General features: G+C 43.9%; 40 protein-coding genes and 3 rRNA genes (2 of these 43 running past the window's edge). 37 read left to right on the top strand and 6 right to left on the bottom strand.

What is annotated here, in order from left to right; genetic code table 11:
- The 3 genes in view from topA to HXT57_RS05805 are tightly spaced (at most 54 nt apart) and all read left to right on the top strand, a layout consistent with a single transcriptional unit that may run on beyond the window.
- Window positions 1-1805, top strand: partial view of a type I DNA topoisomerase gene (gene topA, locus HXT57_RS05815; RefSeq protein WP_119504720.1) — the 3' portion only. The gene continues 1042 nt to the left of window position 1, outside the view; the window shows 1805 of its 2847 coding nt (coding positions 1043-2847); its start codon lies beyond the left edge, outside the window; its stop codon occupies window positions 1803-1805.
- 47 nt (window positions 1806-1852) lie between these two features.
- Window positions 1853-2557 (top strand): dTMP kinase, encoded by a 705-nt coding sequence (gene tmk / locus HXT57_RS05810; protein ID WP_162861150.1) that lies wholly within the window; start codon window positions 1853-1855, stop codon window positions 2555-2557.
- A gap of 54 nt (window positions 2558-2611) precedes the next feature.
- A complete protein-coding gene (locus HXT57_RS05805; protein WP_064621982.1) occupies window positions 2612-3790 on the top strand; it encodes a DNA polymerase III subunit delta' in 1179 nt (392 codons plus the stop codon).
- Between the two features lie 12 nt (window positions 3791-3802).
- Here HXT57_RS05805 and HXT57_RS05800 read toward each other — a convergent pair whose 3' ends face one another.
- The gene (locus HXT57_RS05800; protein WP_004108041.1) at window positions 3803-4882 is read right to left on the bottom strand and encodes a LacI family DNA-binding transcriptional regulator; all 1080 of its coding nucleotides are present in this window, start codon (window positions 4880-4882) and stop codon (window positions 3803-3805) included.
- A gap of 99 nt (window positions 4883-4981) precedes the next feature.
- On the bottom strand, window positions 4982-5248 hold the full coding sequence (locus HXT57_RS05795) for an HPr family phosphocarrier protein (RefSeq protein WP_102155823.1): 267 nt from the start codon (window positions 5246-5248) through the stop codon (window positions 4982-4984).
- A 275-nt stretch (window positions 5249-5523) separates the two neighbouring features.
- On the opposite strand from HXT57_RS05795, the gene ptsP reads away from it, so the two are divergent.
- The 7 genes from ptsP (at window position 5524) to HXT57_RS05760 (ending at window position 14001) form a co-directional block, all read left to right on the top strand.
- Window positions 5524-7182, top strand: a complete 1659-nt coding sequence (ptsP, locus tag HXT57_RS05790; RefSeq protein WP_064621580.1) for a phosphoenolpyruvate--protein phosphotransferase — start codon at window positions 5524-5526, stop codon at window positions 7180-7182.
- Between the two features lie 104 nt (window positions 7183-7286).
- Complete coding sequence (locus tag HXT57_RS05785) at window positions 7287-7736, top strand: PTS sugar transporter subunit IIA (RefSeq protein WP_004108034.1); 450 nt, start codon at window positions 7287-7289, stop codon at window positions 7734-7736.
- A 63-nt stretch (window positions 7737-7799) separates the two neighbouring features.
- Complete coding sequence (locus tag HXT57_RS05780; protein WP_004104746.1) at window positions 7800-8069, top strand: PTS sugar transporter subunit IIB; 270 nt, start codon at window positions 7800-7802, stop codon at window positions 8067-8069.
- A gap of 116 nt (window positions 8070-8185) precedes the next feature.
- Window positions 8186-9718 carry a PTS ascorbate transporter subunit IIC gene (locus HXT57_RS05775; protein WP_012914509.1) on the top strand — a complete coding sequence of 511 codons (1533 nt, stop codon included), beginning with the start codon at window positions 8186-8188 and terminating at the stop codon, window positions 9716-9718.
- A 222-nt stretch (window positions 9719-9940) separates the two neighbouring features.
- Window positions 9941-10492 (top strand): YbhB/YbcL family Raf kinase inhibitor-like protein, encoded by a 552-nt coding sequence (locus tag HXT57_RS05770; protein WP_004108030.1) that lies wholly within the window; start codon window positions 9941-9943, stop codon window positions 10490-10492.
- Between the two features lie 111 nt (window positions 10493-10603).
- A complete protein-coding gene (locus HXT57_RS05765) occupies window positions 10604-12211 on the top strand; it encodes a C69 family dipeptidase (protein ID WP_004108025.1) in 1608 nt (535 codons plus the stop codon).
- Between the two features lie 272 nt (window positions 12212-12483).
- On the top strand, window positions 12484-14001 hold the full coding sequence (locus HXT57_RS05760; protein WP_004108022.1) for a formate--tetrahydrofolate ligase: 1518 nt from the start codon (window positions 12484-12486) through the stop codon (window positions 13999-14001).
- 174 nt (window positions 14002-14175) lie between these two features.
- Here HXT57_RS05760 and HXT57_RS05755 read toward each other — a convergent pair whose 3' ends face one another.
- Window positions 14176-15018, bottom strand: a complete 843-nt coding sequence (locus HXT57_RS05755; RefSeq protein ID WP_004108020.1) for an alpha/beta hydrolase — start codon at window positions 15016-15018, stop codon at window positions 14176-14178.
- A 129-nt stretch (window positions 15019-15147) separates the two neighbouring features.
- Between HXT57_RS05755 and rsmI the strand changes: the two genes are divergently transcribed.
- A complete protein-coding gene (gene rsmI / locus HXT57_RS05750) occupies window positions 15148-16050 on the top strand; it encodes a 16S rRNA (cytidine(1402)-2'-O)-methyltransferase (protein WP_004108018.1) in 903 nt (300 codons plus the stop codon).
- A 31-nt stretch (window positions 16051-16081) separates the two neighbouring features.
- Here rsmI and HXT57_RS05745 read toward each other — a convergent pair whose 3' ends face one another.
- Both HXT57_RS05745 and HXT57_RS05740 read right to left on the bottom strand, forming a co-directional pair.
- On the bottom strand, window positions 16082-16345 hold the full coding sequence (locus tag HXT57_RS05745) for a hypothetical protein (protein ID WP_004108011.1): 264 nt from the start codon (window positions 16343-16345) through the stop codon (window positions 16082-16084).
- Window positions 16336-16944 carry a hypothetical protein gene (locus HXT57_RS05740; protein ID WP_004108009.1) on the bottom strand — a complete coding sequence of 203 codons (609 nt, stop codon included), beginning with the start codon at window positions 16942-16944 and terminating at the stop codon, window positions 16336-16338. The genes HXT57_RS05745 and HXT57_RS05740 overlap by 10 nt, the downstream gene beginning before the upstream one ends.
- A 307-nt stretch (window positions 16945-17251) precedes the next feature.
- Between HXT57_RS05740 and metG the strand changes: the two genes are divergently transcribed.
- Window positions 17252-19123: a methionine--tRNA ligase gene (gene metG / locus HXT57_RS05735; protein WP_004108005.1), complete on the top strand. Its 1872-nt coding sequence runs from the start codon at window positions 17252-17254 to the stop codon at window positions 19121-19123.
- A gap of 332 nt (window positions 19124-19455) precedes the next feature.
- On the opposite strand, the gene HXT57_RS05730 is transcribed toward metG, so the two are convergent.
- Window positions 19456-20898 (bottom strand): aminopeptidase C, encoded by a 1443-nt coding sequence (locus tag HXT57_RS05730; RefSeq protein WP_033888419.1) that lies wholly within the window; start codon window positions 20896-20898, stop codon window positions 19456-19458.
- 563 nt (window positions 20899-21461) lie between these two features.
- On the opposite strand from HXT57_RS05730, the gene HXT57_RS05725 reads away from it, so the two are divergent.
- The 25 genes from HXT57_RS05725 to HXT57_RS05605 form a co-directional block, all read left to right on the top strand.
- A complete protein-coding gene (locus tag HXT57_RS05725; protein ID WP_033888405.1) occupies window positions 21462-22445 on the top strand; it encodes an ABC transporter permease in 984 nt (327 codons plus the stop codon).
- A gap of 24 nt (window positions 22446-22469) precedes the next feature.
- Entirely contained in the window at window positions 22470-23417 is a 948-nt protein-coding gene (locus HXT57_RS05720) for an ABC transporter permease (RefSeq protein ID WP_004107999.1), read from the top strand.
- Window positions 23418-23438: 21 nt separating this feature from the next.
- Window positions 23439-25328 carry an ABC transporter ATP-binding protein gene (locus HXT57_RS05715; RefSeq protein ID WP_004107998.1) on the top strand — a complete coding sequence of 630 codons (1890 nt, stop codon included), beginning with the start codon at window positions 23439-23441 and terminating at the stop codon, window positions 25326-25328.
- A 323-nt stretch (window positions 25329-25651) separates the two neighbouring features.
- A complete protein-coding gene (locus HXT57_RS05710) occupies window positions 25652-27394 on the top strand; it encodes an ABC transporter family substrate-binding protein (RefSeq protein WP_004107996.1) in 1743 nt (580 codons plus the stop codon).
- Between the two features lie 179 nt (window positions 27395-27573).
- Window positions 27574-29388 (top strand): ABC transporter ATP-binding protein, encoded by a 1815-nt coding sequence (locus tag HXT57_RS05705; protein WP_033888404.1) that lies wholly within the window; start codon window positions 27574-27576, stop codon window positions 29386-29388.
- Window positions 29389-29390: 2 nt separating this feature from the next.
- Window positions 29391-31187 (top strand): ABC transporter ATP-binding protein, encoded by a 1797-nt coding sequence (locus HXT57_RS05700; RefSeq protein WP_004107992.1) that lies wholly within the window; start codon window positions 29391-29393, stop codon window positions 31185-31187.
- Between the two features lie 54 nt (window positions 31188-31241).
- A complete protein-coding gene (locus tag HXT57_RS05695) occupies window positions 31242-32222 on the top strand; it encodes a TatD family hydrolase (RefSeq protein WP_421783530.1) in 981 nt (326 codons plus the stop codon).
- Between the two features lie 164 nt (window positions 32223-32386).
- Window positions 32387-35020: a KUP/HAK/KT family potassium transporter gene (locus HXT57_RS05690; RefSeq protein WP_064621759.1), complete on the top strand. Its 2634-nt coding sequence runs from the start codon at window positions 32387-32389 to the stop codon at window positions 35018-35020.
- Between the two features lie 23 nt (window positions 35021-35043).
- The gene (locus HXT57_RS05685) at window positions 35044-35859 is read left to right on the top strand and encodes an HD domain-containing protein (protein ID WP_004107986.1); all 816 of its coding nucleotides are present in this window, start codon (window positions 35044-35046) and stop codon (window positions 35857-35859) included.
- A gap of 165 nt (window positions 35860-36024) precedes the next feature.
- Window positions 36025-36171, top strand: coding sequence for a hypothetical protein (locus HXT57_RS05680; protein WP_162720529.1), 147 nt, complete (start codon window positions 36025-36027; stop codon window positions 36169-36171).
- Window positions 36172-36363: 192 nt separating this feature from the next.
- Window positions 36364-37890: ribosomal RNA gene (locus HXT57_RS05675) — 16S ribosomal RNA — on the top strand.
- A gap of 377 nt (window positions 37891-38267) precedes the next feature.
- A 23S ribosomal RNA gene (locus tag HXT57_RS05670) occupies window positions 38268-41327 on the top strand.
- A gap of 178 nt (window positions 41328-41505) precedes the next feature.
- Window positions 41506-41622: ribosomal RNA gene (rrf, locus tag HXT57_RS05665) — 5S ribosomal RNA — on the top strand.
- The 16S, 23S and 5S rRNA genes sit together here, the layout of an rRNA operon.
- Before the next feature lie 593 nt (window positions 41623-42215).
- Window positions 42216-42770 (top strand): cysteine hydrolase family protein, encoded by a 555-nt coding sequence (locus HXT57_RS05660; protein ID WP_012914495.1) that lies wholly within the window; start codon window positions 42216-42218, stop codon window positions 42768-42770.
- Between the two features lie 228 nt (window positions 42771-42998).
- Window positions 42999-45317: a choice-of-anchor M domain-containing protein gene (locus HXT57_RS05655; RefSeq protein WP_421783528.1), complete on the top strand. Its 2319-nt coding sequence runs from the start codon at window positions 42999-43001 to the stop codon at window positions 45315-45317.
- Between the two features lie 34 nt (window positions 45318-45351).
- Window positions 45352-46551 (top strand): choice-of-anchor M domain-containing protein, encoded by a 1200-nt coding sequence (locus HXT57_RS05650; protein ID WP_004109103.1) that lies wholly within the window; start codon window positions 45352-45354, stop codon window positions 46549-46551.
- A 13-nt stretch (window positions 46552-46564) separates the two neighbouring features.
- Window positions 46565-48706, top strand: a complete 2142-nt coding sequence (locus HXT57_RS05645) for a choice-of-anchor M domain-containing protein (protein ID WP_288231258.1) — start codon at window positions 46565-46567, stop codon at window positions 48704-48706.
- 51 nt (window positions 48707-48757) lie between these two features.
- Complete coding sequence (locus tag HXT57_RS05640) at window positions 48758-50473, top strand: anchored repeat ABC transporter, substrate-binding protein (RefSeq protein ID WP_231875275.1); 1716 nt, start codon at window positions 48758-48760, stop codon at window positions 50471-50473.
- A 20-nt stretch (window positions 50474-50493) separates the two neighbouring features.
- On the top strand, window positions 50494-51279 hold the full coding sequence (locus tag HXT57_RS05635) for an anchored repeat-type ABC transporter ATP-binding subunit (RefSeq protein ID WP_421783526.1): 786 nt from the start codon (window positions 50494-50496) through the stop codon (window positions 51277-51279).
- Window positions 51279-52142, top strand: a complete 864-nt coding sequence (locus HXT57_RS05630; RefSeq protein ID WP_421783524.1) for an anchored repeat-type ABC transporter permease subunit — start codon at window positions 51279-51281, stop codon at window positions 52140-52142. The genes HXT57_RS05635 and HXT57_RS05630 overlap by 1 nt, the downstream gene beginning before the upstream one ends.
- 20 nt (window positions 52143-52162) lie before the next feature.
- The gene (locus HXT57_RS05625; RefSeq protein ID WP_421783522.1) at window positions 52163-53047 is read left to right on the top strand and encodes a lysophospholipid acyltransferase family protein; all 885 of its coding nucleotides are present in this window, start codon (window positions 52163-52165) and stop codon (window positions 53045-53047) included.
- Between the two features lie 141 nt (window positions 53048-53188).
- Window positions 53189-54184: an NAD(P)H-dependent glycerol-3-phosphate dehydrogenase gene (locus HXT57_RS05620; RefSeq protein ID WP_415692833.1), complete on the top strand. Its 996-nt coding sequence runs from the start codon at window positions 53189-53191 to the stop codon at window positions 54182-54184.
- Window positions 54185-54255: 71 nt separating this feature from the next.
- A complete protein-coding gene (locus tag HXT57_RS05615) occupies window positions 54256-55398 on the top strand; it encodes a D-alanine--D-alanine ligase family protein (protein ID WP_415692832.1) in 1143 nt (380 codons plus the stop codon).
- 87 nt (window positions 55399-55485) lie between these two features.
- The gene (locus tag HXT57_RS05610; RefSeq protein WP_421783519.1) at window positions 55486-56487 is read left to right on the top strand and encodes a CPBP family intramembrane glutamic endopeptidase; all 1002 of its coding nucleotides are present in this window, start codon (window positions 55486-55488) and stop codon (window positions 56485-56487) included.
- Window positions 56488-56552: 65 nt separating this feature from the next.
- Window positions 56553-57671 carry the 5' portion of a homoserine dehydrogenase gene (locus HXT57_RS05605; RefSeq protein WP_421783517.1) on the top strand. 252 nt of this gene lie beyond the right edge of the window, so the window shows 1119 of its 1371 coding nt (coding positions 1-1119); the start codon lies at window positions 56553-56555; the stop codon falls past the right edge of the window.

Here is a 57671-nt window from a genome sequence, read left to right as displayed (position 1 = left end):
CTGCTCGTGCAGCATTTGGCGACGAATATGTTTCGCAATCTCCTAAGCAGTACGCAACTACGTCTGCAGGAGCGCAGGAAGCTCATGAATGTATTCGCCCTGCTGGAGCGCGTTTCTTAAGCCCGGACGAGCTTGCAGATAAATTACCTGCGGATCAGCTAAAATTGTATACGCTTATTTGGCAACGAACCCTTGCGTCACAAATGGCTGATGCTACAGGTTTTACAGCAACTGTTAAGTTAAATGCTTCTGCTGGAGAATATGGAGAAGCTTTGTTCCAAGCTTCTGGAACAGTAATTACTTTTGCTGGTTTTATGAAGGTTTTTGGCAATGCTCATGCAACTGAAGGTGAAAGCGATAAGGCACTTCCTCAAATGCAAGCTGGGGATGTTCTTGAAGCTAAAAGTGTTAGTGCGGATTCTCACGAAACTCAGTCTCCTGCAAGATATACTGAAGCTTCTTTAGTTAAAACTTTGGAAGCTAAGGAAATAGGACGCCCTTCTACTTACGCAACGATTATTTCTACAATTATTGATCGCGGATACGTGTATGAGCGTGGACGTGCGTTAATTCCTTCTTGGCTTGCTTTTGCTGTAATTAAACTTTTGGAAGCGAATTTCCCAAAGTATGTTGATTACGCGTTTACTGCTGATATGGAAAATGGTTTGGACAGAATTGCGCACGGTGAAGAAACCGGTCGCGATTGGCTAACTAGATTCTATTTCGGTTCCGGTGAGGGTGCTGCTAATTCTGCTGATGAAGCTCATATTGGTTTGCAACAGCAGGTTGCAGAGCTTGGTGAAATTGATGCGCGTGAAATAAATACCATAGACATTGGCGATGGTTTGCATGTGCGTATTGGACGCTATGGTCCGTACTTGGAAGACATTAAGAATCTTGATGCTGAAGGCAACCCTCGTCATGCTTCTTTGCCAGAAACTTTAGCTCCAGATGAGTTAACTGTTGATGCTGCTCGAGAATTGCTTGAGAATAATGCTGAAGGTCCACGTGTGCTTGGAGTAGATCCAGAAACGGGTGGGAACGTAGAAGTGCGCAATGGTCGTTTTGGTCCGTACGTGGCACTGGTAGAAGAGCAGGATAACGCGGAAGATTCTAAGTCTTCTAAGGCTTCTAAAGCTCGTCCAAAAATGGCTTCTTTGTTTAAAACCATGGATCCAGCGACTTTGACTTTGCAAGAAGCGTTGCAACTCTTGAATTTGCCACGTTTGGTTGGTGAGTATGAAGAAGTTGATGCCGAAGGCGTTGTAAAACTAGCTCGTATCGAAGCAAATAATGGTCGTTACGGTCCATATTTAACTAAAACATATTCTGCTGTAGATACTTCTGCTGGAGAAACTGTGGAATCTAAGCCGGATACGCGATCCCTTTCTAGTGAAGATGCTATTTTTACTGTTACTTTGCAAGAAGCGAAAGATTTATTTGCGCAACCAAAGTACGTTAAGCGTACTCGTGGTGCCGCCAAGCCGCCTCTTCGTGAGCTTGGCGCAGATCCTGAAACTGGAAAGCCAGTAGTGATTAAGGATGGTTTCTACGGAGCTTATATTACTGATGGTGAAACGAATCGCACTTTGCCAAAGCAGTATACGCCTGAATCGATTGATCCGCAGGATGCGTTTGCACTTTTGGCGCAAAAGCGTGCCGCAGGTCCCGTAAAACGCAAAAAGCGCGCGACTAAGAGCACTGCAAAATCTTCTGAAAAGAAGTCTACTGCGAAAAAATCTACCGCAAAGAAAACTTCTACAAAGAAGACTACTTCAAAGAAATCTACCGCTAAAAAAGCATAGGAATGAAATCTAAAGATTAAATAAACCTTGCATATGGAGTCAAAAATATGGCATCTAAAAATGACGATTTTTCTGGTGGCTGCGCTTGCGGAGGAAACTGCGGCTGCAGAAGTGAGCAATCTTATGCAAATAAAGGCTTATTTATTTCTTTCGAGGGCATTGATGGCGTTGGTAAAACTACGCAAGTTGAGGCTCTTAAGGATTATTTGCAATCTTTGGGGCGAGAAGTTGTAGTGACGCGTGAGCCTGGCGGTACGCAGTTGGGTAAAACTTTGCGCGAAATACTGTTGCATGGCACGAGTGTATCTGCCAGAACAGAAGCTTTGCTTTTTGCTGCGGATCGTGCACAGCATGTTGCGCAAGTGATTCGCCCGGCACTTAGCCGTGGTGCAGTAGTAATAACGGATCGTTATATTGATTCTTCGCTTGCTTACCAAGCAGGCGGTCGCGAATTGACTATGGATGATGTGCGAACTTTAAGTGAGTGGGCAACGGATTCGCTATGGCCTAATCGCACTTATTTGCTAGATATGCAACCGGAAGATGCTTTTAAGCGTTTGCATCGCGAGCAAGATCGCATGGAATCAGCTGGAATAGATTTCGCTCGTCGCACTAGAGAAGCATTTTTAGATTTAGCGCAGGAGTCTGCAGATCGTTATCGCGTATTAGACGCAACGTTCTCGGCGAAATCATTATTTGAACTTATTGTGCAAGACGTACATAACTTAATTGAAGAAATTGAAACTAAATAAAATGGCGAACTTTATAAAGTGAAGAAGTAGAGAAGCTATGCAGGGGGTGAAGCGATGAGTGTGTGGGATAGCGTTATTGGGCAAGAACAGGTAGTTTCGCGATTGCGAAACATTGCTTGTGCGGACGCTAGCAAAATAGCGCAATCTTGGCTGATTTGCGGATCTGCTGGCTTCGGTAGTGCGCAAGTTGCGCGCGCTTTCGCTGCAGCTCTCGAAAGTCCGGATCATGGAGAAGGCAGTGATGGAATTAGTGGCGAAGGTGAGCTTAGTAAAACTGCCAAAGAAGTTTTAGCAGGATCGCATCCTGATGTGCATACGCTTGCAACAAAAGGCGTAACTCTTAGCATTGACGATGTGCGTGAGGCAATTGGGATTTCTGAGCAGATGCCTAGCACTGCTCCTTGGCGAATCATAATTATTGAAGATGTTGACCGAATGTTGGAACGTAGCACGAACGTTCTTCTTAAAGAGATTGAAGAGCCAAGTGAGCATACGATTTGGCTTTTATGCGCTTCAAGTGTTATGGATGTGCTTCCAACAATTCGTTCGCGTACACAACTTGTGCAATTAGCTACTCCAAACGAGCAGTCTATAGCAGAATATCTTACTAAAAAAACGGATGCGGATAATAAGCTAGCGAGTCGTGCAGCCAGGCTTTCTCAAGGAAATATAGCAACTGCTTTTATTTACGCAAGCGATGAGCGTGCTTTAAGTAGGCGAGATGAGCTTGTTGCAGGATTGCTTCGTATGCATGATGCTGCCGACGCAATTATGCTTGCTGCAATGCTTATTGACGATGCAAAAGCACAAGCAGAAGATGAGGTTCAGCGAAATGTTGAGGATCAACAAAAAGAATTTCGCAGAATTAACGGATTAGGCGATGAGGATCGCATTCCGCCCAAATTGCGCGCAAACTACAATGCAATTGGAAAAAAGGATGATGTAAAACGTAAAGTAACTCGTGTAAGCCGTGACGTGTTATGCCGTTCTCTTGACGCAATCGATAGCGTGTATAGAGACGTTTTAGTTGTTATTAACGACGCGCAAAAGTCTTCGCCAATTATAAATCAGGAATACAAGTCTAGAATTGTCCAGTTGGCACAAAGCATGACAGCAAGTAGAGCCTTGGATTGCGTTGACAGTATTGCTACTGCTCGTCGTCGGCTTTCGAGAAATGGTAACGCAACTCTTGTTTTTGAAGCGCTATTTTGCTCACTTTTGCAAAGTCAATAAAATGCAAAAGTATCATATCCTCCACGGAAGTGACATATCGCTTGTGCCTATTCTTGGTGAATTTGTTGATTCGCGTCGCATGATTTCTGGTCTAAACTCCATATGTGCAGGTAACCAATGTTGCTCTGATTTGTTGACAGCGGTTAGGCGGATTGCTTCGCGTGCAATTTGCTGGTACGGAGGACGGATTGAAGAAAGCTTTGGTTCAGATATTTCTGCCTGTCTGCTATCTCCGTAACCTATTACGAGAACATCCTGCGGAACTTGCAAAGAAAGCTCATCTAAAGCTAGAAGTGCTCCAAGTGCGACAGCGTCATTTGCGCAAATAACAGCGTCTGGTTTGCGAGATTGCTTAGCAGTAGAATCAGAAAAAAGCCGCATTGTATCCTTGAATCCACGTTGATAAGTAAGTTCTCCAAAAGTTGTCCAATCTGGCTCAGAAAGTAAACTTAATCGGCTTGCAGCAGTCTGAAAATTGGCAAATAGGTTTGCGCTTTGTGTGGAGTCAACATTTCCACTTAAATAAGCAATATTATGGGCATCGTGATGCGAAAGATGTATTAAAGCAGCTTCCATCATTGATTCTTGATCCATGCCAACCCAATTGACGTGGAATGAAGTAGCAGTGCCACCAATTTGCACAATGGGAAGATTGTCAACGTAGTTTTCAAGTGTTTTTGTTAAATCACTATTGTTAGATGGCATGACAATAAGACTGTCAACATTATGACCGATAAGCTCTTCTATGCGTTCTTCTTGAGCTTCTGCGTCTTTTCCAGTTCCAACAAGAAGTATTTTATCTATTTCATGAGCTGCTTCATCCAATGCAGAAAGCATATTTACACTGAATGAATCATCTACGTTGCTTGTGCCTATTACTACGCCGATTGTATTAGTTGTGTCACTTCTTAATGCGCTTGCTGCATAATTTACTGAATAATTAAGCTGCTCTGCAGCTTTTCTTACGCGTTTTGCAATATCGTCATCTTTGGCTCGTCTACCAGAAAGTACACGAGATACTGTTGCAATTGAAACTTTTGCAAGAGCTGCTACATGAGTTATGGAGGCGTTTTGATTAGTTTGATTTGTCATATTTGCCCCCGAATAAGTGCGGTGCTGTAATTATTGGTAAACAGCACCGCAAATTGAATATTATTTATTTGTCAGTTTATGTACACTTATTTATTTATATTATTCGCCTTTCGTGACTACATCGACAAGATTGTTAGCTACATTTTCAGCGTCTTCACCATCAACGGTAATTGTGATTGAATCTCCTTTAGTAATACCCAATCCCATAATTGAAAGAATGCTATTCGCACTTACAGGGGTACCTTCGCCTTTCGCAATCGTTACAATGCAATTTGAGGACATCGCGGCTTGAGAAAATTCTGACGCTGGGCGAGCATGTATTCCAACTGAGTCTTCAATAGTAACAGTACGAGTTGCAATTGCCATTTTTTCTCCTTTGAATAATAATTAACAAATTCTGCTTTTATTTTTATTTTTCATATAAAAGCAAACCATATTTTTTTCTTAAGGTTTTTTTGTTTGCTATTTTCAACATTAAGTGTAGCATAATTAATTGAAAAATACAGAAAACGTTTTCACTTGTTGTAACAACGTTTTTAATGGTGTATAGTTTCATTAGTAAGAAACGTTTACCTACAAGAAATGCTTATGCGGCGTTGCGGCCGTAATAAAGTTTCTAAACCTAAAGGAGGGTTTTAAGTATGGTAATCACTGGTGTTGGCATTGGGCGCTCGATGGCATATGGTGAAGTATTGTGTATGGCACCTGCTTTGCATGAGCCAGAGGATTCTCCTCGTGCTGTTAGTGTGTTGGCTGAGGATGCAAAAAAGGCTGTTAAAAATGCTTTAAATGAAGTAAATAAAGACCTAAACCATCGTGCAAGTGAGGCTCTTGAAGCAAAGGATGAGGGGACTCGAAAAGCAGCACCAATTATGCAAGCTCTTGCACAGATGGCATCGGATCCAGCGTTAATAAGTGCAATTGAATCTGGTATTGATAAGGGGAAAACAGCGGAACGTGCCACTTGGGAAGGGTTCGCACAATTTGAAGACATGTTGCGTAATCTTGGTGGTTACATGGCTGAGCGTGCAGGAGATTTGCATGATGTTGGCCAGCGTGTTATTGCATCTTTGATTGGTGTTGAAGCTCCTGGGGTGCCGGAAAGTGATTCGCCTTTTGTGCTGGTTGCTAGGGATCTTTCACCTGCTGATACAGCTTCACTTGATTTAAGCAAGGTTCAGGCAATTGTCACTCTTGATGGTGGTCCTACAAGTCACACTGCTATTCTTGCTCGTGCTCGTGGAATTGTTGCTGTTGTTGGAGCACACGATGCCTCTCAGCTGAAGAATCATCAAATTGTTGTAGTAGATGCCGTTAATGGTCATGTTATAAGCAGTCCTAGTGAAGAAGAGATCGCGCATGTTAAAGAGTCTCGTGAGCGTTTAAGCCGCGCTCGTGAATTGCGTGGATTGCCTGGAAGTACAAAAGATGGTCATTTGATTCCTCTTTTGGCAAATGTAGGAAAGCCCTCAGATGCCGTAACTGCTCATGAGTATGGAGCAGAAGGAGTAGGTCTATTCCGAACGGAATTTCTGTTTATTGGTAACGAGCAACCGCCTAGTATAGAAGAACAAACAGAATCTTATACAGAGTTACTATCTCAGTTTGAAGGCAAGAAAGTTGTTATTCGATTGCTTGATGCTGGAGCAGATAAACCGTTACCATTCTTGACTCCTGAAGATGAACCAAATCCTGCCCTCGGACTTCGAGGTTTGCGTACTCTAAGACAGCATATGGATGTTCTAGATGGTCAGCTGGAGGCATTATCTCGTGCTGATGCTGTGACGAATGCTGACTTATGGGTGATGGCTCCAATGGTTTCAGACGAACATGAAGCAGCATATTTTGTAAAACTTGGTAAATCTAAAGGTCTTAAAAAGGTTGGCATTATGGCAGAGGTGCCTTCTATCGCTCTTGTTGCCGAGGAGGTTGCTCAAGTTGCTGATTTTGTATCTATCGGAACGAATGATTTGACGCAATACACTCTTGCAGCAGATAGAACCCTTGGGTCTGTTTCTAATTATCAAACTGCTTGGCACCCTGCAGTGTTGCGCGCGATCAAAATGATTGCAGACGCTGGTAACGCACATGGTATGCCAGTCGGAGTGTGTGGAGAAGCTGCAGCAGATCCAGACTTAGCGATTGTTCTTACAGGTCTCGGTATTAACTCGCTTTCTATGACGTCAGTTGCTTTGGACGATGTTCGAGCAGAACTTGCTCAAACTACATTTGATGAAGCTAAAGCTAAAGCTCATGAGGCTTTAGCTGGAAAGTTCTACCACTCAATCATGCAAGAATAAGCCAAGGGAGTAATTCAAAATATGATCGTTACGAAGAACATTAAAAATTCGATTACCAATCAGAAATAATCAAGAATAATTAACATGCTTAGAAAAGAGAAAATATGAGTGCTGATATTGATGAGCTTCTCCCGGATTCTGCAGTAAACCTTGATATTGCAGCGAAAGATTGGCGTGATGCTATTTGTCTTGCGGGCAATGCTTTGAAGGAGTCTGGCTTTACTACTGATGAATATACGGATCAGATGATTGAAACAGTTGAAAAAATGGGTCCGTATATTGTTATTGCCCCAGGCTTGGCTTTGGCGCATTCGCGCCCGTCGGAAGCAGTGTTAAAAAGTGGTTTGAGCTGGATTCGTTTAAGTACGCCCGTTAAATTTGGTAACACTGCCAACGATCCGGTCTCTTTAGTAATTGGTCTTGCAGGTCACGATGAAAATGAGCATATTGGCGTTATGTCCGCGGTTGCTGCAGCTTTGTCTAATCCTGTGAAGACTAGAGAACTTGCGCAAGCAAAAAACGCTAAAGAAATTCGCGCAATTCTTAAAAGTTAAATACTAAAGAATTAGCTAATTTTGCAAAATTAAAAAAATACAACTCAACGAAAGAGGTTATCTATGAATATTCTATGTGTATGCGGAAACGGCATTGGCACGTCTGTACTTTTAAAAATCAATGTTGAGGCTGCGGCAGCAGACTTAGGTCTTGATGTTACAGTTACTACTTCCGATGCTGGAAGTGCAAAAGGTACTGCCAATATGAATGATCTTGTGCTCACTTCTCCTCAGCTTGCTCCAGAGCTTGAGGGCACTACCACTCCTGTAGAAACAATTGAAAATTTCATGGATGTTGAAGAGGTGAAGGGTGTGCTTGAGCGTTACGCATAAATTATGTGTAACAAATAAACGTTTGATTATGCTGATTACGTGCTTACTGCTTTGGCATAGTCATACTGTTATTTCATGCGCTATTCGCTTTTTCTAAATAAAAAGAAGGAAATAAGATGAACATTGTAGTTCAGGTTTTAAATTTCATAAGTCAGCAGATTTTGAATGTGCCGGCTTATTTGATTGGTATTATTGCAGCAATCGGTCTTATCGCACTCAAGCGTAGTGCAGGACAGGTGATTGCAGGCGGCTTAAAGGCTGCTATGGGTTACCTCATTTTGGGTGCAGGTGCTGGCGTTGTTGTTGGCGCTCTTGCTCCATTTGGTGACTTGGTTTTGAAGTCTACTGGTGCTCATGGTGTTGTACCTACAAATGAGGTTATTACTGCTCAGGCTGCAGGTCAGTACGGTGCTACTTCTGCGTACATTATTGTGCTCAGCTTCGTTCTTATGCTTCTTGCTGCACGCTTTACTCCTCTGAAGTACATATTCTTGACTGGTCACCACATGGTGTTCATGTCTATGCTTTTGGCTCTAGTTCTTTCCGTTGGTTTTGGCGCAAGCAACCAGTTGCTTATTGTTATTGTCGGCTCTGTCATTATGGCAACGGTTATGGTTGTTCTACCAGCTTTTGCGCAGCCTTTTATGAACCGTATTACTGGTAGCGATAAGCTCTCGATTGGTCACTTTAACTCCTTAAGTTACATTGTTTCTGGTGCTGTTGGTGCTGCTGTTGGTAAGAAGTCTAAGTCTACTGAAGATATCAACTTCCCTAAGGGATTGAGCTTCTTGCGTGATTCAATGGTCTCCACGACTTTGTTGATGGTTGTGCTGTATTTGGTATTCGCAGTGTGGGCTTCGGTTGTGTTGCCAGTAAAGGAACTCTTCAAGATTTTCGCGTCTCATCCTACGGACTATAGTGCCTTCTACATGGCGGCTTTTGCTCAGGCTTTGCAATTTGGAATTGGTGTTAGTGTCATCCTCTACGGCGTTCGTATTATTTTAGGTGAATTGGTTCCTGCATTCCAGGGTATTGCTAACAAGGTCGTTCCAGGCGCTCGTCCAGCATTGGATATTCCAATCGTATTCCCATACGGTGCTAATGCTTCTCTTATTGGCTTCTTGTCTTCCTTCGTTGGAGGTCTTGTAGCTCTCGGACTTATTGCAATTTGGATGGGTCCAGCTTGGGGATTGGCATTGATTCTCCCAGGAATGGTGCCTCACTTCTTCGATGGTGGTGGTGCAGGCGTGTTTGGTAATGCAACCGGTGGTCGTCGTGGTGCTATTCTCGGTGGTTTTATTAACGGTTTAATTATTACATTCCTTCCAGCAGTATTGCTTACTGTTATGGGTTCCTTCGGCTTGGCAAACTCCACCTTCGGCGATGCTGACTTTGGTTGGATTGGTACTGTTGTGGGTAACTTCGCTCACCTCGGTGCTGGCGTTGGTGCTATAAGCTTGATTATTGTTGCTGTTATTCTGTTTGCCTTGGCTTGGGTATGGCAGGTTAAGGTTGTTAACACTGGCTGGCTTCCTGCAGTAAAGCATGCTGAGTTCATTGAAGAAATTAAGAAGCAAGAGCGTGCTGCTAAGAAAGCAGCTATGGCAGCTAAGGCTGCTGAAACTCATGAGGAGGCTGTTACAAAATAAATAGAGTACGGTAAAAAATTACATTTTAGTTAATGCGCCCAGTTTAGATTTTTCTGGGCGCACGTTTTATATTGACCGTCAAATTATGCAGTTAGCGTTGTTTCTGTAGTGTTTTTTGCTTGAGCGTCACAATCTGCTTGAACAATTAAATTACGTGAACGTTTGCGTTTATTTGTTACTCGCGCAGTTGATTAGTGTTGTGTAATGGTAGATACTTAAATTATGAATATTTCTACAGATTTCACTACTGTTCCAGACGATTATTCTAAAGCTGCGCCGGAGCAGAATAAAATCAATGGAATTCCAGTAGTTTCGTTTCCATTTTATATAGATAAATTGCCATCTTTCGTGCATTATTTGCATTGGCGTTTTGTTGACGACGACGCAATACCGGTATGCGGTTTTGAGTGGATTCACTGGACTGCTGCAAACGTGCCTGTTGAAGCGTTAATGTTTGATTTTAACGATTCTCACGCTTTGCAAATACCGGAAGATTTTTCTCGCACGATGACTTCTATGATTCCAGAAGCGCTTCAAGGACGTAACTCGCAAGCTAGCAGATTTATTGGTTGCACTGATCCAGCAATTACTATGCGTTACAACGGCCCGCAGCCTCCTGATAAAGATCACGAATACATGTTTGAAGTTTTTGGTACAGAAAAGCCTTTGCCAAACCTTAAACCGGGATTCTATATGAATGAATTGTTGCGTGAAGTAAGAAACGTAACTTCAGGTGTAGATGCTGATGGCATGTTCCTTACTGGTAAAGCCTAAACGCAAGCACGAGGGCAACCAATTAGGTCAGCAGTTAACGCCTAAGCGTTAGAATCAAACAGTAATAAATCTAAAAATAAAATATAAAATCTAAAAACAGAGGATGCAAATATGGCATGCACAACAATTCTTGTTGGTCGAAAAGCAAGCTACGACGGATCTACGCTTATTGCGCGTAACGAAGACTCCGCAAATGGCGAATTTAATCCAAAGCGCTTAGTGGTAGTAAAGCCGGAAGATCAACCTCGCGTTTATAAGTCTGTTCTTAGCCACGTAACAGTTGAGTTGCCGGATAATCCAATGCAATACACAAGCGTGCCAAACGCAGACTTGCGCGAAGGAATTTGGGGAGAAGCTGGCGTTAACGAAGCAAACGTTGCAATGAGCGCAACTGAAACGCTTACATCCAACGAGCGTGTGTTAGGCGCAGATCCAATGGTTGAGCTTCAAAAAGCGCAAGGCAAAGTTGGGGATGCTGACTATAAGCCGGAAGTGCCGGGTGGAATTGGTGAAGAAGACTTCTTAACGCTTGTTTTGCCTTATATTCGTAGCGCTCGCGAAGGTGTTGAGCGTTTGGGCGCATTGCTTGAAAAGTACGGCACTTATGAGATGAATGGCGTTGCATTTTCGGATGTGAACGAGATTTGGTGGTTTGAAACTGTCGGTGGTCATCATTGGATTGCTAAGCGTGTGCCGGATGAAGCTTATGTTGTTATGCCAAACCAGCTTGGAATTGACGAGTTCGATTTAGATGATGCTTTTGATCTTCAAGAAGAGCATATGTGCTCGGCTGATTTGCTTGAATTTATTGAAGAAAATCACTTGGATTTGTCGGTGGAAAACGCTTCTCCGTTTAACCCTCGTGATGCTTTTGGCTCTCATTCGGATGCTGACCACGTGTACAACACTCCTCGCGCATGGTTCATGGAGCGCTTCTTGAATCCGTATGACGAAGTGTGGGATGGTAAAGACGCTGATCATCGTCCGGACAGCAACGATATTCCTTGGGCTCGCCAGCCTGAGCGCAAGGTAACAATTGAAGACGTTAAGTACGTTTTGAGCTCTCACTATCAGGGTACTGAGTATGATCCTTACGGCAAGCTTGGAGATGAGTATACTCGTCATATGCTGCGTCCAATCGGCATTAACCGTCAAAGCGAGCTTGCTGTAATGCAAATCCGCCCTTACATGCCGGAAGCAATGCGTGCAATTCAGTGGATTACTTACGGTTCTAATCCTTTCAATTCTTTGATTCCGTTCTATCCAAACGTAAATCGCACTCCAAAGTATTTGGAAGATACGACTACTCGCGTAACAAGCGAAAACTTCTATTGGGAGAATCGCATTATTGCTGCTCTTGCGGATGCCGCATTTAACGATACTGCAAACGCGATTGAGCGCTACCAAGAAGTTGTCGGTTCCCTTGGTCACGCAATGGTCAAGTCTACGGATGCTGCCGTGGCAGATATTCTTGGCGTTGATTTGGCTGATTACGAGCCAGAACGTGAAGGTGATGAAGGCGAAGATTACGATGATTTAGTTCGCGATCCCGAAGCTATTATTGCCGAGCTTCGCAACGATAAAGTGCGTGAGGCTTTGGCTGAAGCAAATGACGATATGGCGGCAAAGTTGAAGAAAGAAACCGATTCTTTGCTTGACACGGTGCTGTACATCACTAGCATGCGTATGAAGAATGGTTTTAATCGTTCTGATCACTGAAATGCAATTAAATAAGTTTTCTCGTAATTGATATGGAAAAACTTACGAAAATAATTTAATAACTCAGATGCCTTCCTAAGAAATGAACTTTTTATTTCATGTGGAAGGCATTTTTGTTATCTTTTGTTATTTTGCTATAGACGTTGCTAATAGCGCGTATAGATATTGCGTGTGGTGCCTATGCTGCGAACAAACAATCGTATAGTATGAATCATGTAATTAACATTATCCGCATGCATAGTTGTGCCAATATGCCTATGAAAGAGGGGTACATGAGCATTCTTGATTCATACACTACAACATTCGGTTTGGTTAAAAAAATTGATGCCTTTGGGTACTTGGATTATTTAAAGCAACATCCAGAGGAGCCTAGGAAGCGCGGTAAAGTTCTGCTTGTTACTGCTGATACTCCTTTGAAAGCTTCTCGCGGAGAAGGTAAAACGACTACAACTATTGCGTTGGTTGATGCTTTGCGTGAGCGAGGTGTGGACGCAGCTGCAGTTCTTCGTCAGCCAAGCATGGGCATTACAGCTGCTGGTTCTAAAGGTGGTGCAAGTGGTGGCGGTAAGTCTTCGCTTTCTCACCCTGAGTTGATTGACTGGGGTTTGTGTGGTGAAATGGCTGCTATTGCTTGCGCGCAGAATTTGCTTGTGTCGTTTGCGGAAAAAGCAGTCGACGAGGGTGCCCTTGATACTATTTTAGTTCCTCGAGTTAGCGAAGTTCCTTCGCGATCTTTGCGAAGCATTGCTGTTGATTTTGGCAAGGGGACTGTTCCTGAGCGCGTCGTTTTGACGCCAACTTGCGAGCTCATGCAAATCGTAGTGTTGTCGCGCAGTATGGACGAGATTTCTCATCGTGTTTCTTCAATGATTGCTGGCACAAAAGACGGTAAGTCTGTTCAGTTTGGCGAGTTTGTGGATTTGTGGCGAATCACCAATATTCTTGCCGACGCTGTAAAGCCTGCTAAAACTGAGACGATTAATGGTTCTCCAATTTACGTTCATTGTGGCCCGTTTGCGAACGTTTCGCTTGGTATTCCAAGCCTTGTAAGTGTTGAAATGGCTTGCGCTGAGCATGATGTTGTGGTTGTAGAAGCAGGTTATGGTACGGATGCTGGTGCTCAAAAGTGGTTAGATATTGCTGCTCGCGAGTTTGGTGCAAAGTGGCCTGCTGCTGCAGTTGTAGTTACTCGCGCAACTACTTGGCGAGATGACGAAACTTTGGCTTGGCGTTACCCATTCCATGTTTCTCGTTTGGAATCTCTTAATATCCCTACGTTCCCGTTGATTAATTTGTGGGAAGGTGAAGATAATCAAGTTCCTGAATTGTTGGAACAAGCTAAGTCTTTAGGATTCAGAAAGCCGATTGTTGGCAATTTATTCCGCGATGGTGGCGATGGTTTGGCAAATCAGCTGGACGATTTTGTGTCTGCAATAACTGATGATGTTGAAACGAAAGTTCCAGAAAGTAGGCGTGGAAAGACGCTTAGGGAGCGAATTAACTTGCTGTGCGCAGAAGCTTACGGTGTTCCTACTGAGCGTGTGATCGATAAAGCAGGTTTTGCTGATTCATTGAAAGAAGCGCAGAATTTGTGTGCAAATTCTGGAGTTGTTTTCGATGACCTCGCGCTTGTTGCTGTAAAGTCGCCAGCAACTATGACTGACGATGATCATGCACCTGAAGATTCTCGCACTGTGACATTGAAGAAAGTGGAAGTTCACGCTGGAGCTGGAGTTGTGCAAGTAAATCTCACATCTTCACTAACTACTCCAATGCCAAAAATAGTGTGAAATATTAATAGTGTGATTTTCTCTTAAATATTGAGATTAATTAAAATTACTTATTAATAGCAAGTAACAAAACGTCGTCGACATATCAATCATGGTGTGTGGGCGACGTTTTGTTTTTGCTTTGTTTACCAAATGGGTTAAAAAGGGAACAAACGCGGGAGAGTTGAAGTTAAATTACGCAAAAGTGCGATGCAACCAATCGCAAGCAAGCTTAACCCACTGCTGAACTTCTGGCTGAACAAATTCAGTAAGCACATTTCCGTTTTCGTCGCGTTTTGCTGTTTCTTTAACTGCCAAAGCTAAGCCGTGAGGTCCTTTAGGGAACAGGTGCGCTTCAACACTTACTCCAGCTTCAACGCAAGCGTTCACAAACATTATTGAATTTTCTACTGGAACTGTTTGATCAGTAATGGTTTGCCATACAAATACAGGTGGAGTTTTACGATCCACGTGATTTTCCAGCGAAAGTTTATTGACAAGTTCAGTTCGCTCTTCGTTGCTAACTTCTCCAAATAGACGATCGAACGTTGGCTTATGCGCATATTTCCCAGCAGAAATAACAGGATATGCGAGCATAAGAGCATTTGGTCGCACGTCATCAGCAGCATACCCGTTTGCTTCCTCAACTTCGTCGCTAACGCTAGTTGCAAGGTTTGCAGCCACATGCCCTCCAGCGGAGAATCCAATAATTGCAACTTTTTGCGCATCTACGTGCCATTCTTTTGCGTTTTTGCGAATTAAGCTCATCGCTTCTGCTGCTTCTAAAAGCTGAGTTGGGTATGTGCTTGGAGTAAGCGAGTATCGCAACACAAAAGTGTGGAATCCTTCTGCAGCAAACTTCATGGCAACAGGCTCTGCCTCACGATTCGATACGCGCAAGAAGCCACCGCCTGGCAAAATTAGAATTGCAGGACGGTTTTGCAAGCCTTTGCTATCTAAATTATCGTCTAAAATATACCCAATAAGCTGCGCATCGCTTCCATCTATACTTTTTATTTTCTGATTTATAATCTTCATAGTGTCTCTTTTCGTTTCGCTTATATTGCAATTACACTAAGCATAATTCTAATCAAATACCTCGCTTTGTAAGTGCGTTCTTTTATAAATTCGTGTAGAGTTTTAAGAAGTTTTATAAGGAGATTCAAGATGTGTAACGAAGAAGATAGTTTAGGTAAAGTTGTTTTAGCTGCTACGCCTATTGGGAATATGGCAGACGCTTCTGCACGATTAATTAATCTTCTTGAAACTGCTGATATTGTTGCTGCTGAAGACACGCGTAGGCTTTATGATTTAGCGAATCGCCTTGGTGTGCATGTTTCTGGTAGCGTAATCGCATACCACGATCATAATGAGCGAAATAAGGCAGATGGCTTGCTAGACAAAGTTGAGCAGGGTAGCACTGTTCTTGTTGTTTCAGACGCAGGTATGCCTACCATTAACGACCCGGGTCTTGCTGTTGTTCGACGTGCAATAGAGCGAGATTTGCCTGTTACTTGCGCGCCTGGTCCTAGTGCAGTTTTAGATGCGCTTGCTCTTTCTGGATTGCCAACCGATCGCTTCTGTTATGAAGGCTTTTTGCCTCGTAAATCTGGTGAGCGTCAACAGCATTTGCGCTCACTTAAAGCCGAGCGACGAACAATAGTATTTTATGAGGCTCCACATCGTATTGCAGAAGCAATGGAAGACATATTGGCAGTACTTGGTTCTAATCGTCCAATGGCGTTATGCCGTGAACTTACAAAAGATTTTGAGGAAATTCGTCGTGGAACTGTGCAAAGTATTCACGATGGTGTTTTAGCGGATCCTCCTCGAGGTGAAATAGTTTTAGTTATCGGTGGTGCAAGTGATGAAGAAGTGCAGTCTGAAAGCACAGATTTAAGCATTGATGCTCTTGCAAAGCTTTCGCTTGAATGTGCAGAATCCGAAGGTTTGCGCATAAAAGAAGCAATTACAAAAGTAGTAAAAGAGCATCCGTTTGCTGACGGATCTTTTGCTAATCGTAAGCAAGTTTATGCGTCTTGTCTTGAGCATAAACCTGATCAAAAATAAGATTTCTGCTTTTGCTACTATTTTTTGCTTTCTATTCATTGCTGTCATACGCAGAAAATAGCACTTCAAAACTGTAACGAACGTCAGGTCCACCTTGTTGAGAAATATATTCTAAAATTTGCGCGTCTGCTGAAGGGTTTGCAATAATCCATTTTCGAAGTTCCGGTATTTTTTGCGCGATGTACCATAGCACTTCCATTTTTGTTGCAGGGTCGATAGCAACAGATGGCGTGAGTATTATAGGTGGTTTTGGAGGGCTGTTTGTTTTAGTTGCATAAGAGTTCTTCATTTCCATGGTTTGTTTGCTTCTTTCGCAATGTTTCGTATCCAATTTCTTGCATGTATTGAGCCTGGGAAATATGGGTTTCCGTCAATAGTACGTTTGCATTTTCGCAAGTCAATGCTGTATTTAGATATCAATAGGTGAGCAATATCTTTTCTATAAGGTTCGTGCTCTTCGTTTTCGCTTGGAGTGTACGCTAAATCGCAAATTGTTCGTTCTGGCGTTGTTATTCTAATTTTTCCAAGTATTACGTATTCTTCATTGTTTAAGTGTCTTCGAAATGCGCGAATCGCATGACCGTGCGGCTTTTTTCTTCTGTGCCCATAATCAATAACATCTATATTTTCAGGAAAATGACCCCCTATCCAAACCCATGCTGCAGTAAATAAACAGGCTATGCTTTCTGTAGGCATAAGATTGCTCACAATATTGCTTCTTCCTTGAGTGGAAATAGCTGCCTTATTTGAATATCCTGCATTTAAATCAAGCCTATTGAATACACCAATTTGAGAAAGTTTTTTCATGCACATTGGACCTGGTAAATGGTTGTCGTCAAGTAATTCTGGGAATTGCGTTTGTGTTTCTTCGCAAATATCCAATAAATTGCGCATATTTTGTTGGTTTTTCAATTTTCTTTAATCCTTTCTTTTTGCATATTTATTTTTCAGCGCGATTATTTACGATTCGTATTGTGCATATTGTTGTTTTTTAGTGCATGTTTTCTAGTGCATTAGTTTCGTAGTGCATAAGTTGAGATTATGTTTATATTTGCTTCAATTCCAGGCTGGTTTTATAACTTGTGGATATGTGGATGAACTCGTGTGAGGCTTGTTATCCAGCGTGTTTTTCTCGTATATTTGGGATTCTTTTTGCAATGTTCTTATGTACTGTCCGCGTTGAACAAGATAATAATTGTCTATGAGTCATATTTTGGTGAATGTTGCTTGGCCGTATGCTAACGGCCCTCGTCATATTGGTCACGTCGCAGGCTTCGGGGTCCCATCAGACGTATATGCGCGTTACGAGCGCATGAAAGGTAATGACGTATTAATGGTGTCTGGCACGGATGAGCACGGTACACCTATTTTGGTTGAAGCAGATAAGGAAGGCGTTTCTGCACAAGAGCTTGCTAATCGTTATAATCGTGTGATTACTAAGGATTTGTGCGATTTAGGTTTGAGCTACGATTTGTTCACGCGTACTACCACTGCAAATCACGAGCATGTTGTGCAAGAAATGTTCCGTCAGTGCTTAAAGAACGGCTATATTTACAAGGGCACTCAGAAGGTTGCTATTTCTCCTTCCACTGGTCGTACTTTGCCAGATCGTTATATTGAAGGCACATGCCCATTGTGTGGCGCAGATGGTGCTCGTGGCGATCAATGTGATGCTTGTGGAAACGAGCTTGATCCGGATGAGCTTATTAATCCAGTTTCTAAAATTAATGGTGAAACTCCGCGCTTTGAAGAAACTGAACATTATTTCCTAGATTTGCCTGCTTTGGCTGAAGCGAATGTTAACTGGCTTCATTCTCGCGAAGGTTGGCGCACGAATGTTATTAATTTCTCGCTTGGATTATTTAATGAAGTAAAGCCGCGAGCTATTACGCGCGATATTGATTGGGGCATTCCTGTTCCTGTTGAAGGATGGATTGATAATCCAAATAAGCGTTTATATGTTTGGTTTGATGCTGTTATTGGCTACTTGTCTGCATCTATTGAATGGGCTCGTCGACAAGGCAAGCCAGACGCTTGGCGTGATTGGTGGTGTGATCCTAAGTCTCCTGGATACTACTTCATGGGCAAAGATAACATTACTTTCCATTCTCAGATTTGGCCTTCGGAAATGCTTGCCTACAACGGTGCTGGTTCTAAAGGTGGTGAGGCTGGCATTTATGGCCCATTGAACATGCCTGAACAGGTTGTTGCTTCTGAGTTCATGACTATGGAAGGCAAGAAGTTCAGCTCTTCGCGCGGAATCGTGATTTATGTGAAGGATATTTTGGCACGTTACCCTGTAGATGCTGTGCGTTACTACATTTCTATTGCGGGTCCAGAAAATTCTGATGCTGATTTTACTTGGGCTGAGTTTGCTCGTCACAATAACGAAGAACTTGCTGCAAGCTGGGGTAATCTTGTCAATCGTGTGGCAAATCTTATTAATAAGAACTTTGGTGCAATTCCTCCTCTTGATGAAGATTCTATGACTGCAATGGATCGCGCTCTTCTCGATCAAACTTCTGATGCTTTTGCTTTGGTTGGTAGTTTGATTGAGCGTCATCGTCAGAAGAATGCTCTTACTGAAGCAATGCGAGTAGTTGCGGATATTAATAAATATATTTCTGCAACTGAGCCTTGGAAAATTAAAGATGATGAGGATCGCCTTGGTACTGTGTTGCATGTTGCAGCTCAGGCTGTTTCGGATGCTAATCATCTGCTTGCGCCATTCTTGCCTCATGCAGCTCAAAAAGTTTGGGAAGCACTTGGTGGCACTGGCGTATTCTCGCCTTTGCCTCATATTGAAGAAGTTGAAGATTTGGATAATCCAGACTTCAAGTATCCGATTATTACGGGCGATTATCGCTTGGGGGAAACTGTTCATCCTTGGGAGAGTGAGGAGTTGGTAGCAGGTACGCCTGTGCCTAAGCCAAGTCCTATTTTTGCCAAGATTCCAAAAGAAGCAGTTGAGGAGGAGCTTGAGCGTTTTGCATCTGCTTTGTCCGAGCGTCAGCGTGTCGAGGCGGAAAGACTTGCTGCAGCAAAAAAATCTTTGGAAAATAGTGAGAAATAGGTTGAAATTCTCAATAAATAAATTGTAAAATTAAAGAACATAGCAAATGGTTCTCTAAAAGAAAATATTTTAAGGAAATTTTAAGGAAAAACTCTTTTCTTTGGACGAATGTTTAGCTATACTAACATATGTTAATGGTTCGCCATTAGCGAGGTTCGTTTTCGAACCCCATAATTGAAACCTTCTTCTCTCTTTCTCTCTGCCCCGGCGGGTTTCTCTTCCCGCCGGGCTTCTTTTTAATTTGTGAAAAAAGTAAAACAACAATAAAAGCGCAGACTGCAAAAACAATCTGCGCTCACATAGTTACCAAACTTAATTTTAATGGTAACGATTTAACGGCAACGCTTCGAAAGTGGCGCCCACGGTTCAAGCATTACTGGTTCTTGATCCAATACAGCTAAAGTTTCTTTGTCAAGGTACTTTTTGTTGATGATTATTTCGTTCACATAACGATCGAACCACTCTGCTGAGCCAACATAATAGCCATCTTCGCCAGCATCCTTGCCCCAGCTGTTCTCGATCTTCCAGCGATCTGGCTCGCCATCTTTGTTAAGATTCACGCCAGTGAATGTCATTGCGTGATTTCCTGGGCAATCCATATATTCCAAGCCGTGAGCTTTATCGAATGTAAACTTCACGTCAAACAATTCATCTACGCGCACAACTGCAGGATCGAAGAATCCACTGTCACGCAAGGAGAACTGCGTGCAATCGCATGCAAACCAGATTGGATGACCATCTTTTAATTGGTCTACAGCTGCTTTTTTGAATACATCGAGAGGCACATTAACAAATTCCATTTCCTTTGTTTCAGCTACGTTGGTGCTGTACTTAAATTGGTAGAGCTTGTTGAATGGTGTGCGTTCCATAGGTGCGTTGCATATTGTTACGAAGTCGTTTACGTCAACTGGAACGTACTTCTTTGCGAACTCAAGTGGAGTAATTCCGTATTCACAAATCATTGGACGCTCATCTTTGCCGGTTTTTGGCTTGTCAGCTTTGCCGGTTTTCTCGCCATCTTTCTTGGTTTCGTCTTTTTCGCCGTCCTTCTTATCGTCATCGTCATCTTTAGTTCGTGCGAAGAAGTCAAACTGTGCAGGTGGTTCACCCAGGGCAATAGTTGTCATACGATAAACGGTTTCCAAATCGCGAACTTTCATTTCGCGCAATTCTTCCAAAGAAGTTCCGTTCTTATGAGCTTCACGCAATTCGTATGCAAACTCGCGCAACTTGGTATTGATGTATTGTACGAATGCATCAGAGTCGACTGAGTTCTGTGAATCTGGATATGCACTCTTTGGCACAAGTCCGTACTTGTTTACCAAGTTGACGAACATTTGCCACCAGCCGCCGTCATCGATTGGACCATAGTTAATGCTCTCAAAAAGTCGGCTATTAACATCTTCATCAAGTGTTGAAAGCACATTTTCCAAATAAGCGTTTGCTTTTTCAATCTTGTCCCAGAAGAATAGGTAGCTTTCTGAAAACTCAAAGTCGTCTAAATTCCACTTATGCATTACTTCGTATCGCAAAGTATTAAGTGAGGCGAACATCCAGCAGCGTCCGGAGCGTTTCTGATTGGTAATGCTGCCTTGTTTTAATTCTATTGAGAATTCGCGAGGAAGAGCACGCTTGCCTTGGTAGCTTGTTGCGGCTTTAAGCACACCATTTGTTACTGCTGCATTCGCGGCGAGAAGATTTGCGCGCTGTTCGTTAAAATGTTTGGAATAATTTTTTACATGTTCCAGAGTTACGGCTTTGACGTTTTCAGCCATGAGCTTATTCATTCTCCTTTTAGAGTTGAAAGTACGAATAAAAAATATTGTATACTGCTCAATGTCTCGCGTGTGTTTCTTGTCTATGCCTATTTTCGGCATTTGCTTGAATACTATTAATTATTTTAGTAAAACTACAATTTTTTCGGTAAATATTCAGTTTTTGTAATTAAATTTTGAATTTATTATATTTGCTTATAAAACGTATTTTGTATGTATAAAAATACTTTTTTGATTTTAAAATACATGTCTTTGTGTAAAAATATAGCTAGAAATCACTGATATTTTGCGTTTTTTTGCATGTTTAGATATGTATAATGTAACTTATATATACGAAATTTTTCCCTTGGGTATTGAGAAAAGTGTTGTGCAAAAATATTTTCTGTTTGTCTCTTTGTACATAGCTTGGCTAAAAATATACTAATTATGTGTCCCGGATTGACAAGGGTTGATTCAAACACGCCCTTTTCAAGGTCGAGTGTTAGATCGGCAATACTGTAAATCACAAGATTTATGGATGCCGAATGGAGGTAAAAAATGGCTAGTCGTAGAAAAGAGTCACAATGATACGATACATCGTTAAACGATGCCTGAATTATGTGGTGATGTTGTTTGTTGCCGTATCCATGACGTATTTCTTGACAAGTGCTTTTATGAGACCGCGTTCGAACTACATGTCTAGGCATCCGCATCCACCTATTGCATCAATCAACCGTTCTTTGGATTTGGCAAATATTAACGACCAGACTCCAGTGTTTACTCGTTATTGCCGTTGGATTTACAACATTTTTACTAAGTGGGATTGGGGATTGAGCCCAGATCAGGCTCCAGTTGGCCCGGCAATTATGTCTCGTATTGGCGCATCTGTTCAGCTGGTTACTGGCGCTACAATTCTTGGCATTGTTCTCGGTGTTAGCGTTGGTGTTTACACTGCTATCCGTCAGTACAAGTGGCAAGATAGAGTTCTTAATTCCACCGCAACCTTCCTGTTGGTTGTTCCTGCAGCAGTTTTGGGTTTGATGGTTGTGCTTGCTGCTATTAGCATTAACCACGCAACAGGCGTGCGACTTTTCTACGTTACTGGTTTGCACTCTTACCAGGGTTCTGACCCGTTCATGTTCCTTCTTGACTTCCTTCAGCATTTGATTTTGCCGACGATTGTTATGACAATTCCTGGCATGGTTGGGTATCATTTAACGCAGCGCACGTATCTTCTCGATACTATGAATGCTGATTACGTTCGTACGGCTCGCGCTAAGGGCTTACCTTTGAATTTGGCTATTCGCCGCCACGCTTTGCGTACTTCTTTGATTCCAACAGCTGTTGACGTCGCCTTCTCTATTGCAGGCGTGTTTACGGGTGCTGTGATTACTGAAACCGTGTTTGCTATTAACGGTCTTGGTAGCTACTTCGTTCAGACCATTATGCAGAACGATATTAACGGTTCTGTTGCTATTGCAGCGTTTGGTGCTGTATGTACCTTAGTTGGTGCTCTGCTTGCAGATATCTTCTCTGCTTGGCTCGACCCACGTATTCGTTTGAACTAGCAGAACAGTGTAGGTGAATTTGATATGAATAAAAAAGATGTATCTTCAAAACCTCAAGAGTCTGCTGCAGATAGAAAAGCTACTGCTGGTGCCTGGGGCAACTTTAAGCGCACTGGTAAGATGACGCTTTATACGCGTCGATTCTTCCGTCGCCCGTCTGCAGTTGTGGGCTTGGTTATGCTCATAATTTTGATTCTTTTTGCTTTGTTTGGCTCAAAGATTTCAAAGTGGAGCTACGACGAACCAGACTTTTCTTCTTTAGCAACTCCTCCTTCTGCAGAGCATTGGCTGGGAACTACGCCAGGCGGTTCAGACATGTACGCAATGGTTGTGCGCGGACTTGGCCGTTCACTTTCCATTGGTATTGTTAGCTCTATTACCATTACAGTTATTGCTGCTTTGGTTGGTACTGCTATTTCTTACTTCGAAGGATGGTTTGAGCAGGTTGGTATGTGGCTTTTGGACATGCTGCTGATTGTTCCTTCCTTCCTGCTGATTGCTTTAATCATTAGTGCTTCTAGTGGTGGTAGCGATTGGCTGTGGTTGGCATTTGGCTTAACAGCTTTTGGTTGGATTGGTTACGCTCGTACTCTTCGTACGTTGACTTTGAGCTTGCGCGAACGTGAGTATGTTCGTGCAGCTAAGTTCGAGGGTGTTTCTTCGTTCCGCATTATTGTGCGCCACTTGGTTCCAAACTTGGGTTCTGTATTGATTATTAACACGGTTCTTGGTGTTATTGGTACGATTAACGGCGAAACTGCTTTGAGCTTCTTGGGCCTTGGTATTAAGGCTCCGGATACTTCTCTTGGTACTTTGCTTAATGCTGGCCAAAGCGTTGTGCAGACTTCTCCGTGGGTGCTTTTGGTGCCGTCTGCAGTGCTTGTTTTGCTAACCTTCTCCGTGCAGCTTATTGGTGACGGTTTGCGTGATGCCATTGATCCATATTCTAGGTCTGTTGGTAAGGCCGACTAACGAGCGTTTGGAGTGATAAACATGACTGATATTGCAAATAACGCTATTAAGGAAGAAACCACGATGGAAGATCAAAACAACGAACCGTTGCTTTCAGTACGCGACTTGCAAGTTAGCTTCGCTTCTGAAGCTGGTACTGTGCATGCTGTGCGCGGAATGAATTTTGATTTGTACCGCGGAAAGACTATTGGTATCGTTGGCGAGTCCGGTTCCGGTAAGTCGGTTACTTCTTTGGCTGTGATGGGCTTGCTGGATAAAAACGCTAGCGTTAAAGGCTCTGTAAAGTATAAGGGCGAGGAGCTTTTAACTAAGTCTGATGCAGAAATGAGTAAGATTCGTGGCAAGAATATTGCCATGGTTTTCCAGGATCCTCTTTCTGCTTTAACTCCAGTTTTCTCTATTGGCGATCAGCTTAAGGAAGCTTTGGTTATTCATAATCCTGACATGACTGAAGAGCAGATTCGCGAGCGTTCTATTGAATTGCTTGATTTGGTTGGTATTACTAAGCCGGCTGAGCGTTTGAAGGCTTTCCCTCACGAGTTTTCTGGTGGTATGCGCCAGCGCGTGATGATCGCTATGGCTATTGCCAATAATCCTGACATTATTATTGCCGACGAGCCTACTACCGCTTTGGATGTGACTATTCAGGCTCAGGTTTTGGAAGTTTTGAAGAAAGCTCAGCGCGAAACCGGCGCTGCAATGATTTTTATTACTCACGATTTGGGCGTAATTGCTGGCGTTGCAGACGAAGTTATTGTTATGTATGCGGGTCATTTGGTTGAGCATAATAGCGTTGAAGAGATTTTTGCTCATCCAACTCAGCCGTACACTATTGGCTTGTTGGGCGCTGTTCCTCGCGTTGATCAAAAGCGCACTCGTCGTTTGACTCCAATTTCTAAGCCGACTATGGATATGCTTATGGCTGAAGAAGAAAGCGGCGACGACAGCACAATGATGGGTCTTGAAGCGGAAAGCGAAACTGTTCGCTCGTTGCTTCATGCGGAAACCGAAAAGCCAATTAAGCCAATGTTTGAAGGCATTCCTCGTGAACAACGAAAAGTTGTTTTGGATGTTAAGAACTTGGTTAAAACATTCCCAATTACTAGCGGCGGCTTCTTGCGACGTAAGGTTGGCGAAGTTCGCGCGGTTGATGGTGTGAGTATTGAGGTTCGTGAAGGCGAAACAGTTGCTTTGGTTGGTGAGTCTGGTTCTGGTAAGTCCACGACTTTGATGGAGATTATGGGCTTGAAGAAGCCTGAGTCTGGTTCTATTACAGTTTTTGGTACTGAGTTGAACGATAAGTTGACTCGTGAGCAGCGTCGCGAACTTCGTTCTAAGATTCAGTACGTGTTCCAGGACCCAATGAGCTCGCTTGATCCTCGTATGCTTGTTTACGATATTTTGGCCGAGCCTTTGCTCGTGCAAAAGAAGTCGAAGGAAGAAATTCGCCAGCGTATTGCTGAGCTTATGCAATTGGTTGAGTTGAATCCTGATCAAGTTGATCGCTTCCCAACGCAGTTCTCCGGCGGCCAGCGTCAGCGTATCGCTATTGCTCGCGCTTTGGCTGTGAATCCTAAGCTTTTGCTTCTTGATGAGCCAGTTTCGGCTTTGGATGTTTCTATTCAGGCTGGAATTATTAACTTGCTTGAAGATTTGCAAGACAAGTTGGGTGTTGCTTACTTGTTCGTGGCGCATAACATGGCTGTTGTTCGACATATTTCTAGCCGTATTGCTGTTATGTATCACGGTCGAATTGTTGAATCTGGTGAAACGGATGAGGTGTTTGATAATCCAAAGCACCCTTACACTCAGGCTTTGATTAGCGCTGTGCCAATTCCGGATCCTACAATTGAGAAGAACCGTAAGCGTATTATTCTTTCTGAAGAAGATAATTTTGACGATGTTAGGTAATTCATGACTTGTTGATTTTAGTTAATCTTCATCAATCTGAATAAATTACTTAGTCGCGCATGTTTATTACAACATGCGCGATTTTTTATTGTGTAACATAAATTTAAAAAACGTAATATATTTTGTTTTTTAGCCAAAATAAACTAAAAAATTTTCTGTTCTGCTCATTGTAGATAATAAATTATTCTTTTTTGCCTAATTTTCATAAAGTTGAAAAGAAAAAAATCAATATTTTGTGAAAACGATTTGTCGAATGTCATAGAGTTGTATATACTCATACAACATACCGGAAGACGGACATCATCCGGGGAATGAGAGGAATCATGAAAAATACAAATGCAGGTAAACTGACTGTATTTGCCGCAGCTGCACTTTCTGTTGCAATGCTGCTCGGCGCTTGCGGCGGTGCTACTAACAATGCTGGTAAAGCAGGTATGACTGAAGAGCCAGCTGCTGGTGTTGACACTTCTTACACTGGCGAACTTCCAATGCCAGATGTCAACAAGCGTTACGATAATCCACAGTCACGTGACAACGTTAAGGACGGCGGCACTTACACCGTTGCTCTTCCTGTTCTCGGCCCAAACTGGAATTACGCTTCTAACGACGGTAACTCTGGTTACATGAATACTTTGTGGGGCTTCTACCAGCCAAATCTTATGGCTTATGACACCGTTAAGGGTGAAAAGCTTAAGTACAACCCTGACTACATCACTTCCGTCAAGAAGGTTAGCGATAAGCCACTCGTTGTTCAGTACAACTTGAACCCAAAGGCCAAGTGGAATGACGGCACTGATATTGATTACACCGCATTTAAGGCTACTTGGCAGGCTTTGAACGGAAAGAACAAGGATTACTCCGTCCCAAGTACTGAAGGCTATGACTGCATCAAGAGTGTTGAACAAGGTTCCACTCCAAAGCAGGTTATAGTGACTTATGAGAAGCCATGCGCAACATGGGAAATGCTTTTCGCTCCACTGGTTCATCCAAAGGCCGGTGACGTTAAGACCTTCAACCAGGGTTGGGTAAACAATCCTCACAACGAGTGGGGTGCAGGTCCATTCCAGATTGAATCCGCAACCGAAAATCAGGTTGTTTTCACCCGCAATCCAAAGTGGTGGGGTAAGAAGGCAAAGCTCGATAAGGTCGTTGTAAAGCGTATGGAAGATACTGCAGCTTTGAACGCTTTCCAGAACGGTGAAATCGATGCTGTAACCGATACCATTTCTTCTAAGGACGCAATCAAGTCTGCTCGTAGCGTTAAGGGTGCTCAGCTGCGTTACGGCTACAGCACCAAGGTTCGCGTGCTTAACTTCAACGCTAAGTCCAAGCCACTTAACGAGCTTGCAGTTCGTAAGGCTGTTGTTCAGGCATTCGACGTTGCTACCTACAACAAGATTCAGTTCCAGGGCATGAACTGGAAGAGCGAGCAGCCAGGTTCTGAGCTTCTCTCCATGTTCCAGGCTGGCTACAAGAACAATCTTCCTGCTGACGGCAAGTACAACACCGAAAACGCTAAGAAGACCCTTGAAGCTGCTGGTTACAAGATGGGCAAGGATGGCTACTACGCCAAGAATGGCAAGACTCTTGAGATTTCCTTCACCTTCTTCGGCGATGATTCTACTCAGGCAGCTCTTGCTAACGCATTCCAGGCCATGATGAAGAAGGCTGGAATTAAGTGCAAGACTGTGAACCATGCTGTTGCTAAGTTCTCCGAGGTTGTTGCTTCGCACGAGTACCAGGTGCTTCCATTGGCATGGCAGTCCACATCTCCATTGAGCTTCTTGTCTGCAGCAAGCCAGGTTTACAAGTCTGATAGCGATTCCAACCTCGGTCTCGTTGGCAATAAGAAGATTGATGCTATGCTCAACAAGATTGGCAAGACCTACGATTACAAGGAACAGACTGATTATGCAAACAAGGCAGAGTCTGCAGCTCTCGCACTCTACGGAACTCTTCCAGTTTCTGCTCCTCCTATTTACCAGGTGTTCAAGAAGGGCTTTGCTAACAACGGCCCTGCTGGTTACGCAAGCACCTACCCAGAGGATATGGGCTGGCAGAAGTAAGTAAATTTGTAGCGATAATTCGCGCAAGTTTACTAAGCTGATTGCTTAACTTATAGCATGTGGCGTGTAGTCTTTTGGCTACACGCCACATCTTTTTGTGTATGCTAATGTGAGAAAATAGTATAAATTTAAAATTAAGTCTCAAAAAGCAAAATCGGAAACAAAGGAGAAGCTGGCGCATGTACGTCAATCCGAATAAACGCAAAGATGCGAGTAACGTGCGCTGGGTATTGCAATACTGTAAGCCGGACATGTGGAAAGTTTGGCTTGCTATTTTTCTATTTATTATCAATGACACGATGGCAATGACAATGCCGTTGCTTTCGGGCTTTATTGTAGACAAAATCATTATTGGCAAACAGCATAATTTGCTTATAAGCGTATGCGTTTTGATGGTAGCAATGATGATTGTTCGCGTTGGCTCAAGGTATATTTACCAGCTTTTAATGGAAAAGTTTGGTCAAAATGCCGTGTATCGCCTGGTGAGCGACGAGTACGAAAAGCTTCATTCTCTCGATTTTACGTACTTTAATCACACGCGCACAGGCGACATTATGAGTCGTATGACATCGGATACTGACGCGATTCGTCATATTTTAAGTTGGGTTTCGTATATGGCGTTAGATTGTGTAGTAATGTTCGTGCTAGCGCTGGTTATAATGTTTTCAATTCAGTGGAAGCTCGCTTTAGCACTTATGTCAATTACGCCATTTTTGTTTCTGCTCGCAAAAATTATGGGCAAAAAAGCTAGACCGAAATTCCTTGCAATTCGTGAATCCTTTGCGCGCATGAATTCAATGGTGGAAGAAAATATCGAGGGGAATCGCGTAGTAAAAGCTTTCGTGCGTGAGGATTACGAAACTAAGAAATTCGATAAGTGCAACGAAGACTACTTTAATTGCAATATTACGCTTGCAAAAAATACTCAAAAATACATGCCTTGGCTCGATGGCATGGGTTTTGTGCTTGAGCTTATAACAGTTGGTTTCGGCGGATGGCTTGTTTTGAATGGCAACATGACTTTAGGTGCATTCGTCACTTTTAATAGCTTCCTTTGGATGCTACACATGCCTGTACGAATGGTGGGCTGGCTTATTAATGATTGGCAGCGTTTTAACGCAGGATGCGTGAATATTCGCAAACTTCTTACGCAAGAATCGCATATTAGACATCCAAAAGAAGCGGACGAAACCGTTAAAATTAGAGGTAAAATTACTTTTGAGCATGTTGATTTTTCATTCCCAGACGATCAAGACTCTCCAATCTTAAAAGATATTGATTTAGACGTTCCTGCTGGAAGCAAACTGGGTATTCTTGGTGAAACTGGTTCCGGCAAATCAACTCTCGTAAGTCTTATAGCAAGATTCTATGATCCTACGCGTGGTCGTGTTTTAATTGACGGAAAAGACGTGCGCGAATGGCCGTTAGAAACTGTTCGTAACCAAGTTAGCATAGTTGCGCAGGAAACATTCCTATTTTCGGACACTATTGCAGGAAATATTAGTTTTGGATTACCTCAAACTAAAGAAAATTGTAAGGAATTAGATAATACCATTCGCACGATGGCAACAATTGCTGCAGCAGACGATTTTATTATGGATATGCCAGAAGGCTATGAAACAGTAGTAGGCGAGCGTGGGGTAGGTCTTTCTGGTGGGCAAAAGCAGCGTTTGAGCTTAGCTAGAGCGTTGGCAAATAATCCTGCAATCTTGATTATGGACGATACAACTTCTGCTGTAGATATGGAAACGGAAGAGCATATTCAGCAGGAGCTGAAAAAGCTTGATGGCACGCGCACAATAATCACTATTGCGCACAGAATCTCATCCGTTAAAGATGCAGACATGATTGTTGTGCTAGATCACGGGAAAATTATTGAACGCGGCACGCATGCTCAGCTTGTTGCAGCGCACGGGAGGTATTGGGAGATCTATAGAAAGCAACTTGGCTTTAAAACTGGCAGGTCTGCAGGATTCGAAACGAAGGGGGAGTAGAAATGGCACAACGTAATACTTATCGTGAAGACGAAGGTCAAGAAGAACACATAAACGTGCACGAACTTATGCGCGTTAGAAAATATATGAAGCCGTATGCTACTAAACTTCTATTCGTAATTATGGTAGTTATTAGCGGCAGCATCATTATGACAGCGATGCCAATGATTACGAAAACGCTAATCGACGTTGTATTGTCTCAGAAAAACGTCAATTATTTATATACAATTATTGCCGTATTCGCACTGCTCATTATATTGTATGAGCTTGGTTTAGCGTACAGAACTTTAGCAATTACGCGCATCGGCCAGATGATAATCAAAGACATGCGACGCGATATTTTTACGCATGTTCAATCATTATCTTTTGATTATTTTGATTCGCGTCCGCATGGGAAAATTCTGATTCGCATCGTAAACTACATCAATACGCTTTCTGACACGCTTTCGTCTGGTTTAATTAACGTATTTTCCGACGTTTTTGTGCTTATTATTACATTAATAACAATGTTTGTTATAGATTGGCGAATGGCTTTGTGGAGCTTAGCGCTATTCCCAATATTTATAATTTGGACGCGAACTTTACAAATTTTGCAAAGAAAAGCGTCTAAAAAATTATCAAATAAACAAAGTAATTTAAATGCGTATTTGCACGAATCAATCGCAGGAGTAAAAACAACGCAAACTTTTGCGCGAGAAGCTACAGCATACGCTACTTTCCAAGAGCAACAAGCAGAAGTAAGAAGTGCTTGGATGCGAAACGTTAGAGTGCAAATGTTACTTTGGCCTGGTGCTTCAATTATTGAGACTGCAGCAATAGCGCTTTTGTATTACTCTGGCATAGCAAACTTAGGTGCAATGAACGTGAGCACGGGAACACTTATAGCATTTGTTTGGTATTCGACTACTTTCTGGGATCCAGTAGTAAATATTGGAAACTTCTATACGCAACTTGTAACGTGCTCAGTTTATTTGGAACGAATTTTTGAAACTCTACGAATTAAGCCAAATATCGTAGATAAGCCAGATGCTATTCAATTGCCTCAAATCGAAGGAAAAGTAGACGTAAACGACGTTGTTTTCCGTTACGAAGAAGATGGAAGGCCAATATTAAACTTGGTTGATTTGCATGTTAATCCTGGCACTACTGTAGCTCTTGTGGGACCTACTGGTGCAGGAAAAACAACTCTCGTAAGTCTTCTTTCTAGATTCTACGACGTTTCAGAAGGCTCGATTACTATAGACGGGTACGATGTACGTTCAGTAACGCTCGCATCTCTTAGAAAACAAATGGGCGTAATGTTGCAAGATAGTTTTATTTTCAGTGGAACCGTACGCGAGAACATCCGTTATGGAAAGCTCGATGCCACTGATGAAGAAATTGAGATTGCAGCGCGTGCAGTTCATGCTCACGAATTTATTGAAGGATTACCGAACGGATACGATACTGAAATTGAAGAGCGCGGAGCCACTCTTTCTGCAGGTCAGCGTCAGCTTATATCGTTTGCGCGAGTATTGCTTGCGAATCCGCGAATTCTTATTCTAGATGAGGCAACAAGTAATATTGATACTCGTACAGAAGAAGCATTACAAGCAGGATTAGCTCAATTACTTAAAAATCGCACATCTTTTGTAATAGCGCATAGGCTTTCGACGATTGAGAATGCGGATTTGATTTGTGTAATCGATCATGGAGAAATTGTTGAAAAAGGCACTCATAACGAGCTTATGGAGGCAAGAGGAGCGTATTATCGTCTTGTAAAATCGCAATATGATGCAATTCGCAAAGCAGTTTTATAAATACTTATCATTCAATAAAAATTGACAGTTGAGTTTGCGAGTAGACTTAAAAATATGAGTAAACATCATCGCGAACATAATTGGGCGCCGGCTTTAGCAACGCAATCTGCAGTATGGGAAAATCTGCTACAAGAAGGAATAACAATTGCAGACGATCACACGCACATGATTAGCGTTGTGGATTTTGCACATAATTTGAATCAAGAATTAGCAGAAAAAGGCCGCGATGTAATAGCGGAACCTACTGCAGACGATTTAGTTGTTCAAGCAAAATCATCAGGCGTTTCGCACATGCTAGAAGTCGGATGTGAATATCCAGATTGGGAGCCGACGATTAAGTTTGCTCAAACGCATGAAAATTCAGTTCGCGCAGCAATAGCAATACACCCAAACGAAGCAGTATTACACGGTCACAAAGGAGCTAAAGGCCCTGACGGACTGCCGATAGTTTACAAGCCGTATCACGATATTCCATTTGACGAAGCTATGCAACATTTGCGCTCGCTAGTAATTGCTCATCCAAAAGAAGTAGTGGCAATAGGTGAAACCGGTTTAGACTACTTTCGTACGGGAGAGCCTGCGCGAGAAGCACAAATAGAGGCTTTCCGCGACCATATTGCGCTCGCAAAAGAGCTGAATTTACCTTTACAAATTCACGATCGTGATGCGCATGAAGACGTAGTAAAAGTCTTACTAAAAGATGGTGCTCCTGAGCGAACAGTATTTCACAGTTATGCTGGTGGTGTGGATTTAGCCGAAATATTGAAAGAGCACGGTTGGTACGCAAGTTTTTCTGGAACGATAAGTTACAAAGGCAATGATGAATTACGCGAATCTGCGCGAATTATTGGCAAAGACCATATAACTGTTGAAACGGATGCGCCTTATTTAACGCCAATGCCGTATCGTGGACGGCCAAACGCGCCTTATATGGTTCCTTATACGCTAGAAACACTTTCTGAAGTTCTAAATATATCGTTATTGCAAGCAGCGAAAGTTACACGCGAAAATACGCGAAAAATTTACGAATTTTAGGAATATAAAATCCTTAATTTTCAAGGATTTTTTAATATTTTTTGCGCGATGCACTATTGTTGTATACAATATCCAAGTACGGAAATAAAACTGTGAGGTGTGAGGTTTATGCGACTTCTTGTTGGCATCAAGAAGAAACCTCATATATGGAGGAACAATTAAGCATGACTAAGTCACGCACTACTGTACCATCAAACGATAGTACAAAGGATCCTCGCAACGGCGCGAAAGATTCCGAGAAAAGCACTAAATCCTTAAAAGGTACTAAGGATGCTATATTGCGAGCTGCCTCGTTTACTAAGGCTCCTCAGGTGTCAAAAAAAACGACAACACGCGAAGAGCGCAAAGTAATAGCTCAGCAGCAAGCGCAAGAGGTAAAAGAAGCAGAAAAGCTTGTTGCTAGTGCAGTACGAGGTCCGTTAGGTAGATGGTGGGCAAAATTGCAAACCAGTTCCGATCGTTTTACATTGGGAATGGCAATTGTTGCTCTTGGCGTTGTCTATGGCGATATTGGTACTTCTCCGCTTTATACTGCGCAAACATTTTTAGCAGGTCAAGGCGGCTTACAAAACATAAATCGCGCGACTATCTACGGAATGCTTTCGCTACTGTTCTGGTCAATCACATTAATTACAACCGTAAAATACGTATTTGTTGCAATGAGAACAGACAACAAAGGCGAAGGCGGCATTTTTGCTTTATATTCGCTTCTACGTAAAAAAGGCGCGTGGCTTGCAATACCGGCAATGATTGGTGGAGCCGCGTTTTTGGCAGATTCTGTGTTGACTCCTGCAGTTTCCATCTCTTCAGCAGTTGAAGGTTTGCGCACTATTGCAGTGTTTAAGCCAATATTCTTAGAAAATGAGAATTTGTCGATGATGATTACGGTTATTATAATCGTCATACTTTTCTCTGTACAGCAACGCGGAACTGAGCGAATTGGCAAAGTATTTGGCATTGTTGTGATGCTTTGGTTTGCTTTCCTTGCGCTGGTTGGTGTCATGAACATTGGCCGAGATTGGACTATTTTTGAAGCACTTAACCCGATTCATGGCATAAAATTCCTGTTTAGCACGCATAATGTGCAGGGATTAGCGGTTATGGGTGTGATCTTCCTTTCTACTACCGGTGCTGAAGCGTTATATTCTGATATGGGTCATGTTGGTAGAGGCAATGTGTACGCAACCTGGCCGTTTATTAAAGTTGCTTTGCTGCTGAATTACTTTGGGCAAGGCGCTTGGATGTTGAAAAATCAAAACGATAAAGCATTATGGTCAATAGAAGGTTTGAACCCGTTCTTCCAAATGCTTGAACCGAATGTGCGATATGTTGCCGTTATTCTTTCGGTTACTGCTGGCATTATTGCTTCTCAAGCGCTGATTACAGGCGCATACACAATGGTTTCTGAGGCAACAAGCCTAAATTGGATGCCACATTTGCAAGTGCGATATCCTGCTAGAACTCGTGGACAGCTGTATATTCCAGTTGTGAATGTTGTGCTGTGTGTTGCCACTATTACGGTTCTTGCAGTATTCCGCGATTCTGAACATATCTCTGGCGCGTACGGTTTAGCTTTAACTCTCACTATGCTTGCTACGACTATTTTGCTCACAGTGCACATGTGGTATCAAAAGAAGCGATTTGGTGCCTTCATATTTGCAATCGTATTCCTCATGATTGAGATGATGTTCTTTGTGGCTTCCATGGCGAAATTCATGCATGGTGGCTGGTTTACTATGCTGCTCGGTGTTTCAATTTTGATCATTATGGTCACTTGGAAAGATGGAACTAAAATTGAGCGTTCGCAACGTTTGCACATGAAACCGAAAGATTTCCTACCTGTGCTAGATAAGTTGCACGGAGATTTCCGTATTCCGTATTTCGCTGACAATATTGTGTATTTGACTTCCGATTGTGAAATGAAGCGTCTCGATACTGGAATCTTCTTCTCTATTTTTGCCGACCATCCAAAGCGTGCTAGAGCTTGGTGGGCTGTTTCTGTAGAAACAGATGACGCTCCGTTTACTCGTGAGTATTGTGTAGAGAATTTCGGTACGGACTACTTATTCCGCGTAAAAATTAAACTCGGATTTAAAGTGTCGCCTTCTATACCAGCGTATCTTCACCAAATTATGCATGACTTGTCGCACACGGGCGAACTTCCTCAGCAAAAATCCGTGTATCCGAAGGTTGATGCAGATCCAGATATTGGACCAATTCGATATGTTCTGTTGCACAAAGCGTTGATGCCGGAATCTAATATTTCTGTGCGTGGAGCGTTATCTTTAAAGATGAAATATGCAATTAGACATGTTGCTGGTACGCCTGTTAAATGGTTTGGTTTGGCTCCTTACAATCCGGTTGTTGAAGTGCAGCCGTTGTTTATTTCTACTCGCAGACCTCCGCGTTTGAAGCGTGAAGACTGTTCTCAGCGAGCAGTTCAATCTTTGCAAGGTGCCTCAGCGCTTGAAACTAATATTCACGTTGTGAAAGATATCAGACCTACTGATGCGGAGCAGACTGCTGTTATGAACGCACGAGATATTGCTGCTGCTAATGTGATGTTTGCTAACGAAAAACTTGCCAATACTGGGAAAATTAGCCCAGTTCCAATTAAAGAGACAAAAAAAGTTAGCGTGAAGAAGCCTAATAAAGATGGAGCAAATATCGATGCAGCGAATGTAACGCATGCTGTTGTGCAGGCTGTGGAGGATGCTGCTCGTGCCAATGATGCGAATAGTGTGAAATCTGAAAAGAGTGCAGCAACTGAAAAGAGTGCAAAAAATAATCTTAAGTAAGAATCTTAAGGAAGAGCCTTAAAATGGAAAATGGTGCAGAAAGTATACTTAATTGCAACTCGATAAAACTCGCTGATTTACCTGATTTTGGTGAAGTAGAGAAATTGCATAGTGCAACTGCACCATCTTCTGCTGCTTATGAGCTTATTCACGGTCATTGTGTTGTAATCTCAACAATTGCTTGGCAAATTGCTCATCATTGCAATATGCTTTTGTCCGCTGAAAATCGTGCTGCTCAAATGAGTGAAACTTTGCGTAAGCGTGCTGAAATAGCAAAAAATTGCCTTCAGGAGCTTGTCGGAGATAGTTATGCAATATTACCTGCGCTTAGTGGTGGCTTAGCTCCAAAACAGTATATTGATGAATACGCAGCTTTAATAGGTGGATTGTTGCACGATATTGGCACGTATTTTGTGCTTGAAAGTGATGGCAGTAGCAACGCTGGTGGTATATTGCGCTTTGATGGTCCGAATTATATTTTGCATGGCTTGCGCGGATATAAATATTTAATTGATAATGGTTTTAGTGAGGATGCTGCGCAATTTGCGCGCAATCATACTGGAGTTGGCTTAACTCGAGAGCAAGTTATTGCGCAAAATTTGTCTCTTCCTGCTGAAGACTATATTCCGCAAACAGTTGAGCAAGAAATTGTTATGGTTGCGGATAAATATAACAGCAAATCGATACCTCCTCGTTTTTTGACAGTCGATTCTTATCGTCGCAAGGCTGCGCGATTTGGCGAAGACAATGCTAATCGTTGGATGCAATTGGTTGCGAAATATGGTGAGCCAGATATTGCAGGTCTGGCAGAAATCTTTAATATGCGTGTTGATGCGTGAGCGTTATTGATTTTTTGCGTATTTTTATCCTATTTTTGTGTATTTTTATCCTATTTTTGTGTATTTTTTTAAGAAATCTATTATTTTTTAAAAAGTTTTTATAGATTCAATATCAGATAGCATGCTTTTTTGGTGTTTTTTCGTGGTTTTCGACACGCCGGTGTTTTGGCTTGTTTTCAATGGTTTTGGGGTGTTTGTTTTTGGTGGGTTTGCGTTTTAGCGTGGGTTGGTGTAAGTTTATCTCTTGCTGCTCAGCGCGGCTGGTTCTCCTCGGTTGAGGTTGATGGGCCGGCTGGTGTGGTGGTGGTTTGAGAACTCAAGAGCGTGTCTGTACTACTTATTAGTTAATTATTGCCAGTTCATTGCCTGCCTTGCAGATTGCAGGGTGCCTGAGAGATGGTTAAATGGTGGTGAGGTTTTTGTTGGGATGTTCTTTCCTTAAAGAATGTCTCGTCTTTTTCTTTTTAATATTGGAGCCTTTTGTTGGCTCTTCATTGAAGTTTTTTCGTGGAGGGTTCGATTCTGGCTCAGGATGAACGCTGGCGGCGTGCTTAACACATGCAAGTCGAACGGGATCTGACCAGCTTGCTGGTTGGTGAGAGTGGCGAACGGGTGAGTAATGCGTGACCAACCTGCCCCATGCTCCAGAATAGCTCTTGGAAACGGGTGGTAATGCTGGATGCTCCAACTTGACGCATGTCTTGTTGGGAAAGTGTTTAGTGGCATGGGATGGGGTCGCGTCCTATCAGCTTGTAGGCGGGGTAATGGCCCACCTAGGCTTCGACGGGTAGCCGGCCTGAGAGGGCGGACGGCCACATTGGGACTGAGATACGGCCCAGACTCCTACGGGAGGCAGCAGTGGGGAATATTGCGCAATGGGGGAAACCCTGACGCAGCGACGCCGCGTGCGGGATGAAGGCCTTCGGGTTGTAAACCGCTTTTGATTGGGAGCAAGCTTTCGGGTGAGTGTACCTTTCGAATAAGCGCCGGCTAACTACGTGCCAGCAGCCGCGGTAATACGTAGGGCGCAAGCGTTATCCGGAATTATTGGGCGTAAAGAGCTTGTAGGCGGTTCGTCGCGTCTGGTGTGAAAGCCCATCGCTTAACGGTGGGTCTGCGCCGGGTACGGGCGGGCTAGAGTGCAGTAGGGGAGACTGGAATTCCCGGTGTAACGGTGGAATGTGTAGATATCGGGAAGAACACCAATGGCGAAGGCAGGTCTCTGGGCTGTTACTGACGCTGAGAAGCGAAAGCGTGGGGAGCGAACAGGATTAGATACCCTGGTAGTCCACGCCGTAAACGGTGGACGCTGGATGTGGGGCCCATTCCACGGGTTCCGTGTCGGAGCTAACGCGTTAAGCGTCCCGCCTGGGGAGTACGGCCGCAAGGCTAAAACTCAAAGAAATTGACGGGGGCCCGCACAAGCGGCGGAGCATGCGGATTAATTCGATGCAACGCGAAGAACCTTACCTGGGCTTGACATGTGCCTGTCGACTGCAGAGATGTGGTTTCCCTTCGGGGCAGGTTCACAGGTGGTGCATGGTCGTCGTCAGCTCGTGTCGTGAGATGTTGGGTTAAGTCCCGCAACGAGCGCAACCCTCGCCCTGTGTTGCCAGCGGGTTATGCCGGGAACTCACGGGGGACCGCCGGGGTTAACTCGGAGGAAGGTGGGGATGACGTCAGATCATCATGCCCCTTACGTCCAGGGCTTCACGCATGCTACAATGGCCGGTACAACGGGATGCGACATGGTGACATGGAGCGGATCCCTTAAAACCGGTCTCAGTTCGGATCGTAGTCTGCAACTCGACTACGTGAAGGCGGAGTCGCTAGTAATCGCGAATCAGCAACGTCGCGGTGAATGCGTTCCCGGGCCTTGTACACACCGCCCGTCAAGTCATGAAAGTGGGCAGCACCCGAAGCCGGTGGCCTAACCCTTTTGGGATGGAGCCGTCTAAGGTGAGGCTCGTGATTGGGACTAAGTCGTAACAAGGTAGCCGTACCGGAAGGTGCGGCTGGATCACCTCCTTTCTACGGAGTTTTTGTGCACGCTCGGTTTGAGTGTGGTTACTGGTGTGGAAAACAATAGTTGACGTTTTTAGATGAGTTTGTTGGGCATGCTTTTGGGTTCCCGGATTGCCACCCCCCTTTGTTTGGGGTTGCGGTCCTTGACTCACAGGATTTCAGGTTGATGCTTTTGAGTGTTTGGCTTGGGTTTTGTGGTGTTGTGGTGGTTTGAGAACTGGATAGTGGACGCGAGTAAAATGCGAAACTTTTTTGGTTTCGATTTTTTTGCTTTTATCAATTTCAACCGGCTCCTTTTGTTGGAGTCGCTTGATCGTTTTGTGATCGTTTAGTGTGATGATTTTTTGTCTAGAGAATTTTGCTGATGGGTTCTTACTTTAGTGTTTGTCACTGGTAAGGGCGTATGGTGGATGCCTTGGTAGACAGGACCGATGAAGGACGTGACGGGCTGCGATATGCCTCGGGGAGCTGCCGAGTGGGCTTTGATCCGAGGATTTCCGAATGGGGAGACCCGGCCACTGTTATGAGTGGTCACCACAGTTTTTGTGGGGGGTACGCAGGGAAGTGAAACATCTCAGTACCTGCAGGAAAGGATACTCCGTGAGTAGTGGCGAGCGAAAGCGGATCAGGCTAAACCGGGTGCGTGTGATAGCCGTCAGGTGTTGCGCATTCGGGGTCGTGGGATGGACTGTTCAGCCTCTGACGGGGTTGAGGAGAGTGATAAAATGTCGTGCTAGGTGAATGGGATTGAATTCCCAGCCGTAGAGGGTGATGGCCCCGTAGCTTGTCGTGCGATGTCTCTTTATGTTTATTCCCAAGTAGCGCGGGACTCGTGGAATCCCGCGTGAATCTGCCCAGACCGTTGGGTAAGCCTAAGTATTCCTGTCTGACCGATAGTGTACTAGTACCGTGAGGGAAAGGTGAAAAGCACCCCGGGAGGGGAGTGAAATAGTTCCTGAAACCGTGCGCTTACAATCCGTCGGAGCCTTCTTTGTGGGGTGACGGCGTGCCTATCGAAAAATGAGTCTGCGAGTCAGTGGTATGTGGCGAGGCTAACCCGGGTGGGGGAGCCGTAGCGAAAGCGAGTTTTAAAAGGCGTTTGAGTCGCATGTCCTGGACCCGAAGCGGGATGATCTAGCCCTGAGCAGGTTGAAGCGCGGGTAAGACCGTGTGGAGGACCGAACCCACCTAGGTTGAAAACTGGGGGGATGACTTGGGGTTAGGGGTGAAAGGCCAATCAAATTCCGTGATAGCTGGTTCTCTCCGAAATGCATTTAGGTGCAGCGTCGTGTTATTGCTTACAGGGGGTAGAGCTACTGGATGCTTGCGGGCCCATACCGGGTACCAATAGCAGCCAAACTCCGAATACCTGTTAGGTTTATCACGGCAGTGAGTCGGCGGGGGATAAGCTCCGTCGTCAAAAGGGAAACAGCCCTGATCGTCGTCTAAGGTCCCGAAGCGCGTGCTAAGTGGGAAAGGATGTGGAGTCGCATAGACAGCCAGGAGGTTGGCTCAGAAGCAGCCATCCTTGAAAGAGTGCGTAACAGCTCACTGGTCTAGTGGTTCCGCGCCGACAATGTAGCGGGGCTTAAGCACGCCACCGAAGACGCGGCTGCATGATTTGTTTCATGCGGGGTAGGAGAGCGTCCTGTATGGGGTGAAGCGGCAGTGTGAACTTGTCGTGGACTTTACAGGAGTGAGAATGCAGACATGAGTAGCGAGAGACGGGTGTGAATCCCGTCCGCTGAATGACTAAGGGTTCCGGGGCCACGTTCGTCGTCCCCGGGTGAGTCGAGTCCTAAGGCGAGGCCGACAGGCGTAGTCGAATGGATGAACGGGTTGATATTCCCGTACCGGTGTTACACCGTTCGAACTGAATCTGAGAGTACTAACCTTCATTTGCTGGTTGATTGCCTTTCGGGGTTGTTGGCTGGTTTGTGTTGGGACTGTATCGGTAGTAGGTTAGCGTGGGAGTGACGCGGGTAGGTAGCCGGCTGCGGAGGTGGTTTTCCGTGGCTAAGCGTGTGGGCTGTCTCCTAGGTAAATCCGGGGGATGTTAAAGCTGAGGCGTGATGGGTAGGCTGTAAGGCTGATTCCGGTGATCCTGCTTGCCAAGAAAAGCTTCAACGTGAGGTGTGATTCCGCTCGTACCCTAAACCGACACTGGTGGTCTGGTAGAGTATACCGAAGCGATCGGGCGAATCCTGGCCAAGGAACTCGGCAAATTACTCCCGTGCCTTCGGCATAAGGGAGACCCCTGATGGTGATGTTTTTTACAAGCGGAGCTGTTGGGGGTGGCACAAGCTAGGGGGTAGCGACTGTTTACCAAAAACACAGGAGCGTGCGAAGGCGTAAGCCGCTGTATACGCTCTGACGCCTGCCCGGTGCCGGAAGGTTAAGAGGATCCGTTAGCTTCGGTGAAGCGGTGAATTTAAGCCCCGGTAAACGGCGGTGGTAACTATAACCATCCTAAGGTAGCGAAATTCCTTGTCGGGTAAGTTCCGACCTGCACGAATGGCGTAACGACTTCCCCACTGTCTCGGCCAGGAGCCCGGCGAAATTGCAGTACGAGTAAAGATGCTCGTTAAGCGCAGAAGGACGAAAAGACCCCGGGACCTTTACTATACCTTGGTATTGTCGTTAGGTGTGGATCGTGTAGCATAGGCGGGAGGCTGTGAAGCGTGGGCGCTAGCTTGCGTGGAGTCGACAGGTGAAATACCGCTCTTTCCATATCTGGCGTCTAACCTCGACACGTTATCCGTGTCAGGGACAGTGCCTGGCGGGTAGTTTAACTGGGGCGGTTGCCTCCTAAAGAGTAACGGAGGCGCTCAATGGTCCGCTCAGCCCGGTTGGCAATCGGGTGTTGAGTGTAATCGCACAAGCGGGCTTGACTGTGAGACTGACGGGTCGAGCAGGGACGAAAGTCGGAGATAGTGATCCGGTGCCGGCGTACGGACGTGGCATCGCTCAACGGATAAAAGGTACCCCGGGGATAACAGGCTGATCATTCCCAAGAGTCCATATCGACGGGATGGTTTGGCACCTCGATGTCGGCTCGTCGCATCCTGGGGCTGGAGCAGGTCCCAAGGGTTCGGCTGTTCGCCGATTAAAGCGGCACGCGAGCTGGGTTCAGAACGTCGTGAGACAGTTTGGTCTCTATCCTCTGCGCTCGTTGGAATGTTGAGGAGACCTGCCCATAGTACGAGAGGACCTGGGTGGACGAACCTCTGGTATGCCGGTCGTCACGCCAGTGGCGCTGCCGGTTAGCTACGTTCGGAAGGGATAACCGCTGAAAGCATCTAAGCGGGAAGCCTGCTCCAAGATAAGCATTCCTTGCACTTTAGTGTGTGAGCCCCCATGTAGAACACGTGGTTGATAGGCTAGATGTGGAAGCCCTGTAAGGGGTGGAGCTGACTAGTACTAACGGGCAATGGTGACATTCTTCCTCACTTTTGTGAGTGGGGAGGGTGAGTTTCTGTGAGTATTATTCTTCTAGCGTTAATGAGTACTGAATGTTTTGCTTAACGATCAGTTGGTAAGAGAGTTTTTATTCGCGTTCATGTCCGGTTCCCAAACCGCCACGTGTTGCCACTCACAGCTCGTGAGTGTATAATCTAGTTTTGCGGTGGTCATGGCTCAGGTGAGACGCCCGGTCCCATTCCGAACCCGGAAGCTAAGGCCTGACACGGCGAGGGTACTGCACTCGATAGGGTGTGGGAGACTAGCACGCTGCCGCATTATTTTTCTAGCGGGGAGTTTTCACTCCCCGCTTTTTTATTTTCGTATACTACTGTTTTTGTAATCCTCCAAACTCTGGACAACGCTCGCGCTATAAGCGCTCACTGCTGAGCTTGCAAGGAAAGTCCACTGGACTTTCCGTCTGAGCAAGCTCACGCTCCGAATTGCTTTCGCGCGCGCAATGCTGCGCTCAAGCAGGTCGTCGCGCAAACGCGAGGAAAACTTACGGCAAATGTAGTTAAAAACAGACAACAGAGACACGCGCGCAGAAACTGTACTGCACCAGTAACGAAAAATTCCCGGCAAACGTTTTGTAGCATCATTTGCCGCAAGGTAGTGATTAAATGATGATAGTCGGTGCAGAAGCAAGTGAGCTTTGAGTATTCTTTGAATATTAAGGTATTGCGCCGATTGCAATTGGGCCAGCAATTGAGTTGATAATTGGGCTATCAATTGAAATAAAATCAAGCAATTAAGAATGCGGAATATTGTAACTAAAGCGATTATGCTATTGCAGTAGAGCTATTTGCAATAATGCTGTTAGCAGTAATGCTATTTGCGATTATTCTGTAAATTTCATACAAGGAGTAGGTATGAATAAAGCCCTTATTAACATTGATTATACGAATGATTTTGTGGCAAGCGATGGCTCTCTGACTGTAGGTGAGCCTGCGCAAAAGCTTGAGAAGCGTATTACTGAGATTTCGCAGGAATTTCTTGACGCTGGAGAGTTCGTGGTTTTTGCGATTGATACGCATCATTTGAACGATCCGTATCATCCTGAAACTAAACTTTTCCCACCTCACAATATCGCCGGAACTCACGGTCAGAAGCTGTACGGCGCGCTTGGTGATTTTTACGAGGAAAATAAAGATAAAAGCAATGTGTATTACATTCATAAAACTCGCTACTCGTCGTTTAATGGCACGGATTTGCTGATTAAGCTGCGCGAACGTCATATTGAGGAGTTGCACTTGGTGGGTGTTTGCACGGATATTTGCGTGCTTCACACTGCTGTTGATGCGTATAATCTTGGCTTCAAAATCGTAGTTCACAAAGATGCAGTCGCAAGCTTTGATCCGCAAGGTCACGAATGGGCTTTGCGCCACTTTAAGACTTGCCTTAATGCGGATATTGTAGAAGGCTGAGAATTTTAGCTAAAAATATTTAAATAAGTATTCAATAGTTATTGAGAATAATAGACGCTGGTTGCTTTAAGCTACCAGCGTTTTTGTTTATTCGGAGTGTCGACTTGCTATTAATGAGAATCATTATTATTATTAATAGACGTTGTTAAAAATCTTCCATAATTATTTGCGAAAAGAAGAGCGCATATAACGATAAGAAGATGAAGTGTAGAGAGCGAAATAGTAATTATGACTCAGGTCATTAGGGATATTGGGAAACGTGCTTTTGCAATGGCAAGTGTTGCAATACTTGCCATTGCCGTGCTCGCATCAGGATTTAGTGCAGCTTTACCGGCAGTTGCATTAGAAAATAGTAATCCTGGCGAAAAATACGATCCTACAAAAAAGGAAGTGCTAAGTCACGGCCATACGGACGTATTTTACCCAATTCAATACAACGGTAAATTCATTATGGCCGTCGAAAAAGACGGTGCCACTTTCTTAAAGCCTGAAAACACTACTTTGCGTGTAGCAAAAAACACGTATACTACAAAATCGCAGCTTCCTGCGCTCGCTACTGAATACTACTATCTCGATGGTTCCGGAAATCAAAAAGGAAACCCCCTCTTCCCGGGTTGGGACACAGGTTATGCTGCAACTTTAGTTGGCGCACCTCATGCAGATGACGCAACAGCAGATATTGCAATTCAGCAAGTTACTGGACCAATGAACGGGCGCATTCTGCTTTGGACTACCGATGGTGCTGGTAAAAATTCGAAGAAATTATCGTTTGAAGAGAACGATTTAGACGACGAACCTGATACTGATGGCAGTCGATTTATGCTACCTGGCGTAATTCACCAACATACTGCTGGCCACGTGCATGCAAACTGGGGATTTACGCAGCCTGGCGTTTACAAACTAAAAGTAGCAGCAACTATTACAAATAAGAACACTAAGAAGCAGATTACAACCGAACCTGCAGAATACACTTTTGAAGTAGAAGATACATATTCAGGCGAAGTACCTGCTTCTGGCATTACGGAAACGCTTGATTTGCACCGTCGCGGTGATTCTATTAATCCTGACGATGATGAAGAAGCACACGAAGCTTCCAAAGATCATAAAGACACGGATAAAGACGATGGCGGCGATATGCGCATCGGCAATATTCGTGATTCCGGACCTCATCCGCATTATCATTCATACGAAGGTTATGGTGGTTTAGACTTAAAAGTAGTTAACAAACCAAAGGGTGCTCGTATTGAGTGGAGATATGTGCGTGCTGACGAAGGTCCTGACGCGTATGGAACCACTCTTTTTGCTGAGAGATTGCAGCTTCCAGCTGAGCCTGCAATGAACAAGATGAAAGTGTATGCTCACGCAACTGAAGGTGAAACGCAAGTTGGCAAAGATACTGCGTCTGCAACCATCGCCGTTGAAGATCACGGTGCTGACGGACATCCTGTAGTAAAAGCAATTGCTCCTTATAAGCGTTTCAAACCAGGGGATACTTTACACGCGAAAACAGTATTGCTTAACCCTCATGTTGCAACCGACGGTGTTACCGGTGTGCCAATTGACGATCCGACAAGTCCAGTAACTTCCATAGTCAAAGATTATGTTTGGTTGATAAAAAAGGAAGGAGAAAGCGAATTTAAGCGCATTCCTGGTGCCGTGAACAGCAAGTTGGAGCTAAAACTTGATGCGTCAATGCAAGGTGCAACGATTCGTCCTTCCTTAGTTTTAAAGAACGGTGAACTTTACCGTAATAAAATGTTTGATGAGTTTTGCGATTATGTTATTGAGATGAAAGGTGTTCCTCACTCTCATAACCATGATGGCGATGATGATCAAAGTGGTTCTGATTCTGAAGATGATGAGAACTCTCACGGGAAAAAGCACCATGAGAAGCGTCGTAATAAGCGCAAAAATAAGACTAAGCATTTTGTTGGTGGAAAGAACTTTTTGAAAGGTGTATTCGGCGGCACTGCAAATTCGGGACTATTTGGATCTAGTTCTAATGGTGGATTCCAATTCGAATCTAATTTCTTTAAGAAATCCAACAGAAAATTCAAGCGCACAAAGAAGAATCGCAATAAGACTAACCGCACTAATCGTAAGAATAATTCTAAAAATAATACGCAAAGTGGTGCTAGTTCTGGTTCTAGTTCTTTTACAAGAACAGAAAATTCAAGCGGAACATCGTTACATAATTCATCGCGACGAACTTCTGGCGGAACTCATACTAAGAACAAGAGCTCTAAGAAAAGTGGACAGACTATTCGTAATTTCGTAAGAACAGATAATAATTCTGGCAATAAGTCTAAAAATAGTTCTGTCAATAACTCTGATTTTGTTAAGAATACTGAACGTCATGCTTTGCAAGGTGCAAGGCAATACAACGAAGAATCTGATGAAGCGTATGAAGATGATTCAGATGATACAAAAGGTGATGGTTCCTCGACTAAGTGGGTTGCGGTTGCAGCTTCAGGTGCGAGCGTCGGCTTATGCACAATAACTGGCGCATGCGGAGCATTGATACGTTCTAAATTGAAATTGTTGTAAATGGTATTCGTATTATTACTAGAAAGTTTAAATAATGAATTACAAACAAAATGAAACATTGCAAGTAAAACGAAAGCATGTATATTCTACTGCGCTGCTTGCGCTCATATTTTCTTTAGTAACTTTGGTTGCATCTTTATGTGCACCAAATCCAATGCAGGAAACTGCTTATGCTAATGAAGGCAATCAGCCAGTTATGATTCAAGCAGGTCATGCTGATTTTGGACCAACGCTAATCGACGGCAAATGGAAATTGAAGATTCGTGATGATACTGGTGACGAACCAGTGTGGCGAGACCCAGAAAATGTGGTATTTAAATTAGGTGGCAATTCAATAATTCCTATGCCTGATGATGCTGCCTACAGTTTTATTGGCGAAAAGCCTGGAACCAAGCTTTACGTAATTCCACAAACTCAAAATCCTGATGTGCCGTGGCTTGGTTGGAATACGCAGGAAGGTGGCGTGCTTAACGAGCTCGATCGCGGTGCAAACCTTTCTCTTGAAGGAGTAAGCGGCCCGGGTAAACTGCATGTTTACTTAGAAAATGGCAACAACAATCCACAGCAACTTTGGGATAGTACTAAAGGATATCCGCAAAACAGCTGGATTGAAGCCAACGCTCATACTCACGTGAATTGGGTGTTTTCTAAGCCTGGAATTTATCATGTGAAGCTTACTTTTTCAGGAAAGCTTAAAAATGGACGCGCAGTAAGCGATACGCGTGTTCTTAATTTTGCAGTTGGAGATAATACCGATCCTAATGCTGCTTTAGGTGCGGGTGCTGCTGGAGCAAGTGGCAACGAGGGCGACGAAGAGGGTCAAGATGAAGAAGATAACGATGAATCCGAAAAAGATGAAGCTAATCATCATCACGAACTCCTTCACAACAAGCATAAGCATTCTCACAAAGTATCTGAAAAAAGTGACGATACAGCTTTAGTTCTTCAAATTGTAGGTATTTTTGTGGCTATTATTGCCGTAATTATTGTGATTTTTGTACTAATAGCTGTAGTTAAAAGCAAGAAAGCACGAAATCTTGCGCTTGCTAAGCAAGTTTCTGCACAAGCTAATCAACAGTATGCAAATAATGCAAATTCTGTGAATAATGCAAATGGTGACAATACCTTGCCAAATCTAGTGCGTGATCAAGAAACGACAGTAATGTCACCAATTAATAATTCTCAATATTCTCAATCAGACAATGTGCAATCTGATGGCACTCAGTGGAAATAATGGTGTGACGAAAATGGTTCGTAATAGTATAAAGAAATTATCTCGCGCTTTGTTGGTGGGCGTGTGCTTGTGTGGCATGATGATGGGAACTCCCACGGCTTTTGCTGACAATGGCAGTGACGCAACTGTTGTAAGCGGAAAGAAATCTTCTAAAGATTTTACTGCCATAAAAAAAGCCAATTTTGCAGCGTGTACTGCTGCTAGATTAGATAAAACTGCTTCACAACCTGCGGCTGATAGTAAAGCTACAATGTGCCACGCGTATAAAGGTCATACTGACGTTTTTGCAACTTTCTTTGATGCTACAAGCAAGCGCATGGTATTAGGTACCTTGGGCGATGCGTTTGAAAGTGAAGATCATAATGGCACTCGGTATGATACGAATCGACTTATTTTTGAAGTCGGCTCTAAAAATATCATGCAGTTTTCCAAAGATGAGAACGATCCGATAATAAAAGAAATCTACGCAACAACTCGCGAAGGTGTAGTCTGGTTCTTTGATCAATCTGGAGCTGGAAATACTGGTGCATTATGGCCTGGTTTAGATACTAGACCGTTATATGAGGGAGCTGGTTCTACAAAGGTTAATCCGACAGTTAAATTGTCGCTAACTGGTATCGAAGCACCTCACAACGGCGAAGTTTTTATGTACATTCGCAGCGGTAGCGATTATGAGAAAATGCTCGGTTCTGCTGAAAACTGGCCGAAAGATGTTGATATTACTGAGACTGGCGGAAAGCATTCGCACATGTATTGGTCTTTTAACCGTCCTGGTGTGTACAAGTTAAAAATGAAGGCTACTGCTACCGTTGGTGGCAATGAGCAAAGTTCTGAGCAGACTTATACGTTCCATGTAACTAATCATGATGTAACAGATGGCGATTTTGCTGATTATGATGGCGCATCTTTTGACGGTGACGAAGATGGCGAAGACGACGAAGAAGATTCAGATGATGATGATTCTCAAAGTGATGATCACAGCATTAATGTGCAACAAAGTAACGGATCTTTCTTCATTAACGGTAACAACAACACTGTGTATGTGACTCCATGGTCTGGAGCAAAAATGCAACAACAAGGACTTCTTGGAAGTAATAAAGGACTTTTTGGAAGTAATAATGGTGGTCTTATTCATGGGGAACATAACGCTAAAAGCGGAAAGCAAGTTTCTCAAAGTCAGCAATCTGCTGTGACAAAGTTCAAAGACATCAAGGGCGACAAGCTTGTTATAGACCACGGTCACGTTGATATCGCTGTATATACTGGCGATTCGAATAAAGTTGATATGGCTGTGCAAGAAGATGTGACAGGAAGCCACGTCTTTAGAGACACAGACACAGTTGTATTCGCAGTTGGTGATGCTGGTAAAACTAACGGCGTGTATCGTATACCGCAAACACAAATTGATGGTGTGCCATGGATGGGTTGGAATAATCAGTCTATGAATCCGCATAAGCCAACTCAATTGAGCCTAACGGGAGTTGAAGGTCCTGGAAACGTACGCGTTTGGATGTTCGGCGGCTTGGGCGGTGGAGATCAAGAGATTTTCTCCACTCAAGGAGCAACAGATTATACGATACCTGCAAATACGCATGCTCATGCGAATTGGGATTTCGACGAACCGGGATATTACACATTGCAATTCCAAGCTTCTGACGGAAATTCTACAGTAACTCGCAATATTCATGTTGCTGTTGGTGTTGATCCACAAGAAACGCCAATGGGGTATGCTGGCGGCCGCGAAGATAATGTAAAAAAGGATCCACGAGGCAGAAAAGGTGATCCTTTTGTACCTTATAATCCACCAAAACCTGCTGATTTGTCTCGTTTTGGCGGAAATCCTTTTGGTTTAGGATTGAACAATTCACACTCTGGAAAACAATTGCCAAGAAAAGCTAAAAAGCATAAAGGTCTTGTTTCAAAAATTAGTAACAAGAGGCTCGCTAAAAGTTTGTACCGACAGAAATTGAACGATAATGACGATGTTGCGAAGTCTGAAGCAAAAGGTGTAACAGGATTATTTAAGCGAAATCCTTTACTTGCTTATTCGCTTCTTGCTGGTGGAATTATTGCTGTGCTTGGCGTTTTGGGTGCAGGGATTTGGTATCTCTACAATCGCGGACTTATTAACTTCAACTGGCTGTTGCGCTATTAGTAGTAGGAGTGTGTGAGGGTGATTCATAGGCTCAGAAGAGTAAAGCAAACTTTGTTTTCTTCGATTGGTGCAATTGCAGTCGTCGCGCTTATTTTGCCGCTTTCTGCTTGTGGTAGTGTTAACGGGAATCGTGCAGGACATCGCGATGGTCGCATTAATGTAGTTACAACTACAGGCGTTTTGCGTGATATGGTGGCGAATGTAGCAGGGGATGCTGCAAATGTGAGTTCAATCGTACCTGATAATGCAGATCCGCACTCTTACGAGCCACGATTGCGTTCAATTCGAGACGTTGTGTATGCGGATGTGGCTTTTAGTAATTACATGATGCTTGAGGAGCATGGTGTTATTACTGCTTTAGACGCAAATTTGCGAAAAGGCGTGCCAAATGTGCAACTTGCTGAAGAAAGCGTGAAACATGCGGCGGATATTATTCCAATGGTCGAAGATGTGTCGTTGGACACTATTTGGCTTGGTCTTGCTACAGAACGCCAAACTTCGCAGACGGTTGAGGAAGCTAAAGATGCTAAAGAGCAACAAAAATCTCAAGAGAAACCTGATAAGTCGCAGTCTTCTCAGGTTTCTCAATCTTCGCAATCAAACGCGCCTTCCACTGTAACGAAAGAAGGACGCGCTACTGTAATAAAGCCAAAAGCATACAACATGAAGCGTTCGGACAGGATCCGCTTAACTGCAACTAAAGTAACTGGTCCTGGTTCGCTTTTCGCTTACCTTACTGGCACTTTTGGAAGTGTAGAAACTTACGTTAATTCAGCAAACGGAATTAACGATGAAGATCATGTAGATTTGCCTGCGGACGCGCACACGCATTTAAGTTGGGCTTTTAGTAAGCCAGGAGAATACACTCTCGACTTTCATGCAGATATGCTCAATGCTCAAAACGAAAGAGTTGCAAGTTTAGGAAACGCAACTATGCGTTTTGCTGTCGGCATTAACGCGCAGAAATTAGCGAAAAAGCGTGGAGCTAGCGTAGTTTTGAATCAAGGCCATGCAGATTTGGCTTACGATTTAGCTAAACGCGGATTTTTGTACAGAGTTGACACTTTGCAAGAAAAGCGGTCGGTTGCGCCAAAGCGCGTGTATTATGAGCCGCGAGATGTAGTAGTAGAAGTGCCGACTAATGCTTTAAAAGAAATTCCAGCTGAACAAGGCTATAGATTCCTTGGATTTGCGCGGCAGAAAATCTATCAACTTCCACAAGCTGTTCTTGGAAAACATGTTCACGGAGATATTGATCCGCATTTATGGCAGTCAGTGAAAAACGGAATTGCTTATGTGCGCACAATAGCTGACCGCTTGTGCGAAGTCGATCCTAAAAATGCTCGCAAATATCGCGCAAATGCGGATCGATATATTAATAAACTTCTCGACGTAGACGCTTATATGCGTAAAAAAGTTGCGTCAATTCCAAAAGAGCGTCGCAACTTGGTTACAACGCATGACGCTTTTGCATACTTAGGTAAAGCTTATGGCGTAAATATTGCGGGATTTGTAACAATCAATCCTTCAAGCGAACCGAGCGTGCAAGATAGGCGCAGACTTTCGCAAATTTTACGCGACTTGGAAATCCCTGCAGTGTTTTTGGAGCCGAATTTGATTTCTCGCTCGTCTGTGCTTAAAGAGCTTGCGTCTGAAGCACATGTGAAAGTTTGTCCAATTTATGGTGACGCTTTCGACGCGAATGTGCGAACTTACGCGGATATGATGCGAGCTAACGCGGATTCTTTAGCGAAATGTTTGAAGTGAAAGTGTTAAAGGTAATAAATATGGAAGAAAATGCAGTAATTTGCGCACAAAATTTGAATATTTCGTACGGGAATCGCGCTGTTGTAAAAGATGTTTCTTTTACCATTAATAGTGGCGAATTCGTGGGATTACTTGGCGCAAACGGTGCCGGTAAAACAACGCTATTTCGTGCAATTATGGGTTTGATTCCGCATACTGGAAAACTCGAAGTGCGTGCTCCTCATATGGAAGGTGCGAAACTTAATTCTCGCGTATCTTACGTTGGATACGTGCCTCAACGTCACGATATTGCGTGGGATTTCCCACTTTCTGTTTTAGATGTAGTGATGATGGGTAGGATTCGTCATATTGGTTACGTTCGTCGTGCTAAAAAAGAAGATTACGAGATCGCATTAAACTCGCTTGAACGCACAGGAATGGCTGATTTCCAAGATCGCACGATTGGTGAACTTTCTGGAGGTCAGCGGCAACGCGTTCTTGTTGCGCGAGCATTGGCTGGAGAGCCGCGTTTACTTTTGCTAGACGAACCGTTTACTGGACTTGATATGCCTACTCAGGAGCTGCTTACCGATTTGTTCTTAAAATTGTCTGCTTCTGGTGAAGCAATTCTCATGAGCTCGCACGATATTATTGGTTCAATTAACTCATGCTCGAGAATAATGCTATTTGATGGCACTATTGTGGGCGACGATGAGCCGCAACATTTGCAAACAGAACAGTGGGTACGAACCTTCCACGTAGCTCCGCAAAATCCGCTTATTAAAGCAGTTGAGCGCGTTGGTAAGGAAAGTGTGGTGAAAGAGTAATGTTATCTCCAATAGAATTTATACAAGATTTAACAAATCCAGACCTTTGGTTTTTGCTAAAAGCGCTTATTGTAGCGTGCCTTTCTAGCGTAATTTGCGGTGTAGTTGGATGCTACGTAGTACTTAGAGGAATGGCGTTTATTGGAGATGCTGTAGCTCACTCAGTATTCCCAGGACTTGCTATAGCCTTCGTATTGCAAGGGAATCTGCTATTTGGAGGAGCACTCGCAGGAGTTGCAACTGCGCTAATCGTATCTATTTTTAGCCAAAATCGCAGGCTTCGCGAAGACTCATTTATTGGCGTATTTTTCGTATCTGCTTTCGCTCTTGGAATTGTGATTATTTCTAAAGCATCTGGCTACGCCGGCTCTTTGGAATCCTTCTTGTTTGGCTCGATTACAGGTATTCCTGATTCAGATATTGCTGTTGTTGCTTTTACTGGTTTGATTATTTTGGCTATATTATGCATGTTCCACAAAGAGCTTGTGTGCGTATCGATGGATCGAGAAACTTCGCGCGCAATGGGATTGCCAGTTGCATGGTTAGATGGAATGTTGTACGTGTTAGTGGCTATCGCTGTAGTTGTTTCCGTGCAAATTATTGGAAACGTGCTTGTGCTTGCTCTGCTTGTGACTCCTGCTGCAACTGCGCGACTGCTTACCGATCGGCTATCTAGGATGATGATTTTAGCTCCTGTTATTGGTTGCGTTTCTTCGATTGTTGGAATGTATATTTCGTGGAGCTTTGATACAGCAACAGGCGGAACAATTGTGCTCGTAGCAACCGCTCTATTCGTGCTCGCTTGGGCGTGCTCTCCTAAACATGGGTTGATTGCAAAAGTAGGTCGTAGCGTAGGTTTATAGCATGCTGCACAATAGAAAGCATGGTATCAAAAGGAAAACCTTCGCCAAGAAGTGCAGTAAAACCACTCAGTGATGAGCAAGTAAAGCTTTTAGCAAGTAAACACAATTTAGTTGATCCAACGTATTACTATCCAACAGGAAAACGTAAGCCAAATCAGGCAGAAATTGACGCGCAAAATCCTAAGGCTGCTGAAAGATTGTTAGAAGGAACGTCGCGCGTATTGCGTTCGCGCTGCAAAGTACGCGCGTGGGGATTGGAAAACGTGCCAGAAGAAGGCGTGTTTATTACAGCTTGCACGCATGTGACGATGTTTGACGTTTTCATACCTATGACTGCACTATTCCACCAAGGTCGTCGTCCGCGCTACATGGCAAAAGCGGAACTCGCTCACTGGCCAATCTTAGGCAAATGGTTTCAGTTTGTAGGCATGCAGCCGGTTCCTCGCAGAAGCGGAAAAGCGCGAGAAATAGAAGAAGAATCTATTAAAATTCTCACAAATGGCAGACCTTTAAGTGTATGGCCTGAAGGAACAGTTACGCGCGATCCTAAAAAATGGCCGATGAGCATGAAGCCCGGAGTTGGAATAATCGCTCTCGAAGCATCGCGTAGACTCGGACATCAGATTCCGCTATTTTGCGCTGTTGTGTGGGGTGCTGCAAGCATTAACCACTGGTGGCCGTGGCCAAAGAAAAATGTTGTAATGTGCTACGATACCCAACTCGATTATTCCGACTTGCTGCAGGGAAGCGAAAATTGGGGAGAGCTACCTCCTCTTGAATCTGCTGAAGAGTTGGCTCGTCGCGTGCGTGTGCGTATGACGCAGATTATGGAAGAAATTCGTGGAGAAAAATCTCCTGCAGGATACTTCGATTACAGGCAGATGAAACGCGTTACGGAAGAATAAAAAATATACAGAAGAATAAAATAAAGTATCTTTTATAAATCCCGTAAAGCGGCATGTGTAGAATTATGTAATAGTGTGATTACAAATAAATAGCTATACAGTAGCTTATAAAACTCACAACCGAAAGGCAGGACGTAAAACATGAACGTTACGGTGTTGGGTGCTGGTGCTTGGGGAACTGCGTTTGGACAAGTACTTGCGGATGCAGGAAATCAAGTGACAATGTGGGCAATAGAGCCGGAAATTGTTGAAGGAATTCGCGATCATCATCATAATGGCGTGCGTCTGCCTAGCGTAGAAAAACTTCCAGAAAACATGACTGCAACTGGGGATCGAGCAGAGGCTGTTGCAAATGCGGATATTGTAGTCGTGGCGATTGCGGCACAGTTTGCTCGCGTTGCGTTGGAAGGTTTTGTGGGTTTGATTCCACAAAATGCGATCGTTGTTTCGCTGATGAAAGGCATTGAGCGCACAACTGGAAAGCGCATGGATGAAGTCGTGTGCGAAGCTTTGAACTTACCGCGTAACCGTTTTGCTGCACTTTCCGGACCAAACTTGAGCAAGGAAGTTGCATCTCGCCACCCGGCTGCAGCAGTAGTTGCTTGCGCAGAAAAATCTCAGGCAGAAGTAGTTGCAAAAGCATGCTCAAACAGCTACTTTAAAGCATTTGTGTCAACAGACGTAATCGGCGTAGAAATGTGTGGCTCGCTTAAAAACGTGGTTGCGCTCGCAGTTGGTATGGCTCGAGGTGCAGGTTATGGCGAAAATACTGCAGCTATGATTGAAACGCGCGGTCTTGCAGAGTTGACGGCATTGGGTGTTGCGGAAGGCGCAGATTCGCGCACTTTTGCAGGTCTTGCTGGCTTTGGTGATTTAGTTGCAACTTGTGGATCTCCTCTAAGCCGAAATTACACTTTTGGGTCAAATCTTGGTAAAGGCATGAGCGTTGAAGAAGCAACAGCTGTGAGCAATGGTGTTGCAGAAGGCGTGCCAACTACAAGCGCAGTAGTTGCAATGGGCAAGCGTTTGGGTGTTGCGACTCCGCTCGCAAGTGCAATGGCTCGCGTGCTTGAAGAAGGAATCTCCTGCCAAGAAATGCTCGCAATGCTTTTCGACGACGACGTTTGCGAAGAGTAAGTAGCGTTTGCGAAAATAATCAAAACTAGTCCAAAATAATTAGAATAATTCAAAATATATAAAGGAAAAAAATGACGAAAAAGCGTGTAGTGTTCTTGTATGGCGGTAAGGCAGACGAACATTCGATTTCTTGCATATCTGCTGCTGGAGTGCTCAGTGCTGTAGACGAAAATCGTTTTGACATTGTGCGGATCGCAATCACAAAACAAGGCGAATGGATTGTTGGCGGCGAAGATCCGCGAAACTTCCGTATGGAAGAAGGAGAGCTTCCGGTAATAACAAAAACTGCTGGAACGCGCGATGTTGTGCTAGACCCTGCCAAAGGCGCAGACGGATTTTTAGCCCGCGAAAATGACGGTACACTTACAAGTTTGGGTCATATTGACGCAGTTTTCCCAGTTCTTCACGGTCCAAACGGTGAAGATGGCACTTTGCAAGGCTTGCTAGAAATGATGCAAGTTCCATACGTTGGTTGCGGAGTGTTGGCTTCGGCTGCGTGCATGGATAAATACTATGCAAAGCAACTGTTTAAAGCTGCCGGAATTAATGTTGCTCCTGGAATTGCACTTGATGCGCGCAAGTTTGCAAGCGACGCGGAAAATCGCTTTGATGCATACGCAGAAGAAATTCTTGCTCAAGTTGAAGCAGCAAAACTCGAGTATCCGCTTTTTGTAAAGCCAAGCCGCGCAGGATCTAGCTTTGGAGTTACAAAAGTTGAATCGCGCGATGCTAAAGCCTTAGCAGAAGCTATTTTTGAGGCTTCAGAGCACGATTGGCGAGTGTTAGTAGAGCAGGGAATTGACGCTCGAGAAATTGAGTGCGCGGTTCTTGCAGCTCGCGACGGCGAAGAACCGAAAGCAAGCTGGCCTGGAGAAGTTGTGCTAGACAAGCGCGAGGCTGGTGAAGACCAGTTCTACGATTTTGACAGCAAATACATGGATTCCGCAGCTTCGCACGTTGAAGTTCCAGCAAACTTGCCAGCGGAAACTTTAGAGCGCGTTCGCAAAACGGCGCTTGCAGCGTTCAAAGCGGCAGATGGGCGGGGACTAAGTCGCGTAGATTCTTTTGTAACTAAAGATGGTCGCGTAATTCTTAACGAAATCAACACGATGCCTGGATTTACGCCAATCTCCATGTATCCAAAAGCTTGGGAAGCAACTGGAATAAGCTACAGCGATTTAATCACAAAGCTTATTGAAGGCGTTTTGAAATAATTTAATCAACTGTAAAGCAGAAACAAAAGCAGAAACAAAAAGCAGCAATTAAATCAGCAGCAAAAGCAGCAATAAAAAGGAATAAGTATGCAAGATTTGCAAAATTCATGGCGCGACGACACTTATTTGTTAGCGCGCAAACGTCAAGGAACTATTGGCATGTCTTTATGCGTATTCCTCGTAGTTTGGATTGCTGTTGCCTATGTTCTTGGAGTCCTTTCTTCACAGTTTGTACCTAAGAGCATGCTAAGCGACTCTCTTAACACATTACTTGTGTCGGATATTTCGCAGTATTTAGTCGCTTTGCCAATCGCAATGCTTATTATGCGCACTGTTCCTGCGGCAAAAACCCGACAATTCTCTATGAAATTTAGCCAATTTGGCGGATTCTTTGCTGTGTGCATACCGATTATGTACATTGGTAATATAGTTGGCGTTTTCCTAGCAACAGTTCTTAGCGGTGGCAAAGCAGAAAATCGCGTATCAGACACTATTGCAGCGGGAAATATGTGGGAAACCTTCATATTCGTGGTAATTCTTGCGCCAATTGTGGAAGAATGGCTTTTTAGAAAACAGCTGCTTTCTCGTTTGCGCGCGTACGGAGAAAAGCGAGCTATTGTATTTTCTGCACTTGCTTTCGCGCTTTTCCATATGAACATTTTCCAATTCTTCTACGCATTTGGACTTGGACTTGTTTTTGGCTACATTTATATTCGTACGTCCAAGTTGAGCTACAGCATATTTCTTCATATGATTGTGAATTTCCAAGGAAGCATAGTTGCAATGTGGTTGGAAAAGCAGCTGGTTGATGCAAGCGGAAATATGATTGACGTAGAAAAGATGTCTCGTCAGGAATTAACTAGACTGCCAACCGGTTTTATTCTAGCTGGAATTCATGGGATGTTTATGATTGCCATGCTTATAGTAGGCGTGGTTTTGCTAGTTCGCCGCCGCAAGTATCTTGTATTCTTCAATGCTCCGCAAGAACTTCCGAATAAAGCTGGCAACAAAACATTGTACGGAACTGTTGGAGTAATAGCATTTTTGATTATTTCAATACTTCTTAATTTGCTAATGTTATTTGTGTAAAAGCGAGTAAAAAATAATCGCATAAAAATAAAATATAAAATAAATCAACGAAGGAGGCGAAAGTTATGCAAAGCAATCAGTCGACTAAAACTATTCGCGTAGGCCTACTTGGGGCTGGAACTGTTGGGTCTCAAACAGCGCGACTAATAGTTGAACAGTTCAATGAGCTTAAGAAGCGAACTGGCGCTGAAATTGAGCTTGCAGCAGTTGCATGCTTACGCCCGGAAGAAGTTGATGCGCCTTGGATTAAGCGTGATTTGCTAACTACAGACACTGCCTCTTTGTGCGCTCGCGAAGACATTGATATTATAGTCGAGCTTATTGGCGGACTTGAGCCGGCTCATACTTTTGTAAAAAGTGCGCTATGCCACGGAAAATCTGTTGTTACTGCAAATAAAGCGTTGCTTGCGAAGTTTGGTCCGGAATTATACGAGTGTGCAGAAAGTCACGGAGTTGACTTGTACTTTGAGGCGGCTGCAGCAGGAGCGATTCCTATTGTTCGACCGCTTCGAGAGTCGCTTATTGGTGACAAAATTACGCAAATTTTCGGAATTGTAAACGGAACTACCAACTATATTCTTGACGAAATGACTGTGCGTGGACTTGATTTTGATTTGGCTTTGCACGCAGCTCAAGAAAAGGGTTATGCTGAGGCAGATCCGACCGGAGATGTTGAAGGTTTCGATGCTGCAAATAAAGCTGCGATTCTTGCAACTCTTGCATTCCAAATGCCAGTAAGTATTGACGATGTATCCGTTGAAGGAATTAGCGCGATTACTGCTGAAGATATTGCTGCAGCGAGCGCGGAAAAGCGTGTAATTAAGCTACTTGCAGCAGTCGAAAGGCATTGCGATGGTAAGTCAAAATCGGATGGCGGAGTAAGTGTTAATGTGTATCCGGCGCTTGTTGGTGCGGAGCACCCTTTGGCGTCGGTTCACGGCAGTTTTAATGCTGTGTTTGTGAAGGCGCAGGCTGCGGACGATTTGATGTTCTACGGACGCGGTGCCGGCGGTGCTCCAACTGCAAGTGCTGTTGTTGGAGATGTTGTTAGTGCTGCTCGAAATCTTGTGCGTGGATGCGCAGGTTTTGGCGTGCCAATGTATAACAAGTATGTGCCGGCTTCTAGCGAGCAGACTAGAGCGGATTTTGTGATTCGTTGCAATATGGAAGATACTTCTTTGGCT

The sequence above is a fragment of the Gardnerella sp. KA00771 genome (assembly GCF_049244045.1).
Taxonomy (GTDB): domain Bacteria; phylum Actinomycetota; class Actinomycetes; order Actinomycetales; family Bifidobacteriaceae; genus Bifidobacterium; species Bifidobacterium swidsinskii.
The sequence above is the reverse complement of the archived record's forward strand: the minus strand, read 5'-3'. Positions and strand labels throughout refer to the sequence as shown.

Excerpts from the sequence above, each read along its gene's own strand:
- tmk (WP_162861150.1), top strand. The coding sequence starts at position 1,853 with ATGGCATCTAAAAATGACGATTTTTCTGGTGGCTGCGCTTGCGGAGGA.
- HXT57_RS05805 (WP_064621982.1), top strand. The coding sequence starts at position 2,612 with ATGAGTGTGTGGGATAGCGTTATTGGGCAAGAACAGGTAGTTTCGCGA.
- HXT57_RS05800 (WP_004108041.1), bottom strand. The coding sequence starts at position 4,882 with ATGACAAATCAAACTAATCAAAACGCCTCCATAACTCATGTAGCAGCT.
- HXT57_RS05795 (WP_102155823.1), bottom strand. The coding sequence starts at position 5,248 with ATGGCAATTGCAACTCGTACTGTTACTATTGAAGACTCAGTTGGAATA.
- ptsP (WP_064621580.1), top strand. The coding sequence starts at position 5,524 with ATGGTAATCACTGGTGTTGGCATTGGGCGCTCGATGGCATATGGTGAA.
- HXT57_RS05785 (WP_004108034.1), top strand. The coding sequence starts at position 7,287 with ATGAGTGCTGATATTGATGAGCTTCTCCCGGATTCTGCAGTAAACCTT.
- HXT57_RS05780 (WP_004104746.1), top strand. The coding sequence starts at position 7,800 with ATGAATATTCTATGTGTATGCGGAAACGGCATTGGCACGTCTGTACTT.
- HXT57_RS05775 (WP_012914509.1), top strand. The coding sequence starts at position 8,186 with ATGAACATTGTAGTTCAGGTTTTAAATTTCATAAGTCAGCAGATTTTG.
- HXT57_RS05770 (WP_004108030.1), top strand. The coding sequence starts at position 9,941 with ATGAATATTTCTACAGATTTCACTACTGTTCCAGACGATTATTCTAAA.
- HXT57_RS05765 (WP_004108025.1), top strand. The coding sequence starts at position 10,604 with ATGGCATGCACAACAATTCTTGTTGGTCGAAAAGCAAGCTACGACGGA.
- HXT57_RS05760 (WP_004108022.1), top strand. The coding sequence starts at position 12,484 with ATGAGCATTCTTGATTCATACACTACAACATTCGGTTTGGTTAAAAAA.
- HXT57_RS05755 (WP_004108020.1), bottom strand. The coding sequence starts at position 15,018 with ATGAAGATTATAAATCAGAAAATAAAAAGTATAGATGGAAGCGATGCG.
- rsmI (WP_004108018.1), top strand. The coding sequence starts at position 15,148 with ATGTGTAACGAAGAAGATAGTTTAGGTAAAGTTGTTTTAGCTGCTACG.
- HXT57_RS05745 (WP_004108011.1), bottom strand. The coding sequence starts at position 16,345 with ATGGAAATGAAGAACTCTTATGCAACTAAAACAAACAGCCCTCCAAAA.
- HXT57_RS05740 (WP_004108009.1), bottom strand. The coding sequence starts at position 16,944 with ATGCGCAATTTATTGGATATTTGCGAAGAAACACAAACGCAATTCCCA.
- metG (WP_004108005.1), top strand. The coding sequence starts at position 17,252 with ATGAGTCATATTTTGGTGAATGTTGCTTGGCCGTATGCTAACGGCCCT.
- HXT57_RS05730 (WP_033888419.1), bottom strand. The coding sequence starts at position 20,898 with ATGGCTGAAAACGTCAAAGCCGTAACTCTGGAACATGTAAAAAATTAT.
- HXT57_RS05725 (WP_033888405.1), top strand. The coding sequence starts at position 21,462 with ATGATACGATACATCGTTAAACGATGCCTGAATTATGTGGTGATGTTG.
- HXT57_RS05720 (WP_004107999.1), top strand. The coding sequence starts at position 22,470 with ATGAATAAAAAAGATGTATCTTCAAAACCTCAAGAGTCTGCTGCAGAT.
- HXT57_RS05715 (WP_004107998.1), top strand. The coding sequence starts at position 23,439 with ATGACTGATATTGCAAATAACGCTATTAAGGAAGAAACCACGATGGAA.
- HXT57_RS05710 (WP_004107996.1), top strand. The coding sequence starts at position 25,652 with ATGAAAAATACAAATGCAGGTAAACTGACTGTATTTGCCGCAGCTGCA.
- HXT57_RS05705 (WP_033888404.1), top strand. The coding sequence starts at position 27,574 with ATGTACGTCAATCCGAATAAACGCAAAGATGCGAGTAACGTGCGCTGG.
- HXT57_RS05700 (WP_004107992.1), top strand. The coding sequence starts at position 29,391 with ATGGCACAACGTAATACTTATCGTGAAGACGAAGGTCAAGAAGAACAC.
- HXT57_RS05695 (WP_421783530.1), top strand. The coding sequence starts at position 31,242 with ATGAGTAAACATCATCGCGAACATAATTGGGCGCCGGCTTTAGCAACG.
- HXT57_RS05690 (WP_064621759.1), top strand. The coding sequence starts at position 32,387 with ATGACTAAGTCACGCACTACTGTACCATCAAACGATAGTACAAAGGAT.
- HXT57_RS05685 (WP_004107986.1), top strand. The coding sequence starts at position 35,044 with ATGGAAAATGGTGCAGAAAGTATACTTAATTGCAACTCGATAAAACTC.
- HXT57_RS05660 (WP_012914495.1), top strand. The coding sequence starts at position 42,216 with ATGAATAAAGCCCTTATTAACATTGATTATACGAATGATTTTGTGGCA.
- HXT57_RS05655 (WP_421783528.1), top strand. The coding sequence starts at position 42,999 with ATGACTCAGGTCATTAGGGATATTGGGAAACGTGCTTTTGCAATGGCA.
- HXT57_RS05650 (WP_004109103.1), top strand. The coding sequence starts at position 45,352 with ATGAATTACAAACAAAATGAAACATTGCAAGTAAAACGAAAGCATGTA.
- HXT57_RS05645 (WP_288231258.1), top strand. The coding sequence starts at position 46,565 with ATGGTTCGTAATAGTATAAAGAAATTATCTCGCGCTTTGTTGGTGGGC.
- HXT57_RS05635 (WP_421783526.1), top strand. The coding sequence starts at position 50,494 with ATGGAAGAAAATGCAGTAATTTGCGCACAAAATTTGAATATTTCGTAC.
- HXT57_RS05630 (WP_421783524.1), top strand. The coding sequence starts at position 51,279 with ATGTTATCTCCAATAGAATTTATACAAGATTTAACAAATCCAGACCTT.
- HXT57_RS05625 (WP_421783522.1), top strand. The coding sequence starts at position 52,163 with ATGGTATCAAAAGGAAAACCTTCGCCAAGAAGTGCAGTAAAACCACTC.
- HXT57_RS05620 (WP_415692833.1), top strand. The coding sequence starts at position 53,189 with ATGAACGTTACGGTGTTGGGTGCTGGTGCTTGGGGAACTGCGTTTGGA.
- HXT57_RS05615 (WP_415692832.1), top strand. The coding sequence starts at position 54,256 with ATGACGAAAAAGCGTGTAGTGTTCTTGTATGGCGGTAAGGCAGACGAA.
- HXT57_RS05610 (WP_421783519.1), top strand. The coding sequence starts at position 55,486 with ATGCAAGATTTGCAAAATTCATGGCGCGACGACACTTATTTGTTAGCG.